The organism is Azospirillum sp. TSH58 (assembly GCF_003119115.1).
Classification (GTDB): Bacteria; Pseudomonadota; Alphaproteobacteria; order Azospirillales; family Azospirillaceae; genus Azospirillum.
Window position 1 is genome coordinate 1,112,824 of the sequence record NZ_CP022364.1, and the last position, 54,937, is coordinate 1,167,760.

The window sequence follows — 54,937 nt, forward strand, 5'->3', positions numbered from 1 at the left end:
TCTCCGTCAACCATGTGGTCTGCCACGGCATCCCCGGCGACAAGCGGCTGCAGAACGGCGACATCCTGAACATCGACGTCACCCCGATCCTGGACGGCTGGTACGGCGACAGCAGCCGCATGTATCTGTGCGGCGACGTCGGCGTGAAGGCGAAGAAGCTGGTCGACGTCACCTACGACGCGCTGATGATCGGCATTGCCCAGGTGAAGCCGGGCGCCACGCTGGGCGACATCGGCCACGCCATCCAGACCTTCGCGGAAAGCCACCGCTATTCGGTCGTCCGCGACTTCTGCGGCCACGGGCTGGGCCGCGTCTTCCACGAGCCGCCGTCGGTCCTGCATTTCGGCAACCCCGGCACCGGCGCCGTGCTGCGCGAGGGCATGATCTTCACCATCGAGCCGATGATCAACGCCGGCCGCTACGACGTGAAGATCCTCGGCGACGGCTGGACCGCCGTGACCAAGGACAAGTCGCTGTCCGCCCAGTTCGAGCATTCGATCGGCGTGACCAAGGACGGCTGCGAGATCTTCACCCTATCCCCCGCCGGCTTCCACAAGCCCCCCTACGCCGTCCCGGCCGAGGAAACGGCGGCGGCCGTGTGATGGCGCTGCGGGTGTGAAGTTTCCCGCGGATGTGATTTTCGCGCGGAAGAGGTATAGTCCCGACGCACACATTCGTATGGTGGCGTCGGGATGGCGGGACGGAAGAGCGCGAAGCGGCTTGGGGATGCGGAGGAGGCTCAGGGGCTTCCCGGGCTGGAGCCGCCCCCTGACGTCTCCGTGGAGGAGGCCCATCACAAGGGCCACCGCCAGCGTCTCTACACCCGCTTCCTCGACGCGGGGCCGGACGCGCTCCAGGATTACGAGCTGCTGGAGATGATCCTCTTCGCGGTCAACCCGCGCCGCGACGTGAAGCCGCTGGCCAAGGCGCTGATCCGCGATTTCGGCGACCTCTGGAGCGTCGTCAACGCCCCGCCGCCCCGCCTGCGCGGCTATTGCGTGGGGGAGGTCTCGCTGGCCTCCGACAAGGCCGTGGCGACGCTGCGGGTGGTCGGGGCGGCGGCGCTGCGCGGGATGCGGCAGCGGGTGATGGACCGGCCCGTGCTGGCCAATTGGCAGTCGCTGCTCGACTACTGCACCGCCGCCATGGCGCACCAGCCGATGGAGCAGTTCCGGCTGCTCTTCCTCGACCGCAAGAACAAGCTGATCGCCGACGAGGTGCAGCAGACCGGCACGGTGGACCACACCCCGGTCTACCCGCGGGAGGTGGTGCGGCGCGCGCTGGAGCTGTCGGCCAGCGCCATCATCCTGGTGCACAACCACCCGTCCGGCGATCCCACCCCCAGCCGCGCCGACGTGGAGATGACCAAGGAGATCCTGCGCGCCGCCCACAGCCTGGGCATCGCGGTCCACGACCACGTCATCGTCGGCAAGGGCAAGCATGTCAGCTTCAAAGCCCAAGGGTTGATGTAGCCGCAACCCTGTCCTGCAGTCCCATCTTGTTGCCCGGACCGGCGCCCCCATATGTGCGGCGTTCGTCACCACAGAGGTAGCACCATGGGCCTTTTCGACATGTTCAAGGGATCGGCGCCGCTGGATCTCACCCCCCGCCGGACGCTGGTCGTCTCGCTGATCTACTGCATGGGCTCGGACGGGGAGCTGGACCCGGAGGAGGTCGGCCACCTGCTGTCCGTGATGGGCCGCAGCGCCACGCGGGAGGAGCTGGACCGCTGCTTCAAATACGCGCGCAGCACCCCGCCCGACGCCTTCCTGGCCGCCGCCACGCCGAACCTGAACGAGCAGCAGCGGCTGTGCATCCTGCTGAACATGATCGACAGCGCCATGGCCGACGGCCAGGCCGAACAGGGCGAGCGTGACCTGATCGCGCGCTTCCAGCAGGCCTTCGGCCTCGACGACGCCAAGCTCGGCCCGTATTTCCAGGCGCTGGTCGCCAAGAACGACCGCAGCGTGCTGGGCGCCTAAGCTCCCGCACACGCCTGCCGGCGCATCGCCCGTCAGCCGACCGCCTCGCCGATCGTTTCAGGGGCGGCGTCGTGACGGGCGATGAAGGCCACGAAGTCGTCGTAGGGCATGGGGCGGCCCAGCAGATAGCCCTGGATCTGGTCGCAGCCCAGCCGGGCGAGCCCGCCGAACTGCTCCTCCGTCTCCACCCCTTCGGCCAGGGTCTGCATGCGCAGCGAGCGCGCCATGCCGATGATCGCCTCGGCGATGGCCCCGCCGTCGGACCCGTCGGTCAGGCTGGTCACGAAGGAGCGGTCGATCTTCAGCTTGTCGACGCGGAAGCGCTTCAGATAGCTGAGGCTGGAGTAGCCGGTGCCGAAATCGTCGATGGCCAGCGCCACCCCCATCTCGCGCAGCCGGGCGAAGGTCCCGGTGACCATGTCGGACTCGTCCATCAGGACGCTTTCCGTCACCTCCAGCTCCAGGCAGCGGGCCGGCACCTTGTAGGCGTCCAGCCAGAAGGCCACGCGGTCGGCCAGACCGGGACGGCGCAGCTGCACCGCCGACAGGTTGATGGCGATGAGCAGCGGATGGCCGCGGGCGAGCAGGTCGGCGGCGCGGCGGCAGGCCTCGCCCAGCACCCAGTCGCCGATCGGCTGGATCAGGCCGGTGTCCTCGGCCACCGGGATGAACTGGCCGGGCGGGATCATCGTGCCGTCGCGGCGGCGCCAGCGCAGAAGCCCCTCCGCCCCCACCAGACGGCGGCCGTCCACCGCGAACTGCGGCTGGAAATGCAGCTCCAGCTCGTTGTCGGCCAGGGCGTGGCGCAGGTTGCTTTCCAGCCACATCCGCTCCGACGCCCGCTTGTTCAGCTCCGGCGTGAAGAACTGGTGGTTGGCGCGCCCCGCCTCCTTGGCGGCGTACATCGCCATGTCCGCGCATTTCAGAAGCGCGTCGATGGACGGCGCGTCGTCGGGGTAGAGCGCGATGCCGATGGACGGTGATATCTGCAGCTCGTGCCCGTCCACCGGGAAGGACTCGGTCATCGCCCGCAGCACCTTGCGGGCCACCGAGCAGGCCGCGTCCGGACCGTCCAGGTCGTTGAGGAGGATGACGAACTCGTCGCCGCCCTGGCGGCTGACCGTGTCGCTGGCCCGCACCGTCTCCAGCAGACGCGCCCCCACCGCGCGCAGCAGCCGGTCGCCGACGCCGTGCCCCAGGCTGTCGTTGATGGTCTTGAAGCGGTCGAGATCGACGAACAGCAGGCCCACCTTGGTGCCGTGCCGGTCGGCGGCGAGCATCGCCCGCTCCAGCCGGTCGCGCAGCAGGAAGCGGTTGGGCAGGTCGGTCAGGAAGTCGTACTGCGCCAGATGCCGGATGCGCTCCTCCTGGGCGCGCTTCTCGGTGATGTCGGAGAAGGCGGCGATGTAGTTGACGGCCTCCCCCGCCTCGTTGCGCACGACCTGGATGCTGAGCCACTCCGGATAGACCTCGCCGGACTTGCGCTTGTTCCAGATCTCGCCGGACCAGTGGCCCTCCTCCTTCAGCTTCGCCCACATGTCGGCGTAGTAGATCCCGTCCTGCCGGCCCGAGGCGAGCATGGCCGGATCGCCGCCGATCACCTCCTCGCGGCTGTAGCCGGTGATGCGGCAGAAGGCGTCGTTCACCGCGACGATGCGGTTCTTCTCGTTGGTGACGACCATGCCTTCGGCGGCGTTGTCGAACACCTTGGCGGACAGCCGCAGCTCCCACTCCGCGCGCTTGCGCTCGGAGATGTCGCGGGCGATCGCGCAGTAGTAGGCGTCGCCCTCGTAGGTGACGCGGCTGGCCGTCACCTCCAGCTCCAGCGTCCGTCCGTCGCGCGTGTGGTAGAACGTCTCGTAATGGGCCGACGCCTCGGCCGACGCGTCGCGGAAGCGCTCCAGCAGGTCGGCGTGGCCGCCCGCCAGCCCGGCCAGCGGGGCGCCCAGCGCAGCGCAGCCGAAGGGGTTGACGTAGGCGATGCGCAGCTCCGCGTCCGCCAGCACGACGATCTCGGACACATGGTCGACGAAGAAGTTGGCGAGGTAGAGCTGCCGCGCCCGCTCGCGCAGCATGCTGTCGCTCTCCCGCATGTTGGACTGGTAGCCGCGGACGATGCGGCGGACCCAGCCGGTGACCAGCCAGGACACCCAGGCCGAGGCGCCCAGCGCCAGCGCCAGCACCGCCACGGTGGTCAGGATGCGCTTCTTCATGCCGGCGCTGATCTCGGCCCGCCGCTGGGCCAGCACGGCGTCGATGTCGTCGGTGTAGAAGCCGGCGACCAGCACCCACCCCCAGACGTCCGGCGCCGTGGCGTAGGACAGTTTCGGCGCCGGGCGCCCGGTGACCGGATGCACCCAGTCGAAACGCAGCTCCCCCCCGCCCGTCAGCCCGGCCTCCAGCAGGCGGGTGACCAGATCCCGTTCGGTCTCCCAGGGCAGGTCGCGGGCGTTCTTGCCCTCCGCCGCCGGGGAGGTCGGCGAGAGCAGCACCTCGCCGTCCTCCCGCAGCACGGCGATGAAGCCCGAATCCCCGAAGCGCCGCGCGCGCAGCCGCTCCAGCGTCTCGCGCTGGAGCTTCTCCTCCACCGCCCCGACATAGTCGCCGGCGCCGATCAGCCAGTTGAACGGCTCGAACCGGCGGACATAGGCGAACTTGTCGGACATGCTGTGCGGGTTGCCCGGCGCGTACCAGCGGTAGCGGGTGAAGCCCTGCATCTCCGGATCGTCCACGGCGCGGATCAGGTTGCGCATGATCGGGCGCCCCTGGTCGTCGCGGTTGTCGAGCAGCGAGCTGCCCTCCCGCTGCGGGTCGATGGGCAGCAGCACGCAGGTGCCCTGCATGTCGTCGATGAAGTAGTAGCCGCGCCCGCCGAAGAAGCGCAGGGGCCGCAGGGTTTCCTTGATCGACTGCCGGATCGACACCTCCGGCAGATACTCCTTCTCGCGCTCGTAGATGGTCCAGGCGATGCCGTAGGCCTCGTCCACCTTGGCGCGCAGCTCGGCGCGCAGAAGCGGCTCGGTGCGCGACCGCATGTAGGCGAGGTAGGAGCGCGCGTTCTCCAGCTCCTCCCGCAGGGTCTGGCGCTGCTCCTCCCGGTAGCGGGCCTCGGTCTGCTTCAGATCGGCTTCGAAATCCATCCGGTGCTGCCAGATGAAATAGGCGCCCAGGCCCAGCACCACCGCCGCGACCAGGAACAGGGAGGCCAAGAACTGGAGACGGTAAAGGCGCCTCTCGTCCGAAGTCCGGGACGGCTCGCGCATCAACTCGGCGATCGGATCGGACAACGAAAGCCCTCCTGGAACCACGCCCGGCTTAGCCCGTCCGCGGCGCACAGTGTAGATCATTAGTGCGCGTGACAGGGACTCGGCAAGATCAAGGTGAAGAAGCCGGCGCGACGAATTGCCAGTCTTTGCGATTTTTCCGAGAGGACAGGCCCGCCTTCGAAAACCTTATGACGCGCACCCCGCATCCGGCGGGGCTGCGAAGGGGCTTTGCAGCGCCGTCCGGCGCGGTTATGGTCCCGCGCGCGAGCAACAGGGGGCGGTTTCCGCCACTGCAAAGTCCCGATGCGCCCCCGCCCGTCCCAAAGCGTTCAGGTCCGCCACCCCCGGAGAGTCCGATGATCCCCCGCTACACCCGCCCCGAAATGGCCCGCATCTGGGAGCCGGAGAACCGGTTCCGCATCTGGTTCGAGATCGAGGCGCACGCCTGCGACGCGCAGGCGGAGCTGGGGGTCATCCCGAAGGAGGCCGCCGCCGCCGTGTGGGAGCGCGGCAAGTGGGAGATCGACCGCATCGACGAGATCGAGCGGGAGACCCGCCACGACGTCATCGCCTTCCTGACCAACCTCGCCGAATATGTCGGGCCGGAGGCGCGCTTCGTCCACCAGGGCATGACCTCGTCGGACGTGCTGGACACCTGCCTCGCCGTGCAGATGACCCAGGCCGCCGACCTGCTGCTCGACGACATGGACAAGCTGCTGGCCGTGCTGAAGCGCCGCGCCTATGAGCACAAGGACACCGTCACCATCGGGCGCAGCCACGGCATCCACGCCGAGCCGACGACCTTCGGCCTGAAGCTGGCCGGCCATTACGCCGCCTTCGCCCGCGGGCGGGAGCGTCTGGTCCAGGCGCGCGCCGACATCGCCACCTGCGCCATCTCGGGCGCGGTCGGCACCTTCGCCAACATCGACCCGCGGGTCGAGGAGCATGTCGCCGCCAAGATGGGGCTGACGCCGGAGCCGGTGTCCACCCAGGTCATCCCGCGCGACCGCCACGCCTTCTACTTCTCGGTTCTGGGCGTCATCGCCTCGTCGATCGAGAATCTGGCCGTGGAGATCCGCCACCTCCAGCGCACCGAGGTGCGCGAGGCGGAGGAGTATTTCCATCCGGGCCAGAAGGGCTCCTCGGCGATGCCGCACAAGCGCAACCCGGTGCTGTCGGAGAACCTGACGGGTCTGGCGCGCATCGTCCGCGCCGCCGTCGTCCCGGCGCTGGAGAACGTCGCCCTGTGGCACGAGCGCGACATCTCCCACAGCTCGGTCGAGCGCATGTTCGGCCCCGACGCCACGGTGACGCTGGACTTCGCGCTGGGCCGCCTGACCGGCATGATGGACAAGCTGGTGGTCTATCCGGAGCGCATGCAGAAGAACCTGGACGACCTGGGCGGCCTGGTCTTCTCGCAGCGCGTCCTGCTGGCCCTGACCCAGGCCGGGATGAGCCGCGAGGACAGCTACAAGGCGGTGCAGCGCAACGCCATGCAGGTGTGGGAGAAGGGCGGCAACTTCCTCGATCTGCTGTCGTCGGACGCCGACGTGGCGAAGCACATCTCCCGCGAGACGCTCGCCCCGATGTTCGACATGACCTACCACACGAAGAACGTCGACATGGTGTTCAAGCGCGTGTTCGGCGAGTGATCGGCCGGGGGCTTCGCTGATCCGCGGGAGCCCCCGCCCTTCCCGCTTCGCGGGCCCCTTCCCTCCCCTGCGAAGCGGGGGAGGGTCAGGGAGGGGGCAAGCCCCTTACTCCGCGTGCACCTGCTGGCGGGCGACGTCCAGCAACAGGGCCAGCTCCTTCTCCACCCGGTGGTCGGAGATGTCGACTCCCTTGGCGTGCAGGTCGGCGGCCAGCCGGTCGCGGATGTCGTGCGGACCGGTGGCCGAAATGTCGGCGTCGATGATCTGGCGGACATAGGCGTCGGCCTCGCCCCCCGTCAGGCCCAGCAGGCTCGCCGCCCAGAGACCCGCCAGCCGGTCGCGGCGCGCGCGAATCCTGAAGAGCAGGTCCTGGTCGTGCTGGAACTTGTTCTCGAAGGCCCTCTCGCGCTCGTCGAAGGTCGTCATGGGACCCGGCTCCTTGGATTGGTTTTGCGCTCCCAGATACAAGACTATATAGCCGGTGGATCGGGCGTCGTCATCGCCCCCACCCACCGGCCAATCGGCGAATCCGGCGTGCGGCGACATACCCAAGAGGGAAGCGGAAGGCAAGATTCCCCATGTGCAGCGTGATCCTCCTGCGACGACCGGACGCAACATGGCCCCTGATCCTGGGCGCCAACCGCGACGAGATGGCCGGGCGGCCCTGGAAGGCCCCGGCGCGCCACTGGCCCGACCGGCCCAACGTGGTCGCCGGGCTGGACGAGCTGGCCGGCGGCTCCTGGCTGGGCCTGAACGACGAGGGAGTCGTCGCCGCGGTGCTGAACCGCATGGGCACGCTGGGACCGGAGGCCGGCAAGCGGTCGCGCGGGGAGCTGGTGCTGGACGCTCTGGATTTCGCCGACGCGGCGGAGGCGGCGGAGGCCATGGCGCAGCTCGACACGCGGGCCTACCGCCCCTTCAACCTGCTGATCGCCGACAACCGCGACGCCCGGCTGCTGGTCCATCGCGGCCCCTCCCCGCGCAACCGCCCGGAGGTGGTCGAGATCCCCGAAGGCGTGCACATGATCACCGCCAGCGACCTGGATGACGTGGCGGAGGACCCGCGGCAGGCCCAGTATCTCCCTCTCTTCCAGCACGCGGCACCGCCCGATCCGGAGCGGGGCGAGGCCGGGGGCCTGTGGGGCGGCTGGCCGGAGCTGCTGGCGAGCCGCATCTGGGACGACGGCGAGCGGGGCGAGCGGGGCGAGCGCGGGGCGATGAACTTCCTGCTGCCCTCCGGCTTCGGCACGGTGTCGAGCGCGCTGATCGCCCTGCCCGCCGTGGAGCGCCCGGATCTGGACCCCGTCTGGCACTTCGCCGCCGGCCGCCCTCACGAGGCGCCGTGGCAGCCCGTCCCCCTGGGGTGAGGCGGCGGCGGACCCCGCGCATTGTGTTCCCTGGGCCAGCTTGCTATATCACTCGTGCATATCCCCTGGACCGGTCACCCGCCGGTCCAGGCTACACGTTTTTGGACGATCTCTCATGACACGACGTCGGCGCATCTACGAAGGCAAGGCGAAGGTCCTGTTCGAAGGTCCCGAGCCGGGCACGCTGGTGCAGTACTTCAAGGACGACGCGACCGCCTTCAACAACCAGAAGAAGGGCATCATCACCGGCAAGGGGGTGCTGAACAACCGCATCTCCGAATACCTGATGAGCCGCTTGTCGGAAATCGGCGTGCCGACGCACTTCGTGCGCCGTCTGAACATGCGCGAGCAGCTGGTTCGCGAGGTCGAGATCATCCCCATCGAGCTGGTCGTGCGCAACACCGCCGCCGGCTCGCTGTCCAAGCGCTTCGGCATCCCGGAAGGGACCCCGCTGCCGCGCTCGATCATCGAGTATTATTACAAGTCCGACGAGCTGAACAATCCCATGGTCACCGAGGAGCACATCACGGCCTTCGGCTGGGCGGCTCCGCAGGACCTCGACGACATGGTGGCCCTGTCGCTCCGCGTGAACGACTATCTGTCGGGCCTCTTCCTCGGCATCGGCCTGCGGCTGGTGGACTTCAAGCTGGAGTTCGGCCGGCTGTGGGAGAACGAGGAGATGCGCATCGTGCTGGCCGACGAGATCAGCCCCGACAACTGCCGCCTGTGGGACATCAAGACCAACGAGAAGCTGGACAAGGACCGTTTCCGCCAGGATCTCGGTCAGGTCGAGGAGGCCTACCAGGAGGTCGCCCGGCGCCTCGGCATCCTGCCCGAAGGCGGCCCGGTGGACGTCAAGGGCCCCAAGACGGTCCAGTAATTCCTTTTCCCCACCCCATCAGCACCATCAAGCGAGCGGACATCCGATGAAGGCGAAGGTTCACGTCACCCTCAAGCGCGGCGTTCTCGACCCCCAGGGCAAGGCCATCGCGCACGCGCTGCACACGCTGGGCTTCGACGGCGTCGAGGACGTCCGCGCCGGCAAGGTCATCGAGCTTCAGCTCAAGAGCACCGACGAGGCCGCCGCCCGCAAGGAGGTCGAGGCCATGTGCAGCAAGCTGCTGGCCAACACCGTGATCGAAGACTACGCGATCGAGCTGGTGGCCTGAGAGCTGGTGGCCCGAGGCCGCTTCCGCTCAATCCTGCCTGTCAAAAAATGGGGGATGCGCAACCGCTGCGCATCCCCCATTTTCGTTCGGCCATGTCCATCGACCATCTCTCCGCGCTCGATCCCATCTTCGCCGAGTCCCTGCGCGTCGGCGGCCCGACGGTGCGCGACTTCCGCCGCCCGGACGGCTTCTCCGGCCTGCTCTGCCTGATCATCGAGCAGCAGCTCTCCACCACGGTCGCCGCGGCGCTGTGGGCGAAGCTCCAGGCCATGGTCGGGGTGGTGACGCCCGATGCCATCCTGGCCCTACCCGACGAGGATCTGCGGGCCTGCGGCCTGTCGCGCCAGAAGATCGGCTACGCCCGCGGGCTGGCGCAGACGGTCGCGGACGGCCGGCTGGACTTCGACGCCATCCACGGGATGGACGACGAGGAGGCCATCGCCGCCCTGATCGCGCTGAAGGGCATCGGGCGCTGGACCGCCGAAATCTATCTGATGATGGCGCTCGGCCGGCCGGACATCTGGCCGGTCGGCGACCTCGCCATCCAGCTGGGCGTGCAGCGGCTGAAGGGCTGGGCGGAGAAGCCCACCCAGGCGCAGCTCCTGGCCGTCGCCGAGCCCTGGCGCCCGCACCGCAGCCTCGCCGCCAAGCTGGTGTGGCACCATTACGTGGCCTTGCAGGAGCAGGCCAGAGCCCTCAAACCGACCAAAGGGAAAAAGACTCCGTGACCGAGACCACCATCCGCGCCGTCCTCGTCGGCAAGGTCGCCGCCTTCGGCCCGCCGGGGCGGACCAGCGCCATCGCCAAGCTCCCGGTGGACGGCCCGCGCGCGGTCGGTCCCGAGGGCTTCCTGGACGACGAGCAGGCCGACCGCCGCGTCCATGGCGGGCCGGACAAGGCCATCCACCATTACCCGCTGGACCACCACCCGGCGTGGCGGGACGAGCTGGGCGGGGAGGTCCCGCTGCTCGGCCAGCCCGGCGCCTTCGGCGAGAACATCGCCACGCTGGGGCTGACCGAGGCCGACGTCTGCGTCGGCGACCGCTTCCGCGCCGGCACCGCCCTGCTGGAGGTCGCCCAGGCCCGCCAGCCCTGCTGGAAGCTGAACCACCGCTTCGCCGTGCCCGACATGGCCAAGCGCGTCCAGACCACCGGGCGCACCGGCTGGTACTATCGCGTGCCGGAACCCGGCGTGATCGGTCCCGGCGACCGGCTGGCTCTGGTCGAGCGGCCCTACCCGCACTGGACGCTCGCCCGGTTGCTGCACGTCCTCTATGTGGACACCCAGAACCGCGAGGCGCTGGCCGAGATGGCCGCCCTGCCCGTGCTGGCCCAGACGTGGCGCACGCTGGCCGAGCGCCGGCTGACCCAGGGCGTCGAGGACTGGAACAAGCGCCTGAACGGCGGCGACTGAACGGTCAGCGGCGGGCGGTTGCCCACAGCACCCCCGCCGCCGCCACCGCCACCAGCGCCAGGACGGCGGAGAGCAGAAGCGCCGCCGTCTCCCCCGCCCGCTCGATGATGACCGCGTAGCCCATCGGCGCCAGGGCGGCGGCGTAGAAGCTCGGCACCAGCAGCCGCCCGACCGTCCGGCCGTAGCTCTGCGGGTCGAACAACACCAGCGGCAGCGTGCCGCGCACGATGGTCGCCAGCCCGGCCCCCGCCCCGAACAGCAGGGAGAAGGCGACGCCGGCGGCCAGCGCCGCGCCGCTCCACAGCCCGATGATGAAGCCGGGCAGCAGCAGGCCGCAGGCGAGCAGCGCCAGGGCGGTGGGGTGCAGGCGCGACCCGGACATCACCTCGCACAGCCGGGCCGAGGACTGGCCGACGCCGCGCACCGTGGAGATCCATACCGCCGCCGCGGGCGCCGCCCCCAGCCCGACCAGGATGCCGATCATGTGCGCCGACATCGCCGAGGTCAGCACGCCGACCGCCGTGGTCATCACCATGTAGAACACAGGCGCCACCCAGGCCCGCCGTCGCGGGTCCACGGGTCCGGCGGGTTCCGTTCCGGCCGGCACCGGCGGGCGCACGTAACGGTCGGACGGGATGGCGGCGTGCAGCGGGATCGTCAGAAGCGCGATGACGGCGTAGGCGACCAGGGCGCCGCGCCAGCCCCAGGCGTCGGCCATCGCCTGCCCCACCGGCCACAGCACGGTCGACGCCAGCCCGCCCAGCAGCGTGATCTGCGAGATCGGCACCCGCGCCAGCGGGCCGCCCAGCCGGGCCAGCGCGGCGAAGGCCGCCTCGTACAGGCTCGCCCGCATCGCCAGACCCAGCACCAGCCAGGAGGCGTAGTAGCTCACCAGCCCGGTGGAGGACGCCAGCCCCAGGCACCCCGCCGCCGTCAGCAGCGAGCCGATGACCATCACCGGGCGCCCGCCCCAGCGGTCGATGGCCCGCCCGACGCTGCCCGACACCACCCCCATGACCAGAAGCGCCGCCGTGAAGCCGCCGAAGGCCACCGGAAGGCTCAAGTCCAGGTCGGCGGCCATGGGATTCCCGAAGATGGCGATCAGGTAATAGGAAATTCCCCAGCACAGCAGCTGCGAGACGCCAAGGAACCAGACCAGCCGGCGGGTGATGTGCGACATGATGGACCAGAGGATGACGGGGCCAGGAGGCGACGGAAAGCGGCAGGCACCCTAGCCAGCCGGTAGGAAACCGACAAACGACTTGTCTTCCGCCGACCGGTGAGAAAAACTCAACGGATGTCCTCCCGCTTCCCGCCGCTGAACGCCCTGCGGGCCTTCGTCGCCGCCGCACGCCATTCCAGCTTCCGCCTCGCCGCGGAGGAGCTGAACGTCACCCCCGGTGCGGTCAGCCGCCAGATCCGCAGCCTGGAGCTGTTCCTCGGCGTCGCGCTGTTCGACCGCAGCCAGCGGCAGGTCCGGCTGACCGAGGCCGGGGCGCGCTACTTCACCCGCATCGCCGACCTGTTCACCGAGATCCAGCAGGCGACCGACACGCTGCTCGACGGCGACGGGCGGCGGACGCTGCGGGTGGACTGCATCCCGACCTTCGCCATGCACTGGCTGCTGCCGCGCCTGCCCCTCTTCCAGCAGCGCTTCCCCGAGCTGGCGGTGTCGCTGTCCACCGCCCCCGGGCCGATCGACATCGGCCGCCCCTTCGACTACGCCATCCGCCGCGACCCCGCCCATTTCGCCGGGCTGAAGCCGCTGCCCCTGATGCGCGAGCATTGCGTGCCGGTGTGCAGCCCGTCCCTGCCGGGCCTGGAGACGCTGCGCAGCCCCGCCGACCTGACCCGCCGGACGGTCATCACCATCCGCGCCCGCGCCGACCTGCTGCCGGCCTGGAGCACGGCGCACGGGCTGGAGCTGGACGCCTTCCGCAGCCGGATGGAGGTCGACCACACCTATTTCGCCATCCAGGCGGCGGAGGACGGGCTGGGCGTCGCCATCGTGCCGCGCCTGTTCGTGGAGCGCCCGCTGGAGACCGGGCGGCTGACCGCGCCGCTGGGGGCGGAGGGGGTGGTGTCCGGCCATTATTACCTGCTGGAAAGCCGTCAGCGCGGCCACACCGAGGCGCCCGCCTTCCCCGACTGGCTGCGCGAACAGGCCGCCGCGGCGTCAACGCAGGGCCGATAAGGGAGAATGGCGGGGTCCTTGCCCTTGCTTTGCCGGGGCGGGGCCTTTAGTGTCCGGCCTCGAACCGTTCCCCCCACGACGCCGGATTTTCCAAGCCCCATGAAGGCCGCCGTCATCGTTTTCCCCGGCTCCAACCGCGAACGCGACGCCGTCGCCGCGCTGGAGGCCGCCAGCGGAACCAAGCCGCATCTGGTCTGGCACCGCGACACCGAACTGCCCAAGGTCGATCTGATCCTCGTTCCGGGCGGCTTCTCCTATGGCGACTATCTGCGCTCCGGCGCCATGGCGGCGCACTCGCCGATCATGCGCGAGGTCAAGGCGCGGGCCGATCAGGGCGTGCGGGTGCTCGGCATCTGCAACGGCTTCCAGATCATCACCGAGGCGGGGCTGCTGCCCGGCGCGCTGATGCGCAACGCCAAGCTGAAGTTCATCTGCCGCACCGTGCATCTGCGGGTGGAGAACACGGACAGCCCCTTCACGGCCAAGTACCGCAAGGGCCAGATCGTCCGCTACCCGGTGGCGCACGGCGACGGCAACTACTGGACCGACGCCGAGACGGTGAAGCGGCTGGACGGCGAGGGCCAGGTGGCCTTCCGCTACGTCAGCGACGAAGGCGACGCCGACCCGCGCTGGAACCGGAACGACTGGAACCCGAACGGTTCGCTGGACAACATCGCCGGCATCTTCAACGCCAAGCGCACCGTGCTCGGCCTGATGCCGCACCCCGAGGACGCGGTGTCCGCCTTCCATGGCAACACCGACGGCAAGCCCATGTTCGACGGTCTGGTGGAGGCCCTGTCGTGACCACCGCGCAGCAGCCCGATGTCTCCCTGGAGATGGCCCGCGAGTTCGGCCTGTCCGAAGGGGAATACAACAACGCCCTGGAAATCCTGGGGCGCAAGCCGACCTACACGGAACTGGGCATCATCTCGGTGATGTGGTCGGAGCATTGCTCCTACAAGTCGTCGAAGAAGTGGCTGATGACGCTGCCGACCACCGGCCCGCAGGTCATCTGCGGCCCCGGCGAGAACGCCGGCGTGGTCGATGCCGGCGACGGCGACGCCATCATCTTCAAGATGGAGAGCCACAACCACCCGTCCTACATCGAGCCCTTCCAGGGTGCTGCGACCGGCGTGGGCGGCATCCTGCGCGACGTGTTCACCATGGGCGCCCGGCCCATCGCGAACATGAACGCGCTGCGCTTCGGCGCGCCCGAGCATCCCAAGACCCGCCATCTGGTGTCGGGCGTGGTGGCCGGCATCGCCCATTACGGCAACTGCGTCGGCGTGCCGACGGTTGGCGGCGAGACCAACTTCCACCCGGCCTACAACGGCAACATCCTGGTCAACGCGATGACCGTGGGCGTCGCCAAGGCCGACCGGATCTTCTATTCCGCCGCCGCGGGCGTCGGCAATCCGGTGGTCTATGTCGGCTCCAAGACGGGCCGCGACGGCATCCACGGCGCCACCATGGCGTCGGCCGAGTTCAGCGAGGATTCGGAGGAGAAGCGCCCGACCGTGCAGGTCGGCGACCCCTTCACCGAGAAGCTGCTGATCGAGGCCTGCCTGGAGCTGATGGAGACGGACGCCATCGTCGCCATCCAGGACATGGGTGCGGCGGGCCTCACCTCCTCCTCGGTCGAGATGGCCGGCAAGGGCGGGCTCGGCATCGAGCTGGTGCTCGACGACGTGCCGATGCGCGAGGAGGGGATGACCCCCTACGAGATCATGCTCTCCGAAAGCCAGGAGCGCATGCTGATCATCCTGAAGCCCGGCCGCGAGGAGGTCGCCAAGGCGATCTTCGACAAGTGGGAGCTGGACTTCGCCGTGATCGGCACGCTGACCGACAACGGCAAGCTGGTCATCAAGATGCACGGCCAGACCTGGTGCGACATGCCGATCGCGCCGGTGTCCAACGCCTCGCCGCTCTACGACCGCCCGTGGGAGCCGACCCCGGCCGCCGCAGAGCTGGAGGACGCCGTGCGCGCCCTGCCGGCGGACAGGACGCTGGGCGACATCCTGGAAACGATCATGTCCTGCCCCGACCAGGCGTCCAAGCGCTGGATCTGGGAGCAGTATGACAGCCTCGTGAACGGCGACACCCGCTTCATGTCCGGTCAGGCCGACGCCGGCGTGGTGCGGCTGCCGGGCCAGAGCAAGGGCATCGCCGTCACCACCGACTGCACCCCGCGCTACTGCCTCGCCGACCCGGTGCGCGGCGGCGCCCAGGCGGTGGCCGAGGCGTACCGCAACCTGTCCGCCGTCGGCGCCCTGCCGCTGGCCGTCACCGACAACATGAACTTCGGCAACCCCGAGAAGCCGCGGATCATGGGCCAGTTCGTCGGCGCCATCCAGGGCATGGCCGACGCCTGCCGCGCGCTGGACTTCCCGGTCGTGTCGGGCAACGTGTCGCTCTACAACGAGACCAACGGCGAGGCGATCCTGCCGACCCCGGCCATCGGCGCCGTGGGCCTGCTGCCGGACGCCATGATCGCCGTCGGCATCGCCTTCAAGAACGAGGGCGACACCATCCTTCTGGTGGGCGAGACCAACGGCCATCTCGGCCAGTCGCTCTACCTGCGGGAGATCCTGGGCCGCGAAGAGGGGCCGCCGCCGCCGGTCGATCTGGCGGTGGAGCGCCGCAACGGCGAGTTCGTCCGCGGCCTGATCGCCGAGGGTCTGGTGGTGTCGAGCCATGACATCCAGGACGGCGGCCTGCTGGTCACCGTGGCCGAGATGGCCATGGCCGGCGGCATCGGCGCCAACCTGTCGGGCCTCGACGGGGCCGACGCCGGCACCCTGTTCGGCGAGGACCAGGGCCGCTACGTCCTGGCCGTCCGCCCGGACAAGGCCGCCGCGGTGCAGGAGAAGGCCAAGGCCGCCGGCGTGCCGGTGAGCGTGCTCGGCAAGACCAACGGCACGGCCCTGACCGGCCGCGGCGGCGAGGCGATCACCATCGCCCGCCTGAAGAAGGCCAACGAGGCCTGGCTGCCGGGCTACATGGCCGCCGCCGAGTGATTGGACGCGGTTGAGGGTTCGAAGAACGGAAGGCCGGGCAATCGCCCGGCCTTTTCGTTTCGGGGCGGAGTCTTGCCCCCACCCTTCCCACGGCTGCGCCGCGGGCCCCTTCCCTCCCCCGCTTCGCAGGGGAGGGAGTTCTGTCCCCTCCCCCGCCCAGCGGGGGAGGGTCAGGGTGGGGGCCAGTACTTCGCACCGCGGAATGTCGTCGCTTCTCCGGTGACAAACCCGGCCGCTCCGCCTAATTATACGGGCAGTGCCCGCATGGGCAGGGATTGACGGAACAGGATGACGGCCATGGCGATGGAAGCCGCGGTGATCGAGAAGCTCATCAGGGAAGGCATCCCGGACGCGACGGTGGAGATCGCCGACCTGCGCGGCGACGGCGACCACTACGCCGCGCTGGTCACCTCCGCCGCCTTCAAGGGCAAGTCGCGCGTGCAGCAGCACCAGATGGTCTATGCCGCCCTCCAGGGCAGGATGGGCGGGGAACTGCACGCCCTGGCCCTGACCACCGCCGTGCCGGAAGGCGCGTAGGACGGCATCCCGCACAACACGATGACATCGTAAGAAGGCCGAGAGACATGGTTGACCAGAACGTCAAGGATCGCATCGAGCAGGACATCAAGGGCAACGATGTTGTGCTCTACATGAAGGGTACGCCCGTCTTCCCGCAGTGCGGCTTCTCCGCCGCCGTCGTCCAGGTGCTCAGCACCGTCGGCGTGAAGTTCAAGGGCATCAACATCCTGGAGGACCCGGGCCTGCGCCAGGGGCTGAAGGACTACTCGAACTGGCCGACCTTCCCGCAGCTCTACGTCAAGGGCGAACTGGTCGGCGGCTGCGACATCGTGCGCGAGATGTACGAGTCGGGCGAGCTGCAGTCGCTGCTGGCCGACAAGGGCGTCGCGACGGGCGCCAACGCCTGATCGGCCATCCGCGCCGCAGACGTGTGACAAAGGGCTCCGCATCGCGGGGCCCTTTTCCATTGGCGGAACAGGCCCCGGTTCACCCTTGTTTTTCCATCGACGAATCCGCGGAGGTGTCGGCACGGACTCGGCATGGACAAGGAGGCCCGGTCATGGACAGGCGCGTGTTTCCAGCGGCGGCGCTGCTGGCTCTGATGACTCTTCCCGTTCCGGCACAAGGCCAGGACGGAACGGTCCCGAAGCAGGAGCGGCTGACCGCCTGCCGGGACGAGGTGTCCCGCTTCTCCGACCTGTTTCTGGGCGACAAGGTGGTGGCCGGCGGGCGCAACCACACCACCCTGACCGGCGAGCAGAAGGATCGGCTGCGCGGCCTGCTGGGCGAGGCGCGGTCCGCCGCCGGCAAGGGCGATCCGGACGGCTGCGTGACCCGGCTGCGCGAGGCCCGCGCGCTGGTCCGCGGCGAGGGCGTCGGAACCAACGTCCCGATCGGCCGAAGCTCGTCGGGGTCGTCCGGTTCGATGTCCCGCGGCAGCGCTCCAACCGGCAGCGCCCCAACCGGCAGCGGAAGCGGGACCGCAGGCGGCGGAGGGGGCTGATCGGAGAAACCCCTGCGGGAATTGCGGCATTCCCGGCGCGCAGTGCGGGCATGAGGGGGCGTTCCTATCGCCCATTTCTTGGGCATGGTAAAGGGGAGTCATGGCCCAGACTCCCTCCCCCTCCTCGCCGCAGGCCGACGGGCGCAACCCCGCCACCCTGGGCTTCGCCGCCGCCCTGACAGCCTTCCTGATCTGGGGGGGACTGGCACCGATCTTCTTCAAGCAGCTCGGCAACGTCGGGGCGGTGGAGGTCGTCGCACACCGGGTGCTGTGGACGGTGATCCTGGTCGGGCTGTGGCTGGTGCCGACGCGCGGCCTGTCCGGCATCGTGCGCGGGGTGGGAAGCTGGCGGCGCCTGAGCATCTTCCTGGTGACGACGGCGCTGATCGGCAGCAACTGGACCATCTTCATCTGGGCCGTGAACAACGGCCATTTGGTGCAGTCCAGCCTCGGCTATTACATCAACCCCATCATCAACGTGCTGCTGGGCATGGCCTTCCTTCAGGAGCGGCTGTCGAAGCGGCAGGGCGTGGCGGTCGTGATCGCGGCGGTGGGCGTGCTGAGCCTCGTCCTGTCCTACGGGGAGGTTCCCTGGGTGGCGCTGTCGTTGGCCTTGAGCTTCGGCGTCTACGCGCTGGTGCGCAAGAAGGCGGCCATCGACCCGCTGATCGGGCTGCTGGTGGAAACGGTGCTGCTGGTGCCGCCGGCCATCGTCTATCTGCTGTGGCTGAACGCCCAGGGCCTGGGAAGTTTCGGCGCGCACGGGCTGGGCACCGACCTGCTGATCATCCTGACCGGTCCGGTGACCGCCATCCCGCTGGTGCTGTTCATGGTCGGCGCCGCCCGGCTGAAGCTGTCGACCATCGGCATCCTGCAATACATCAGCCCGACCGGGCAGCTCCTGCTCGGCGTCGCGGTCTATGGCGAGGCCTTCACCTCCTCCCACCTGCTGGCCTTCGTCTGCATCTGGGTGGCGCTGGCGCTCTATTCGGCGGACGCGCTGTTCACCCACCGCGCCGCCCGCGCCGAGGCCCGCGCCGAGCAGGCCCGCGCCGCCGCGTGCCGGGCGGACTGAGGAGTCAGGCCCGCGGCGCGAGGCCGTGGGCCATGGTGTGGGCGAGCGTCCTCACCACCTCGTTGACCCGGTCCGGGCAGCGCCCGAACACCACCTGATCGAGGAAGCCCAGCCCGAAGCTGAGCGTGGCGATGCCCGCCGCGACGTGGGCGAGGTCGGCGTCCGCCGCGATCGCCCCGCGCTCGCGGAAGATCTCCAGCCGGCTGAGCAGGCAGGGAATGCGGCTTTCCGACAGGGTGCGGGCCATCTCGTTCGCGATGTCCGGATCGACCAGCGCGCGCGCCAGCATCACCCGCGTGAAGTCGCGGCACTTCCAGGCGTGGCGGAGTTGGTGCAGCAGGAAGGCCGCCAGATCCTCCTCCAGATCGTCGCCGGGCGGCGGCATGGCGCAGCCGCTCCCCTCCTCGCGCCCGTAGCGCTCCACGACGGCCAGCAGCAACCCGGCCTTTCCCGAAAAATAACGCTGGATCAGCTGCTCGTTCACACCCGCGCGGCTTGCGATGTCGCGCGTGGTCGCGGCGTCGAAGCCGCGCTCGGCGAACACCATCTTGGCCGCGTCCAGCAGAACGCCCTTGGTCGCCTCGCGGTCGCGCTTGCGCGCGGGCGCGTCCGTCCCGGCGGCGCAACAGCCGTCGTCGATGGCCGGGGCGGCGGCCGGGGTGTCGGTCTTGTCCACGATGCAGGCCCTCTCACTGGCCGCCGATCCGTGCGGCGGCTGAAATGATAATAGGTATGCACGTGCATACTTGACAAGCCCGGATGGCCCTGACAAGTATGTACGCACATACATACCGGGCGCCGCCCAACCCGCGGAACCCCGGACCCCACCTTGGAACGCCCCAACGTGGGACCCGATTTTTGAATCGAGAGGGCAACCGCATCATGACCACCGCCAATCTGTTCACGCCGCTGCGTCTTGGCTCCATGGAACTGCCGAACCGCGTCATCATGGCGCCGATGACCCGCAGCCGCGCGGGCGAGGGCAACGTTCCCACCCCGCTGATGGCCGAGTATTACGGCCAGCGCGCCTCCGCCGGCCTCATCATCACCGAGGCGACGCAGGTCTCCGCCACCGCCCAGGGCTATCCCAGCACCCCGGGCATCCACACCGACGCGCAGACGCTCGCCTGGCGCCGCATCGCGGAGGAGGTCCATGCCAAGGGCGGCCTGATCGCCGCGCAGCTCTGGCACGTCGGCCGCATCTCCCACACGGAGTTCCAGCCGAACGGCGCGCTGCCGGTCGCCCCCTCGGCCATCGCCGCCGCCGGCGAGTCCTACACCAGCAAGGGCCTGGTGCCCTTCCCCACCCCGCGCGCCCTGGAGACCGACGAGATCCCCGGTCTGGTCAAGGCCTTCGCCGACGCCGCCAAGCGCGCGGTGTTCGACGCCGGGCTGGACGGCGTGGAGATCCACGGCGCCAACGGCTATCTGATCGACCAGTTCCTGCGTGACCGCAGCAACAAGCGCACCGACCGCTACGGCGGCAGCGTGGAGAACCGGGCGCGCTTCCTGCTGGAGATCGTGGACGCGGTGACCACCGCCGTCGGCCCCGGCCGGGTCGGCGTCCGGCTGTCGCCGACCGGCACCTTCAACGACATGGGGGACAGCGACCCGCGGGCGCTCTACACCCACGTCACCGAGGCGCTGAACCCCTTCGGCCTCGCCTTCCTGCACCTCATCGAAGGCCAGCCCGGCCACCACATGGCCCCGCCGGAGGGCGCCCCGCACCTCGCGGCGGAGCTGCGCCGGATCTTCAAGGGCCCCTTCATCATCAACGGCGGCTACAGCAAGGAGCAGGCCGAGGCGGCCATCGCCGCCGGCGCGGCGGACGCGGTGAGCTTCGGCGAGCCCTTCATCGCCAACCCGGACCTGCCGGAGCGCTTCCGCCGCAACGCGGCGCTGAACACGCCGGACAAGGCCAGCTACTACGGCGGCGACGCCCACGGCTACACCGACTATCCGGCGCTGGAAACGGCCGACGCCTGACCCCCTCCCCCCGCGGGGGTTGCCCCCGATCCCCGCACCTCAAGGCCGGGACCCGCAAGGGTTCCGGCTTTTTTCTTTCGACCGCGCCACCAGCGCGGACGTTGCCCGTTCCGGGAATCGGCTGTTATCCTGAACCGAGCGAAGGAGACGGGCATGAGCGTGATTCTGCCGCGCAACATCGAACAGATGGCTGAACGCCGCGCCAGCGAAGCCGGTTTTCAGGATGTCGCCTCCTATCTTGCCCATCTCATTGCCGCCGATGCCCGCGATGCATCCGACGACGCTCTGGAAGGCGCCTTGTTGGAGGGGCTTGAAGGAGACGGCGAAGAGTGGGATGCCGAGGCGATGCGGGCCGAATGCCGGGCCGCTCTGGCCGCAGCCCGCAAAGACATCTGAGCGCCATGCGCATCCTTCCAAGCCCACGCGCGCGGAAGGATATTCTTGACCATTACACGCACATCGGCCTTCGGGACGAGGCGGCCGCCGAACGCTTCCTGACCGCCATCGACCGCGGTTTCGCTCGTATGGCCGCGCATCCCGACATAGGATCGACCCGACTTTGGCAGAATCCGGCGCTTCGCGGCATACGGGCGTGGCCCGTCGCCGGGTTTGACCGCCATCTGATCTATTAGCGCCGCCAGGGGCCGGATGCGCTGAGGATACTGCGCGTTCTCCATGGAGCAGCCCTACCCGAAGGGGTTTTGCGGACGCCGTACTGAAACACGACCGCCCATCCCCAAACGAAAAAGGCCGCGCCCGGAGGCGCGGCCTTTCGCGTGTCGGCTGGGCCGAACGGTCAGCGCGAGTAGAACTCGACGACCAGGTTCGGTTCCATCTGGACCGGGTACGGAATGTCGGCCAGCAGCGGGACGCGCACGAAGCGGCCCTTCAGGGCGCCGGAGTCGACTTCCAGGTAGTCCGGGGTGTCGCGCTCACCCGAGGCGGCGGCCTCGAGGATGAGGGCCATCTGCTTGGACTTGGCGCGCACCTCGATGGTGTCGCCTTCCTTGATCTGGGCCGACGGAATGTTCAGGCGGCGGCCGTTGACCAGGATGTGGCCGTGATTGATGATCTGGCGCGCGGCGAACGGGGTCGGCGCGAACTTCATGCGGTAGACCACCGCGTCCAGGCGGCGCTCCAGCAGGCCCACCAGGTTCTCGCCGGTGTCGCCCTTGCGGCGCACGGCCTCGGCGTAGATGCGGCGGAACTGCTTCTCGCCGATGTTGCCGTAGTAGCCCTTGAGCTTCTGCTTCGCCATGAGCTGCAGGCCGTAGTCGGACGGCTTCTTGCGGCGCTGGCCGTGCTGGCCGGGGCCATACTCACGCTTGTTGATCGGCGACTTGCCACGGCCCCAGAGGTTTACGCCGAGACGGCGGTCGATCTTGTACTTGGACTGTTGACGCTTGGCCATTTTGATCCTCGATGGAACACGAGTTGGTTTTGTCCCGGTAGTTCCGCGGAACAGGCCGCGGACGGGGCGCAAACAGAAGGCACGCCCGCTTTCCCAGGAGTGAAGGCGCGCACTATACGGATTCGGCGCGCCTTGTCAAACCATGAGTCGTCAAACCATGAGTCGTCAAACCATGAGTCGTCAGACCAGGAGGCCGGAACGACGCGTCAGCAGCACTCGTCCTCAAGCTGGCGCAGCATGGCCAGCCCTTCCTCGTCCTCATACTCTTCGAACAGGTCGGAGATGTAGTAGACGTTGGCGCAGAGCAGGCACAGCCCGTCCGCCTGGCGCTTCAGCGGATCGTCGGCCACGGCCAGCTTCGCCCGGAAGCGTTCCCAGAAGGCGTTGGTCTTGGCCGGATCGTCGATGTGCATGTAGAGGCGTTCGATGATGCGGCGGGAGTTGCCCTCGCAGTCGATGCCCTTGAAGGAGACGTAGCGGTCGGGAGTGTCGGTTGCGTCCACGGTCGTGATTCCCACGAATGAGGCTGGTGTTGGCCTTTCTCATCGCGGAAGGCGGGTCCAGGAACAAGACCCGCTGCACGAACGGCGGGCGGGCGGCGTGAACGGCGGGTGTCCTGCGCGAACGGTTCGCGCTCTCACCGCTCAGGCGGCGTGCGACAGCTCTTCCTCGCTGAATTCCAGCAGCGTGTTCAGCCGCTGCGGGGTCAGCGCCTCGATCCCCTCGTGCCACATCACCTCGCCGAACAGCGCGTGCAGGGCGGCAAGGCGCTCCGGCGCCAGCCCGGTCAGGCGGTCGCCGTAATACTCCACCACGAGCTGGTCCACATAGGCGCGGTCGTCGTCCAGGAAAGCCATGGCCGTATCTCCTCGTCATCGTGGCGCCCACCCGATGCGGGCGCCGGCCATGGCTTTGTTCTACGCCTGCGGCGGGGCCGAACGATTGAGGCGGATCAACCGCCGCCGGAAGTCACAGCCCTGCGGGAACAACCCTGATGCGCGCAAGGGGAAGGGCTAGAGAGCCAGCAGCTTCTTCAGCTGCTCGATCCGGCCGCGGCTGACCGGCACGCGGGGGGAGCCGGGGGCGGCCATGACGAAGGCGGCCCGCCCGTCGCTGCGGTCGATGGCCTGGGCGTGGCGCAGGTTCACCAGATAGCGGCGGTGCGCCCGCACGAACTGCCGCCCGTCGAGCCGCGCCTCCAGCTCCGAAAGCGAGAGCGAGCAGAAGAAGGCGCCGTCCGCCGTGTGGACCCGCGTGTAATGGCCGTCGGCCTGCACATAGACCGCGTCGGCAGGATCGATCAGAACCACGCCCTGGCGCGTCGTGATCGGCAGCTTCACCAGCGGCGTGACCGGTTCGGGCGCCGCGTCCGCGGGCGGCGGCAGTGCCGGCTCGGGAAGCGCCTTCCCGTTCACCTCGAACAGCATCAGGGCCAGCGCGGCTCCGCCGCCCGGCGGCAGGGCGGTGGCCTTCACCACGATGGTCCGCCCCGGCAGGGCCACCATCATGGAACTGGCCGCCGCCGGGGACTCCGGGTCGTGCGCCGCGGCCAGCAGCAGTTCCACCTTGGCGCGGCTGCCCGGCGGGTGCAGGTCGTGCAGGCTGGCCCCCAGCAGCGGACGGTCGCGCCCCAGCATCCGCGCCACGGACGCGTTGACCGACACCACGCGCCGGTCGCCGTCGAGCAGGACGAGGCCAACGTCCATATGCTGCAAGGTGTATTCCATGGGGCAGTATAGGCAGCGATTGGCCCCGGAAGGGAAGAGGTTAGGAAAGAGGGTTACGGTTCGCCCTTGCGCCGTCCGGTCAGCGCCGCGACGACGCCGTGGAAGGTGCGGACCTCCTGCTCGGTCATCTGCATCCGCTCCAGGGCGTTGCGCAGGGTGCGGACCATGGAGGGGCGCTTTTCCGGCGAGGTGAAGAAGCCGGTGCGGTCGAGATCGCCTTCCAGATGCTCGAAGAAGTTCACCAGCTCCGCCTTGGTCGCCGGGCGGGTCTGGCCAGTGTGCAGAACGCGGTCGGGCGGGATCTCGCCGGTCTGGAACCACTCGTAGCCGATCAGCAGGACCGCCTGCGCCAGATTGAGCGAGGAGAAGGCCGGGTTCAGCGGAACGGTGATCAGCGTTGAAGCCAGCGTCAGATCGTCGTTGACCAGCCCGGTGCGCTCCGGCCCGAACAGCACGCCGGTCTTGTGCCCGGCGTCCACATGAGCGCGCAGCTCCGTCGCGGCGACGCGCGGGGTGACGAACTCCTGGATCATCCCGCGGGTGCGGACGGTGGTCGCGAAGACCACGTTGAGGTCGGCCACGGCCTCCGCCGTCGTCTCATAGAGCTTCGCCCCGTCCAGCACCGGATCGGCGCCCGACGCCGCGGCCACCGCCTTCTCGTTCGGCCAGCCGTCGCGCGGCTTCACCAGACGCAGCTCGGTCAGGCCGCAGTTGAGCATGGCCCGCGCGCAGGCGCCGATGTTCTCGCCGAGCTGGGGCTGCACGAGGATGATGGTCGGGCCGCCCAGGACGGAGGGCCGGTTGGGGTCTTTGCCGGAGGTCATGATCTGAACTTTGGTCTCAGCTTCGCGGTGTTGCGCCGCCTTTAAACAGCTTGAATGTGTAACTGTCCACCAGCGCCTCCATCGACGCCTCGATGATGTTGGTGGAGACGCCCAGCGTCGACCATTCTTGCCCGTCGCCGTTGCGCGAGCGGATCAGCACGCGCGGCATGGCGCCGGTGCCGTCCTTGGCCGCCAGGATGCGCACGCGGTAGTCGGACAGCTTCACCCCGTCGAGCAGCGGGTACAGCGGCTCCAGCGCCTTGCGCATCGCGGTGTCCAGCGCGTTCACCGGGCCGTTGCCCGACGCCACCTCGTGATACTCCTTGCCGCCGATCTTCACGCGGACGACGGCCTCGGACTCGACCACCAGCTCGCCCTTGGCGTTGTAGCGGCGCTCGTCGGTGACGTGGAAGCGCTTCAGGGTGAAATAGTCGGGCACCTCGCCCAGCTCACGGCGGACCAGCAGCTCGAAGCTGGCCTCGGCGGTGTCGTAGGCGTAGCCCTCGGTGTCGCGCTGCTTCACGAGGTCGAGCAGGCGGTTCAGCCGCTCGTCCTTCGGGTCCACGGCCATGCCCATCTCACGCAGCCGCGCGATGACGTTGGCGCGGCCCGCCTGGTCCGACATGACGATCTGGCGGCGGTTGCCGACCGCCTCCGGCTCGACATGCTCGTAGGAGGATGGGTCCTTCTCCACGGCGGAGACGTGCAGCCCGCCCTTGTGGGCGAAGGCGCTGGCGCCGACGTAGGGGGCGTGGCGGTTCGGCGCGCGGTTCAGCCGCTCGTCGAACTTGCGGCTGATCTCGGTCAGCAGCGGCAGGTCGGCGGGCCTGATGCCGACGTCGTAGCACATCTTCAGCATCAGCGACGGGATCAGCGACACGAGGTTGGCGTTGCCGCAGCGCTCGCCCAGCCCGTTGATCGTCCCCTGCACCATCCGCACCCCGGCGCGCACCGCGGCCAGCGAGTTGGCGACGGCGTTCTCGGTGTCGTTGTGGCAGTGGATGCCCAGACGGTCGCCGGGGATGCCGTGCTCCTCGATCACCTGCCGGACGATTTCGTCGATCTCGTGGGGCAGCGTGCCGCCGTTAGTGTCGCACAGCACGACCCAGCGCGCCCCCGCCCCGTAGGCGGCCTTGATGCAGGAGGCGGTGTAGGCCGGGTTGCGCTTGTAGCCGTCGAAGAAATGCTCGGCGTCGAACAGCGCCTCGCCCTTGGCGGCCTTCAGCGCGGCGATGCTGTCGGCGATCAGCTCGATGTTTTCCTCGCGCGGGATGGCCAGCGCCACGTCGACATGGAAGTCCCAGGTCTTGCCGACGATGCAGACGGCGCGCGCCTTGGACTGGATCAGGGCGGCGAGCTGCGGGTCGTTCGCGGTGCTGCGGCCGGGACGGCGGGTCATGCCGAAGGCGGTGAAGGTCGAGCGGGCGAGATCCGGCGCCTCCGCGAAGAACTGGTCGTCGGTCGGGTTGGCGCCGGGCCAGCCGCCTTCCACATAGTCGATTCCCAGCCGGTCGAGGTCGCGGGCGATGGCGATCTTGTCGGCGACGGAGAAATCCACGTCCTGGGTCTGCGCCCCGTCGCGCAGCGTGGTGTCGTACAGATAGATGCGTTCGCCCGTCATTGCCGCCGCCCGAAGATATTGGTCGCCCGAAGGAAGGTCATAGGACTCTCCGGGGGGCCGGAAGAATGGACGATGCGCTTCGCCAGCTCAATGCTTTTGATCGAACCCACCAGGAATGCGGGGCTTTGCCGCGCCGGCCATAGGCACGCAATGGAGGTAATAGGACAAATGTACTGACCGAATAAACCATCGTCTGTGCTACACAGCCGCCCCTCTGCATGGCGCCCATCTCACGGGTGCGGTAATCTTTTCTGGCCGGACGCCTGTTGGTCTGTATGATCACCGGCCCTTGTGAACGGATGGATTGGACACAGTGACTCCCGCGGGTGACGACGACCAGGACAAGCTCGTCATGGTGATCGACGACGAGCGGACGGTTCTGCAGGCCCTCAACCTCCTCCTGGAGATGTGGGGGTACCGGGTCGTCACCGCCGAAAGCGAGGGCGAGGCCGTCGACCGCCTGTCCATCGCCGGGGAAACGCCGCACGCCATCCTGGCCGACTACCGCCTGCGCGAAGGGCGCACCGGCGTCCAGGCCATCGACCGCATCCGGGCGGAGGCCGGGGCCGAGGTGCCGGGCGTCATCATCACCGGCGACACCTCCACCGAAGGGCTGCGCGACGCCCGCGCCCGTGGGCTGACCGTTCTGCAGAAGCCGGTGCTGCCGCCCCATCTCCAGGCGGTGCTGACCAAGGTGCTGCGGGAGCAGCCCGCCGGCACGGCGTGACGGGCCGGACCGGCATGGACGTTCCCTTACCACCGGCGCCCGCCGCGCCACCCACGCCGACGCACAACGGGCCGAAGCGCAGGCGCGCCGCCGTTCCCGACGGGCGGCTGTTCCGTTCCTGGGAAAGCTGGGTGGTCTTCGGGCTGGGGCTGCTGCTGACCGGCCTCGCCTGGTGGCTGCTGACCGAGCAGAATCACCGGCTGGCCGAGACGCGCTTCCGTGCGCTGGCCCGCGATCTGGCGGGCGACGTCACCGAGCGGCTCGACACCTACGAGCAGATGCTCCAGGGCGCCGTGGCGATGGTGGACGCCGGCGGCGGGCAGGTCAGCCGGACGGAATGGCGGGCCTACGTCACCGGCCTGCATGTGGAGGACCGCTATCCCGGCATCCAGGGCATCGGCTACGCCAAGCGCGTGAAGGCGCCCGACCGGGAGCAGCACGAGGCGGCGCTGCACGCCGCCGGCTTCTACAGCTACCGCGTGACGCCGGAGGGGGAGCGGCCCGAATATTTCCCCATCGTCTACATCGAGCCTTTCGCCAGCCGCAACCTGCGGGCCTTCGGCTTCGACATGCACGCCGAGCCGACCCGCCAAGCCGCCATGGAGCGCGCCCGCGGCACCGGCACCGCCGCGGCGACCGCCCGGTTGCGGCTGGTCCAGGAAACCGAGGAGGACGTGCAGCCCGGCTTCCTCATCTATGTGCCCGTCTACGACCAGACCCTGCCCCTGACCACCGCCGCCGACCGGCGGGAGGCGCTGCTGGGCTTCGTCTACAGCCCCTTCCGCGCACACGACCTGATGCGCAGCATCATGAGCCAGGGCGCGTCCCAACTGCTGGACATCCGCGTCCATGACGGGACGGAGGCCACGCCGGACTCGCTGATGTTCGACTCCGCGGTCGCCCGGGACGCCGCTTTTCAGGAGGTTCTCCACGTCGAGGTGTTCGGGCGCCCCTGGACGCTGGTCCTGTCCGGCACCCACGCCTTCGAGGAGAGCGTGGCCAGCGCCACGCCGCGGGCGGTGCTGTTCGCCGGTCTGATCATCACCCTGCTTCTGGTCGCCACCGTCAATTCCGTGCTGCAGGACCGCGACCGCATGGAGGAACTGCGCCGCAGCTACGACGCGCTGGCGCGGGCGCGCGCGGAGGCGGAGCAGGCCAACGCCGCCAAGTCGCGCTTCCTCGCCGCCGCCAGTCACGACCTGCGCCAGCCGCTCCAGACGCTGGGCATCTATCTGCACATGATCGGCGAACAGGCGGACAGCCCCCGGCTGCGCAAGCTGGTGGATGCTGCCCGCGACGGCTTCGAGGCGACCCAGCGCCTGCTGAACTCGCTGATGGACATCGCCACGCTGGAAACCGGCGTGATCAGCCCGCAGCTGTCCGAACTGGACCTGCCCGTCTTTCTGGAGCGCATCTGCGAGGAAGGCCGGCTGGAGGCCGCCGGCAAGGGTTTGGGCTTCCGCGTCACCTGCGGCGGCGCCCGGGTGACGACCGACCCGGCGATGCTGGAGCGGATCGTCCGCAACCTGCTGAGCAACGCGCTGAAATACACCCACAGCGGCACCATCCGGGTGACCTGCCGGCAGGCGCGCGGCTTCACCGCCATCAAGGTGCAGGACACCGGCCCCGGCATCCCGCAGGATCGGCTGCATCTGATCTTCGAGGACTTCTATCAGATCGGCAATCCCGAGCGCGACCGGCGCAAGGGCCTCGGCCTCGGCCTCGCCACCGTGGCACGGCTCAGCCGGCTGCTCGGCTACCGGGTGCGGGTGCTGTCGCGCCCGGGACGCGGCGCCATCTTCCTGGTCGAGATCCCCGACGAGACGACCAGCCCCCGTCAGGCCACCGAGACGGCGACCTCGGAGGCGTGACGCCCTCCGGCCCTTTTTGGCAATCGCCGACGCCGCGGACCTCCGGCTCCGCCGGGATGGCCCGCGGCGGAACCGGCGCCTCGCCGAGTCGGCGATTGCCAAATCCGTATGGATCACGCCGTCGCCGGCCGGGTCGCCCGCGCGCGCATCAGCATCCACACCGCCGACACGCCGACCAGCTTCGACGCGAGGCTGGCCGCCCAGACGGCCGGGTCCCAGATGCCGAGCATGCCGAAGAACAGCGCCGTGTCCACCGGCACCGACAGGGCGGCGCTGATCCACAGCCGGTCGCGCAGCGGGCGGCGGGTGACGGTGAAGACGCCCCAGTCGATCAGCTCCGACACCGCGAAGGCGGTGACGCTGGCCGTCGCGACGAAGGGGTCGGCCAGCAGGAAGGACAGCACCGTGGCGGCCAGCATGGCGGCGAGCGACCAGTGGCCGTAGCGGACCTGGACCATGTCGCGCAGGATGAAGATCAACCCGGCCCAGCAGGACCACACGAGGTCCAGATGCGGCGCGAGGCTGAAGGCGTAGTTGATGGCGAGTACGCTGCCAATGTAGGCGGCGAGCCAGAGCATGACGGAATCCTCCAAAGGCCACCCGCGGAAATACGGGCGCGAACGACGGCGCCACCCGCGTGAATGCGAGCGCTCCGCAGCGGTCTTGTAGCAGGTTCGGCCCATCGGCGTGAACCCTCGGCGCACGCCGCTCCAGAGGGAGCGCAACGGGCGGGAACGGCTTACCCCCACCTCGGTTCCCCGAATGCGCCGCCGCCTCTAGCGCATCCGGACGATGCCCTGGCGCGTTCGTTCGGGGAGGCGAAACGAAAGAGACCCCGAAAGGCGTGGGCGATGGCGGCGGCGGGCGTATCAATTGGAATGGGCGGCACACGGGATCATTCGCTGGACGCGGCGCGCAGCCTGCTGATGATCCTCGGCGTGCCCTACCACGCGGCGCTGATCTACACGCCCGGCTACGACTGGGTGATGAACTCCCCCGACGGGATCGCCTGGATCGGGCTGTTCGCGGACTTCATCCACAGCTTCCGCATGCCCGCCTTCTTCCTGATCTCCGGCCTGCTGATCACCCACAGCCTGCGCCGCCACGGGCCGCGGGCGACCCTGACCTCGCGCGCCTCGCGGCTGCTGGTGCCGCTCGTCGCCATGGCGGCGACGCTGAACGTCGCCCAGCTGTGGATGGAAAGCCGCGCGATCGACCCCGGCCTGACCGCGGGCGAGTTCTTCACCCAGACCATTCCCGCGGCCTTCTGGAGCGGCGGGCTCGTCTATCACCTGTGGTTCCTGGTCGAGCTGTTCATCAGCGTGCTGGCGCTCTGCCTCACCTACCCGCTGCTGGTCGCGCTGCACCGGCGGATGGCCGAGCGCGCGCCGGGGCTGGCCCGCTGGCTGGCCGATCCGCCGGACTGGCTGCCGCCGCTCCTGCTCAGCCTCGTCATGATGGGGGTGCTGGGCTTCGACAACATCTCCGACCTGCTGGTGACGCCGCTGGCGCCGACCAACTCCACCGCGGTGAGCATCGTCGTCTCGGCGGGCTTCTTCGCGGTCGGGGTGCTGATCGCCCATTGGCCGGGCGGGGCCGCGCGCTACGCCAAGGCGAGCTGGGGGGTGGCGCTGACCTATCTGGCCTGCTTCGCCATCCACATCGGCATGGTGGGTGTCGAGAAGCCCATGCCGGTCCGCTTCCTCGACGAGGCGCTGCGCGCCGTCGCCGCCTGGTCGGCCTTCCGCTTCGTCCTCGGCCTGACGCAGTCCTTCTTCTCGGCGGAGAGCCGCCGGGTGCGGGCGCTGTCGCAGGCCTCCTACACGATCTACCTGCTGCACCATCTGGTGGTCATGGCCCTGGGCTTCGCCCTGCTGGCGGTCACCGCCCCGCCCCTGCTGGAGTTCGCCGCGATCACCGCGGTGGGTCTGTTCGTGCCGCTGGCGGTCCATCATGGGCTGGTCCGCCGCTCGCCGACGCTGCGCTTCCTGATGAACGGCGTTCCGCCGGGCGAGGCGAAGAAGCGGAGCAACCCGGCGCGCGGCCGCGAGGCCATGGCGCGCCGGACCGGCTGAGCACAGGCGACGTCAAGCCTTCTTAGACGATGGTCGCATGCCCGCACCCCCGCGCCGGCTTTGCCCGGCGGGCGGCGCTGAAGTAACCTATAGGTCATCCGCCCACGTTCCCCGGCCGGCCTTCCGGCACCGGGTGGCGGCTTGGGGTGTTGGATGCCATGCCGATGCTTTTCGGGACCCGCATTGTGACCAGCCATCCGGCCTCGGACGCTCTCCTCTCCGATGCTCCGCCCAGCGCCTCCATGCCCAGTCCTCTGGCGCCCAGTCCTCTGGCGCCCGGCTCTTCGGCGCCCAGCCCGTCCCTGCCGCGGGCCGTCTCGATGGCGGAGGACGCTGGCACCGCCGCGCGGGACCTCTTCGAGGGGCTGTGCGGGCGGAATCCCGCCGCCGCCGCGGAGCTGGAGATGGTGCTGGTCTTCTGCTCCGCACATTACGACCGGGTGGAACTGGCGGCGGCCCTGGCCGAGCTGTTCGGGCCGGTGCCGGTGGTCGGCTGCACCACGGCGGGAGAGATCACGCCCTTCGGCTACGCCGCCGGATCGCTGGTCGGGATCGGCTTTCCGCGCGACGACTTCACCATCGCCACCCAACGCATCGACGACCTCGACCGCTTCTCCATCGCCGAGGCGCCTCGCGTCCTGCGCAGCCTGATGGAGCAGCGCGACGTCGCCCTGGCCGCCCGCGCCGACGCCTTCCCCGACCATGGCAGCTTCGCTTTCCTGATGATCGACGGCATGTCGCGGGCGGAGGAGATGGTGGTCAGCGCGCTGCACAGCGTGCTGATGGACATCCCGCTGTTCGGCGGCTCCGCCGGGGACGAGCTGCGCTTCGAGCGCACCTTCGTCCTGCACGAGGGGCGGTTCCACACCAACGCCGCCGTGCTGATGCTGGTCACCACGGCGCGCCGCTTCGTGGTCTTCCGGACCGAGCATTTCGTGGCGTCCGACGCCAAGATGGTGGTGACCGGCGCCGACCCGCAGCGCCGCATCGTCACCGAGATCAACGCGGAACCGGCGGGCCGCGAGTACGCCCGCATGGTCGGGCTGGAGGGGGAGCCGCTGACGCCCCTGATCTTCGCGGCCTATCCCGTCGTCGTGCGGGTGGGGGGCGAGTACCATGTCCGCTCCATCCAGAAGGTCAACGACGACGAGAGCCTGACCTTCTACTGCGCCATCGACGAGGGGATCGTGCTGACCGTCGCCCGCGGCGTCGACCCGGTGGAGAACCTCGAGGAGATGATGCGCAAGCTGGCGGCGGAGGTCGGCGGGCCGCCGGACCTCGTGCTCGGCTGCGACTGCATCCTGCGCCGGCTGGAGCTGGAGCAGCGGCAGCTCAAGCACGTCATGTCGGCGGCGCTGGCCCGGCACAACGTCATCGGCTTCTGCGCCTACGGCGAGCAGTACAACGCCATGCACGTCAACCAGACCTTCACCGGTGTCGCGATAGGTGCGCGATGACGCTCATCTTCGACTGGCGGGAACCGTCCCGCCCACCCGCGGACCCGCCACCGGCCAGCCTCCCGGCCCCCCTTCCGGCCGCCGACGAGGGCAAGCGGATGGAGGCGCTGGAGCGCGAGAACGCCAAGCTCCGCCGCATCAACCAGGTGCTGATGGACCGGGTGGAGCGGTCGATGGACGTGCAGGGGGGCGCCTTCTCCCTGTTCCAGACCGCCATCGTCCTGGAGCAGAAGGTGCGCGAGCGCACGCTGGAGCTGGAGCGCGCCCTGCGCGAGCTGGAGGACAGCCACCGCGCCCTGGCCCGCGCCAAGGAATTGGCCGACACCATGCGCAGCCGCCTGTCGGAGGCCATCGAGTCGGTCAACGAGGGCTTCGCCATCTTCGACGCCGACGACCGGCTGGTCCTGTGCAACAGCAAGTATCTGGCCCTATGGCCGGAGATCCGCGACCGCATCCTGCCGGGCATCCGCTTCCAGGAGATCGCCGAGCTGGCGGCCTCCTCGCGCACCATCGCCGACGCCTACCCGCGGCCCGACCGCTGGCTGTCGGAACGGCTGGCCCAGCACCGGGCGCTGAAGGGTCCCTACGTCTACCGGCTGGCCGACGGGCGCTGGGTCCAGGTCAACGAGCGGCGGACCCGCGACGGCGGGGTGGTCGGCGTCTACACCGACATCACCGACATCAAGGAGCATGAGACCCGCCGCCGCGAGCGCGAGCTGGCCGAGAAGTCGGCGCTCCTCCAGGCGACGCTGGACAACATCGCCCAGGGGGTCGGGGTGTACGACCGCGACCAGCGGCTGGTCGCCTGGAACGAGCGCTTCACCGGCCTGCTGCGCCTGCCCGCCAAGGTGGCGGAGCGCGGGGCGGGCTTCGCCGACTTCGTGCTGCACCACGCCGCGCTCGGCGACCGCGGCCTGTCGCTGAGCGCCCTGATGATGCCGAGCTGCCTCGTCGAGCAGCCCTGGCTGGACGGCACGGTGCTGGAGATCAGCCGCAACCCCATGCCGGGCGGCGGCTTCGTCCTGACCTTCACCGACATCACCGAGCGCAAGCGGGCCGAGCAGGCGCTGCGCGACAGCGAGGAGCGCATCCGGCTGGTCACCGACGCGGTGCCGGCGCTGATCGCCTATGTCGACGCCGAGCAGCGCTTCCGCTTCGTCAACAAGGCCTACGAGGGCTGGTTCAACCGCAAGCGCGAGGAGATCGAGGGCCAGCCCATGTGGGCGGCGCTGGGCGACCTCTATTACGAGGTGCGGCGCTCCTACGTGCTGCGGGCGCTGGCCGGCGAGGAGGTGACCTTCGACCTGGAGCTGCCCGGCGAGAACGGGTCGCCGCGCTACGCCGTCGCCACCTACATTCCGCATTTCGGCGAGCGGCGCGGCGGCGGCAAGCCGGAGGTGCTGGGCTATTTCGGTCTGATCCACGACATCACCGAGCGGCGCATGGCGGCGGAGGCCCTGGCCGACGCCAAGGACAGCCTGGAGCGCCGCGTCGTCGAGCGCACCGCCGAGCTGACCCGCCTCAACGGCCAGCTCCAGCAGGAGATCGCCGAGCGCATCGCGGCGGAGGAGGCCCTGCGGCTGGCCAAGGCGGAGGCGGAGCAGGCCAACCTGTCCAAGACGCGCTTCCTGGCGGCGGCCAGCCACGACCTGCTGCAACCGCTGAACGCGGCGCGGCTGTTCGTCTCGGCGCTGGGCGACCTGGAGCAGCCGGAGCCCAACCGCGGGCTGGTCGACAACATCGACGTCGCCCTGGCCTCGGTCGAGGACCTGCTGTCGGCGCTGCTGGACATCTCCAAGCTGGACGCCGGGGCGGTGCGGCCGGAAATCGCCGATTTCCCGATCAAGAGCCTGTTCGGCGCGCTGGCCACCGAATACGCGGCGGTGGCGAAGGAGCGCGGGCTGGACCTCTGCGTCGTTCCCAGCCACGCCGTGGTGCGCAGCGACATCCGGCTGCTGCGCCGCATCCTGCAGAACTTCCTGTCCAACGCCCTGCGCTACACCCAAGCGAAAAGGGGTGCGAAAGGCGGCGCGCAGGACGGGGCCGGGCGCGTGCTGGTCGGCTGCCGGCGGACCTCCGAGGGCTTGCGGATCGAGGTGTGGGACACCGGCCCCGGCGTGCCCGCCGACAAGCTGGGCGAAATCTTCCAGGAGTTCCGCCGCCTCGACACCCCCTGCGCCAACGAGCGGGTGCGCGGCATGGGCCTCGGCCTCGCCATCGTGGAGCGGGTGGCGCGGATGCTCGACCATCCGATCACCGTGCGCTCGCAGCCGGGGCGGGGATCGGTCTTCGCGGTGACGGTGCCCTTCGGGCGCTACGCCCGCCCGGTGCGCGCGCTGGAGGCGCCGGTGCAGACCGCCTCGAACCGGCTGGCCGGCACACGGGTTTTGGTGATCGACAACGAACCGGCGGTGCTGGCCGGGATGCGCGCCCTGCTGGAGGGCTGGGGGTGCAGCGTCGCCACGGCGGCGTCGGGCGACGAGGCGCTGGCCGGGCTGGGGGCGGTGGCGCCGGACGTGCTGTTCGCCGATTACCACCTGGACGATGGCGTGATCGGCTTCACCGAGATCGCGCGGGTGCGCGAGCGCTGCGGGGCGGACCTGCCGTCGGTCCTGATCACCGCCAACCGCACCGCCGAAGTGGTGGAGGAGGCGCAGGCCAGGGGCTGCCACGTGCTGAACAAGCCGGTGCGGCCGGCGCAGCTTCGCGCGGTGATGACGGGGCTTCTTGGATAAGGGGGAAACGGGTGGCCGCGGCGGGCCTCCACCCCGGCCCCTCCCGGGAAGCGGGAGCGAAGGGCCGGGGTGGGGAAAGACCGGCGCGTCAGCGCGTCAGGCGGATGATCGTCACCATCATGCCGACCGCGTACAGTTCGGCCAGGGGAACGATCCAGGACGGGTGGAAAATGATCGACAGCGGCATGATCAGCAGAAGGATCAGCGCCGGGAACACGAAGTAAGGCGAATTGCAGTAAGCCGGCAGGCCATGCACCCGGCCCGAGACATCGCGGGACTCTTCGCCAATCAAACGATCCGCATCACCAACAGTTTGGTCCACCATTCTCTAGCACCCACTGTATTTATGGTCTTTTTCTTCTCCATCACTGGGGGACGGAGCGCCGTCCCTATAGCACAGTTTGCCGCGATGCAGGCACGACTTCGCGCCGTCTTGCCGGATGGCGAAAACGGCGCGGGAAGTCCTGATTTTTATTATGGCCTTACGCCGCTTCGGTCAGCGCCAGATGCGGACGGCGGACCATCGACTGGATGGTGAAGGGGGCGCGCACGCCGCCGCTGAACAGCTCGGCGCATTCCAGCGCCTTCAGCACCCGCTCCTCCGCCGGCAGCCCGGCCGTGGAGGCGAGCGAACCCAGCGCGTAGTCGGACCCGCAGCCGATGGCGTGATAGCCGCGCACCGCCTCGCCCACCTGATAGTCGGACTGGATGGAGAAGAGACGCCCCTCATAGCCCACCATGAAGGTGCCGCCGGTCTCCACGTCGTTGGAGCGGTGGGCGTAGCCGCCGTCCTTCAGGCACCCGCGCACGGCGTCCACGAAATCGACGACCATGTAGCGGAAGACGTCGGCCTCGGGGTCGCGGTGCGGCGGCTCCAGCCGGTAATGCAGAAGCTGGCCCATGCGGAAGCTGCTGGTGAAGCCGATCAGCATGTCGGCGTTGCGGAACACCTTGGTGTCCGCGCGCACGGTGATGTCCAGGCCGTTCACGCCCGCGCTGTCACCGCCCATCCACACACGATCGCCGTCCACCAAGCCAACAATGCAGGTCATCGCCGTCCTCGTCCCTGAATAAATTTCGCCCGAAAGCAGGGACAGGGTGGGCTTTTATGGTTAACGAATTGTTGCGCGGCGGCGGTGCCGAAGGGGGTATTCCGCTTCGGCACCCGCCCCTTGGCGCAAGCGCAACAAGAGCTTAGCGGGCCAGCCCGATCAGCGCGCGGACGGTTTTCTCGGCACCCTCGGCGATCTGCGCGAGGCTGGCGTCCAGCATGTAGCAGGGGGAGGTCACGACCTTCAGCCGCCGGTCGGTCACGATCCCGCCATGGCCGGTGACGCTGTGCTTCGCCCCCAGGCTCTCCAGCGCGGCGGCGGTCCCGGCGTCGGAGCCGATGGTGAGTTCGACCCCCTCCGCGCCGAACAGCCTGGCCAGGATGGCCGGGGCGATGCACAGGGCGCCGATGGGCTTGCCGGCGTCGCGCATCGCGCGCACGGCCGTCTCGACGTCCGGGTTGACCGTGCAGTCCGCGCCCTTGAAGGCGAAGTCGCACAGGTTCTTGGCCGCGCCGAAGCCGCCGGGGAAGATCAGCGCGTCCACCGCGGCGGCGTCGAAGGTCGCGAGGTCGGCGACCTTGCCGCGGGCGATGCGGGCGGACTCGGCCAGCACGTTGCGGGTCTCCGCCGCCTCCTCGCCGGTCAGGTGGTTGACGACATGGGCCTGCGGGACGTCGGGGGCGAAGCACACGGCCTCCGCCCCGGCGCGGCTGATCGCCAGCAGGGTGCACACCGCCTCGTGAATCTCCGCCCCGTCATAGACGCCGCAGCCCGAGAGCACGACCGCGATCCGCAACGGCCTGTCCGTCACCGGTGTTTCCGCCATGGCTGAGTCCTCCTTGTCCGCTTTTTGGGGTCCCGCCCCGGTGGGGAAGGGTTGCCGGGAACCCTACCCCACGGCCGAGCCCACGCCTACCCCCCCGCCCCTACTCGCGGGGCGCGGCGTGCAGACGCTTCTGCCCTTGGACGAAGCGGGCCAGCGTGTCAGACAGCACGCCGCGCGGGATCATCGCCTCGATCAGCTGGAAGCGCCCACGCGTGGCGAAGGCCTTGTCCAGCGCCGCCTTCAGCTCCGCCCGCGTGCGCACGCGGACGCCGTCGCCGCCCATGCCTGCCGCCATGTCGGCGAAGCGCCAGTCGTCCAGGTCGTTGAAGGCGGATTCGGGCTGGAAGGTGCGCAGCATCTCCCAGCTGGCGTTGTTGAACAGGATCACGATGGGGTCGATGCCAAGGCGTCGGCAGTTGCCAAGCTCCCAGCCGGTCATCTGGAAGGCGCCGTCGCCGACCACCGTCAGGATGCGCTTGCCGCCCGACACGCACTGCGCCCCGATGCCCGCCGGCACGCCGAAGCCCATGCCCGCGTAATAGCCCGGCGCCATCAGACCGGCGTCGATCATGTCCATGGCGGTGAACAGGCAGTCGCCCATGTCCGCGGCGATCAGCAGCGGCTCCTGCCCGGCGCGGACGCGGTCGTTGACGGCGCGGGCGATGTCCATCGGGGCGATCGGCTCGCCGTCCGCCTGAAGCCCCGTGGGGCAGGCGTGGGGTTCCTTGCCGCGGGTCGTCCGGTCGGACGGCGGCAGCCGCTCCAGCAGCGCGTCGACCAGCCCGTCCAGCGGGATGTCGGCGTAGGTGTGATAGCCCAGCGTCACCGCCCGGTCGAAGGCGTGGATGGTCTTGCGCAGGTCGATCTTGCGCTGGGACACCGCGAAGTTGGTGTCGCTGAGGATGGCGCCGAGCAGGAACAGCCCGTCCGACTCCTCGACCAGCCGGGTGATCTCCGCGTCGCCCGCGACGCCGATGTAGGTGCCGAGCGGCGGGGTCGGCGCGTCGGCCAGCAGACCGCGCCCCATGAAGGTGGTGACCACCGGCACGCCCAGCCGCTGCGCCAGCTCCGCCACCTTGGCCTCCAGCCCGTAGCGGCGGACCTCGACGCAGACCATCAGCACCGGCGACGTGGCCGCGCGCATCGCCGCCAGCACCTCGTCGGCGCAGGCGGCCAGCGCGTCGCGGTCCACCGGCCATGCGGGGTCGTCGCCCACCGGCTCGACCTCGGCGTTGACCATGTTGCGGGGGATTTCCAGATAGACCGGGCGCGACAGGGCGCGGGCGGCGCCCAGCACGCGGGCGATCTCCGCCGGGGCCTTGGCCGGGTCGTCCAGCCGGGCCTGGGCCACGGTGATCTCCTTGAACACCTGGAACTGCGTGTCCAGCGTGCGGCCCTGGTGGTGCAGCAGCAGGCCGGCGTTGCCCTCCGTCGTGCCCGGCGCGCCGGAGATGACCACGACCGGCGACTTCTCGGCGTAGGCGCCGGCCACCGCGTTCACCATGTTGAAGGCGCCCGCCCCGTAGGTGACCGCCGCCACCCCCAGCGTCGAACTGTAGCGCGCCGCCGCGTCCGCCGCGAAGCCCACCGCCGGCTCGTGGCTCAGCGTGTGGAGCGGCAGGATTTGCGTTTCCTCCGCCACCTTGAAGAAGGGCAAGGCGAAATCGCCCGGAATCCCGAACATGGCCTGTGCGCCGCGATCCTTCAGCGCGCGCAGCAGGGCTTCGGCCAGCTTCATGGCCGCTCTCCCGTTCCAATTGGTTTCGCGGGCCGAAAACCCGCACAGGAGGACAGCATCGCCTCCGCCACCGCTCCGCGCAAGAATTGTTTCATTCGAAACAATCCATTTGCGCCGGAAATTGTGGAGGGGTGGCACAGGGACTGGCCGCCAAAGGCGACAGGCCCCGCGGCGCCCCCTTGGCATCTGATGGGCGTCTTTCGGAGCGGCGCGCGGCGTGCTACGACTGCCGCCCTGTCCCGACTTTCGAATGATGCCCGCATGTCCGTCGCCGTCCGCTTCGCCCCCAGCCCGACCGGTCTCCTGCATGTCGGCAACGTGCGCCTCGCGCTCGTCAACTGGCTGTTCGCGCGCAAGGCGGGCGGCAATTTCCTGCTGCGCCTCGACGACACGGACGAGGAGCGCTCCAAGCCGGAATACGCGGAGGGGATCGAGCGGGACCTGACCTGGCTCGGCCTGACCTGGGACCGCTTCGCGCGGGAAAGCGACCGCTATGGCCGCTACGACGCGGTGGCGGCGGCGCTGAAGGCGTCCGGCCGGCTCTACCCCTGCTACGAGACGCCGGAGGAGCTGAACCTCAAGCGCGCCAGCCTGGTTTCGCAGGGCCGCCCGCCGATCTACGACCGGGCGGCCCTCCGCCTGGGCGACGCCGACCGCACCCGCCTGGAAGCGGAGGGGCGCAAGCCGCACTGGCGCTTCAAGCTGGAGCACACGCCGGTCGAATGGACCGACCTCGTGCGCGGGCCGGTGCATTTCGAAGGGTCCGCGCTCAGCGATCCCGTGCTGATCCGCGAGGACGGCCGCCCGCTCTACACCCTGACCAGCGTGGTGGACGACGCCGACCTCGCCATCACCCACGTCATCCGGGGCGAGGACCACGTCGCCAACACCGCGGTGCAGATCCAGATCTTCGAGGCGGTTGGCGGGGCCGTTCCGGTCTTCGCCCATCTGCCGCTGCTGACCGACGCGACGGGACAGGGCCTGTCCAAGCGGCTGGGCAGCCTGTCCGTGGCCAGCTTGCGCGAAGAGGAGGGGATCGAGCCGATGGCGCTGGCCAGCCTGCTCGCCAAGCTCGGCACCTCCGACGCCATCGAGCCGCGGCTGACGCTGGACGAGCTGGTGGCCGAGTTCGACATCGCCAAGGTGTCCCGCGCCACCCCGAAATTCGATCCGGAGGAACTGCTGCGGCTGAACGCCCGCATCCTCCATCTGCTGCCCTTCGAGCGGGTGTCTGAGGAGCTGGCCGCGCTCGGCCTGGCGGAGGCCGACGCCGCCTTCTGGGAGGCGGTGCGCCCCAACCTGTCGCGGGTCGCGGAGGCCCGCGACTGGTGGGCGGTGACCCACGCCCCGGTCGCCCCGGCGGCGGACGATCCCGCCTTCCTGGCCGAGGCGGCGGCCCTGCTGCCGGAGGAGCCGTGGGACCTCTCCACCTGGGGCACCTGGACGGGTGCGGTGAAGGCGAAGACGGGTCGGAAGGGCAAGGATTTGTTCCTCCCCCTGCGCCGCGCCCTCACCGGGCGGGACCATGGACCGGAGTTGAAGAACCTGCTACCCCTGATCGGCCGAACCCGCGCGGAAAAGCGCCTCGCGGGAGAGACGGCCTAGAATCCCTTCTCCCCCCTGGGGAGAAGGTTAGGATGAGGGGGCGGCCGAAAGGCCGGAAAAGCCCTGCAAGGGGCCGGCGTTTCCCCCTCACCCCGACCCTCTCCCCGGAGGGGAGAGGGGGATTTGGAAGACCCCATACAGGAGACATGGCGCCGTGCCGCTGGACCTCTACAACACGCTGACCCGCCGCAAGGAACGCTTCGAGCCGATGAGTCCGGACCGGGTGGGCATGTATGTGTGTGGACCCACGGTCTACGACACCGCGCACATCGGCAACGCCCGCCCGGTGGTGGTGTTCGACCTGCTGTTCCGGCTGCTGCGGCGGCTGTACCCGGCGGTGACCTACGTCCGCAACATCACCGACGTGGACGACAAGATCATCGACCGCTCGCGCGACAGCGGGGAGCCGATCGAGGCGCTGACCAAGCGCACCGCCGACCTCTACCATGCCGACATGGACGCGCTGAACGCGCTGCGCCCGACCATCGAGCCGCGCGCCACGCACCACATCTCGCACATGGTCGCGCTGATCGGCCTGCTGATCGAGCGCGGCCACGCCTATGCCGCGGAAGGGCACGTGCTGTTCTCCGTGCCGTCGATGGCGGAGTACGGGCAGCTCTCCCGCCGCTCGCTGGACGAGTTGATCGCCGGCGCCCGCGTCGAGGTCGCCCCCTACAAGCGCGACTCCTCCGACTTCGTGCTGTGGAAGCCGAGCGCCGCCGACCAGCCCGGCTGGGACAGCCCGTGGGGCCGCGGCCGGCCGGGCTGGCACATCGAATGCTCGGCCATGGCCAAGGAGCATCTCGGCGTCACCTTCGACATCCACGGCGGCGGGCTGGACCTGATCTTCCCGCATCATGAGAACGAGATCGCCCAGAGCCGTTGCGCCCATGACGGCGAGCCGCTGGCCCGCTACTGGGTCCACAACGGCTTCGTCACCGTCGAGGGCGAGAAGATGTCCAAGTCGCTGGGCAACTTCTTCACCGTGCACGAGCTGCTGGACGAGTTCCCCGGCGAGGCCATCCGCCTGACGCTGATGAGCGCCCATTACCGCCAGCCGCTCGACTTCACCCGCGAGGGTCTGAAGCAGTCCAAGGCGACGCTCGACCGCTGGTACCAGGCGCTGCGCGGCGACCCGGCCCCGGCGGACGCCGAACTGCCCTTCGACGTCTTGGCCGCGCTGGAGGACGACCTCAACAGCCCGCTCGCCATCTCCCACCTGCACGAGCTGGCCTCGGCAGTCAACAAGGCGACAAGTGACGCCGGGAAGGCCGCCGCCAAGGGCGCCCTGCGCGCCGCGGGCGAGGCGCTGGGCCTGCTCCAGCAGGACCCGGAGGCGTGGTTCCGCTGGGCGCCGAAGGGGGCCGCCGCCCTGTCCGACACCGACATCCAGCAGCGCATCGACGACCGCTTGGCCGCCCGCAAGGCCAAGAACTACGCGGAGGCCGACCGCATCCGCAAGGAGCTGGCCGACCTCGGCATCGTCCTGGAAGACGGCCCGCAGGGCACGACCTGGAAGCGCGCCTGAACGCCCTGCCGGCGTTCATTGCCCGCCTTCATCGGATGAATGGTTCGTCGGATGAGTGGAGGCCGCGGATGGAACCGCGGTCTTCGCTCATCCGAAGGTCCAAGGAACCGCTCTCTCCCACGCAACGAAAAAGGCGCCTTCCGCCGTCGCGGAAGGCGCCTGAGTTCGGTTCCATATGCACCACCACGCGGGGGAGCCGGTCTGAACACGGATCAGACCGCCCGCAGGCCGTGCCGACTGGGAAAGTCCCAAAGTCGAATCCTGAATACCGCATTCCACGAAACAGCGCTATGCTTTTTTCGTCATATCGCCAGGATCGGACCGCAGCGCCTCCACCTCGCCATCGGAGAACAGGCGGGAGCGGGTGAGGAAGCGCACGCCCTCCGGCGCCTCCAGCGAGAAGCTGGCGCCGCGGCCCGGCACCACGTCGATGATGAGCTGGGTGTGCGACCAGTACTCGAACTGCGCCGCCCCCATGTAGAAGGGACAGCCGCCGATCTCGCCCAGCCGGACGTCCTGCCCGCCGGGGCGGAACTCCCCGTCCATGAAACACATCGGCGCGCTGCCGTCGCAGCAGCCGCCGGACTGGTGAAAGAACAGCGGCCCGTAAAGCCCGCGCAGCTTTTCGATCAGCGCCAGGGCCGCCGGTGTGGCGACGACTCGTTCGACCATGGGCGGACGCTCCCGAATGAATGGCCTGTCGGATGAGAAAAAGGGCCGGAGGCCGAATGGCCGCCGGCCCAAGGTCGTCAGGGAGGAGACAGGATGCTTAGAAGAAGCCCAGAGCCTTCGGGCTGTAGCTGACCAGCAGGTTCTTGGTCTGCTGGTAGTGGTCGAGCATCATCTTGTGCGTCTCACGGCCGATGCCCGACTGCTTGTAGCCGCCGAACGCCGCGTGGGCCGGGTAGAGATGGTAGCAGTTGGTCCACACGCGGCCCGCCTGGATGGCGCGGCCCATGCGGAAGGCGCGGTTGCCGTCGCGGCTCCACACGCCGGCGCCCAGGCCGTAGAGCGTGTCGTTGGCGATGGCGAGCGCCTCCTCCTCGGTCTTGAAGGTCGTCACGGACACGACCGGCCCGAAGATCTCCTCCTGGAAGACGCGCATCTTGTTGTGGCCTTCGAAGACCGTCGGCTGGACGTAGTAGCCGCTCTCCAGCTCGCCGCCCAGATGGGCGCGCTCGCCGCCGATCAGCACCTTGGCGCCCTCGGCCTTGCCGATGTCGATGTAGGACAGGATCTTCTCAAGCTGGTCGATCGACGCCTGGGCGCCGATCATCGTCGCCGGGTCGAGCGGGCTGCCCTGCTTGACGGCGGCGACGCGGGCGACGGCCTTCTCCATGAACTTGTCGTAGATCTTCTCCTGCACCAGGACGCGCGACGGGCAGGTGCAGACCTCGCCCTGGTTCAGCGCGAACATGGCGAAGCCTTCCAGCGCCTTGTCCAGGAACTCGTCGTCGTCGGCCATCACGTCGTTGAAGAAGATGTTCGGCGACTTGCCGCCCAGCTCCAGCGTGACCGGGATGATGTTCTCCGCCGCGTACTGCATGATCAGGCGGCCGGTCGTCGTCTCGCCGGTGAAGGCGATCTTGGCGATGCGCGGGCTCTGGGCCAGCGGCTTGCCGGCCTCGATGCCGAAGCCGTTGACGACGTTGAGGACGCCGTCCGGCAGCAGGTCGCCGATGATCTCCATCAGCACCATGATGGCCATCGGGGTCTGCTCGGCGGGCTTCAGCACGACGCAGTTGCCGGCGGCCAGCGCCGGAGCCAGCTTCCACACGGCCATCAGCAGCGGGAAGTTCCACGGGATGATCTGGCCGACGACGCCCAGCGGCTCATGGAAGTGATAGGCGTAGGTGGTGTGGTCGATTTCCGCGATGGTGCCTTCCTGGGCGCGGACGCAGCCGGCGAAGTAGCGGAAATGGTCGATGGCGAGCGGCAGGTCGGCGTGGGTCGTCTCGCGGATCGGCTTGCCGTTGTCCAGCGTCTCGGCCAGCGCCAGGACGTCCAGACGCTCCTCCATGCGGTCGGCGATCTTGTTGAGGATGCGCGCGCGCTCCGCTGGGGAGGTGCGGCCCCAGGCGTCCTTGGCCTTGTGGGCGGCGTCCAGCGCCTTCTCGATGTCTTCCGCGGTGGAGCGGGCGACCTCGCACAGCGTCTTGCCGGTGATCGGGGTCAGGTTGGTGAAATACTGGCCCTTCGTCGGCGGAACCCACTGGCCGCCGATGAAGTTGTCGTAGCGCGGCCGGATGGCGACCTGCTTGCTGAGCGTTTCCAGGGCCTGATGGATCACGGCGGTTTCCTCCCGAAGCGGATTGCCCGAAACTGAATGTCGCGGAATGGCGTTTGGCGGGTTGTGCGCCCTGTGTCCGTTCGTCCGATGATCGGTAGCCGTCACAGCGCCCCGCCGTTATCGCGGTTTCGGGGAAGGCCGGTAAATTCGACTTTGGTTGCAGACGCCGGGAGGTTCAGATTCGGGACTGACCGCCGGGCGGCAGATGATACCTTGGGCGGAGACCAATCCGTTTCCCGGCGAGATCCCAGGACATGACGACCGACATCCGGCTGCGTTTCCTCCACCCCTCCGGCGCCATCGGCCCCGGCAAGGTGTCCCTGCTGGAGGAGATCGACCGCACCGGCTCGATCTCCGCGGCGGCGCGGGCGCTCGGCATGTCCTTCCGCCGCGCGTGGTTCCTGGTGGAAACCATGAACTCCGCCTTCCGCGAGCCGGTGGTGCGCACCAACGTCGGCGGACGCGAGGGCGGCGGGACCGGCCTCACCGCCTTCGGGCAGGAGGTGATCGCCCGCTACCGCCGCATGGAGGAGGAGGCCCGCCGCGCCGCGGCACCCCACCTCGCCTGGCTGGACGAGGCGCTGAAGCCGGAGGCGGCGCTTGAAAAAGGCGCGGACTCCGCTGGTCCAAAGTCCAATGGCCCGGACTCCGGCGATCCGTAAAGTCTCCCTTCGACGCCGCGACCTTCCGCCGCGGCGAAACGAAGGAGGCCCCCGACCCATGCGCACCGCCGCCCGCTCCGCTGCCCCCATAGCCTTGGCCGCCCTGGTCCTTCTCGCCGCGGCGCCGCTCCCGGCCCTGGCCGACGGCGACCCGGCGAACGGCGAGAAGCTGTTCCGCCAGTGCAAGGCCTGCCACACGGTGGAGGCGGGAAAGAACCGCGTCGGCCCCACGCTGCACGGGCTGTTCGGGCGCAAGGCCGGCACGGTGGACACCTACGCCAACTACTCCGAGGGGCTGAAGGCGTCGGGCATCGCGTGGGACGCCAAGACGCTCGACCCCTATCTCGCCAACCCGAAGGCGGTCATCGCCGACAGCCGCATGGCCTTCGCCGGGGTGGCGAAGCCGGAGGACCGGGCCGACCTGATCGCCTATCTGGAATCCGCGACGAAGTGAGCGTCAGCGGGACGGGAACCGGGCGGGACGGGAACCGGGCGGGACGGGAACCGGGACCGCGCCAGCCTGTTGCCCGGTTTCCTTCCCGCAGCCGGAGACCGGCCATGACCGACGATACCGCAAGGCAAAAGGACGCCGAGCCCAAGGACATTCACAAGACCGACATCGAGCCTCTCTGCGACGAGCAGAGCGGCGGCGGCGGCTCCAACCCGGACACGCGCTACCGCGGCATGCCCGGCGGCCATCCCGGCGGGTCCCGCGACGGCGACTGCGATCCGGTGGCCCGCGCCGACCCCGAGAAGGCGGAGCCGGACACCGCCGAATCCGGGAGCAAGCCCGCGTCCCGCTAGGCCGATGGCTTAGCCTTTCCGGAGCCGCCCCGAATTGGTCGTAGCCGCTGGCCCGGCCGCCCGCTAAAAGAAGGGCTTCCTCACCGGCACAACACGGGCTGCGACCGGCATGCTGAAGCGCCTTTACGACTGGACGATGGCCAAGGCGGCCTCGAAGAACGCCACCACCTGGCTGGCGGGGGTTTCCTTCGCGGAAAGCTCCTTCTTCCCGATCCCGCCGGACATCCTGATGGTGCCGATGGTGCTCGCCAACCGGCAGGCCGCGTGGCGGATCGCGACGATCTGCACGCTGGCCTCGGTGGTGGGCGGCGTCGCCGGCTACATGATCGGCTACTTCCTGTACGAGGCCATCGGCAAGGCGGTCATCGACTTCTACCACCTGGAAGCCCAGTTCGAGACGCTGCGCCATACCTTCGTCGAATACGGCGCGGAAATTCTCATCATCAAGGGCATGACGCCCATCCCCTACAAGCTGCTGACCATCACCGCGGGCGTGGCGAAGCTGAACATCTGGGTGTTCATCGGCGCCTCGATCCTGTCGCGGGCCATCCGCTTCTATCTGGTCGCCGCCCTGCTCTACTGGTTCGGGGAGCCGGTGCGCGCCTTCATCGAGAAGCGGCTGACGCTGGTCACCACCGCCTTCGCCGTCGCGCTGATCGGCGGCTTCCTGGCGATCAAGCTGATCTGATCCACCCCGAATTCACCATGGGACCGCGACGCCGGACCGTCCTGTCCTGTTGATGCCGCATCGAGGCGTCGATGGGAGAAGACGAATGGACAGCGTGCGCGGGGCCGTGGTGGTCATAACCGGCGCGTCGAGCGGGATCGGGCGGGCCACCGCCCTGACCTTCGCGCGGGAGGGCGCCCGGCTGGTGCTGGCCGCCCGGCGGGAGGCCCTGCTCGGCGAGGTCGCCGAGGAATGCCGGGAGCTGGGCGGCGAAGCCGAGGTGGTGCCCACCGACGTCACCGACGCCCAGGCGGTCCTCCGGCTGGCCAACCGGGCGATGCAGCTGTTCGGCGGCATCGACGTCTGGGTGAGCAACGCCGGGGTCGGGGCCGTCGGGCGGTTCGAGGACACGCCGCTGGAGGCGCACCGCCGCGTCGTCGAGACCAACCTGTTCGGCCCGCTATACAGCGCCCACGCCGTCCTGCCGCTGTTCCGCCGGCAGGGCCACGGGGTCCTCATCAACACGGTGTCGGTCGGGGCCTGGGCGCCCGCCCCCTACGCCGCCGCCTACGCCGCCAGCAAGTTCGGGCTGGAGGGGCTTCTCGAAAGCCTGCGGGCGGAGCTGGTCGACGCGCCGGGCGTCCATGTCTGCGGCGTCTATCCCTTCTTCACCGACACGCCGGGCATGTCCCACGGCGCCAACTACACCGGCCATCAGCTGGACGCGGAAAGCCCCTTCTACGGCGACCCGCAGGACGTGGCGGACACCGTGCTGGCCGTGGCCCTGCGCCCGCGCGCCCAGGCGATGGTCGGGGCGATGACCCCGCTGACCCGGCTGGGACACGCGGTGGCGCCGCGCCTGATGGAGAAGATCGCCGGCCACGGCGCCCACCGCCATTTCAGCCGGACCCCGCCCGCCGCGGCGAGCGACGGCAACCTGTTCACCCCGGTGGAGCGCGGCCGCGGCGTCACCGGCGGCTTCCGAACCCCGCCGCCCGGCTGGGTGTCGCCGCTGCTCGTCGCCGGGGTCGCGGCCGCTGCGGCGGCGGCCTACGCCGGCTACGCGCGGAGCAAAAACGGAAACCACTGAGGGCTTTGAGTTCGGGAACGGGTTGGTCCAGAATGCCGGCCCGTTCCCCCCAAGCCCCCGAGTCCATCATGCCGAAGCCGACGACCCCGCGCGGCCGTCCGCCCGCCCCGTCCCCTGCCCACCCCTCCCCTGCCCGCCCCTCCCGTCCGGGTCCGGCCCGCGCCGGCAAGGACGCGCGCCGGGAGGAGCCGCGGGAGGAGCCGGGAAAGCTGTTCCGCGTCGCCGGCCTGTCCGCCGTCTCCGCCCTGTTCGCCCATGACGCGGCGCGGGTGGAGCGGCTGTTCTTCGAGGAGCGGCTGAAGGCGAAGACCGGCGACTTCTGCAAGGCGATGGCCGCGGCGCGCAAGCCCTACCGCATGGTCGAGGCCGACGAGCTGGCGAAGGTCGCCGGAACGGTGCTGCACGGCGGCGTGGTCGCGCTGATCGCGCCGCGCCCGGTGCCCGCCTTCGACACCGAGGCGGCGAAGCGCTGGGCGACGGACGGGCAGCCGCTGCTGATCCTGGATGGGGTCGGCAACCCGCACAATCTGGGCGCCATCCTGCGCACCGCCGCCTTCTTCGGCCTGCGGCGCGTCGTGGTGTCGGACCATCCCGGACAGGCCCTGCCGTCGGAATCCGCCTACCGGGTGGCCGAGGGCGGCTTCGAATGGGTGGAGCTGTACCAGGCGGCCAACCTGCCGGCGGTTCTGAAGCGGCTGCGCGAGTCCTACCGGGTGGCCGGAACGGCGCTGGGCCGGGGCCGGGCGGTGGTCACCGACCCGGCGGCCCTCGCCAAGGGCGAACGGCCCGCCGCCGTCGTGCTGGGCAACGAGGAGGACGGGCTTCCACCCGCCACCCTCGCCGCCTGCGAGGACATCCTGACCCTGCCGGGCACGGGCCGCATCCAGTCGCTGAACGTCGCGGCGACCGCGGCCATCCTCATCCACGCGCTGGCGAAGCCGGGCTGACGGCCGGACCGGAGGCTGCGCCTCAGCCGCCCAGGGCGATGATCAGGATCAGCGCCACCACGATGACCGAGACGACGGGCAGCATGTCCACCCCGCCGCGGTCCCAGGTCGGCGCCCGGCGCGAGCCGTGGTGCCCGCCGTGGGCGTGGCCCAGCCCCTCGTCGGCCCAGCCATGAACGGACGGGCGGGCGCCGGGGGCGGACACGGCGGGCGCCGCCGGGCTGGCGATGGTGACCACCCCGGCCCCGCGCTCGTAGTCGCCGCCGCCGCGCGGACGCTTCAGCCGTTCGTCGGTCAGCTCCACGTCGATGCCCGCGGCCTCCAGCCGCTCCACCACCACGGCGACCTCCTCCGGGGTCATCGTCTCCACCGGCACGTCCTGGCCGAGCTGCTCGATGCCGAGCCGGTTGCCGTGCTGGCGCCCCTTGTCAATCAGGCGCTGGAGGGTGGCGTCGTCGATCGTCATGGTTCGTCTCCCCGCGGTTCCACCTTGGACTGAACATTCCGAAGGGTAAACACGCCGGGCCGCGGAAGGCTCCCGCGCAAAGGCGCCGACTTGCCTCCAGGGCGGTGCGACCCGACATAATCCCCAAATCCTACGCCATCGGAGAGGCCGAGATGCTCGGAATGTTCATGCGCAAGCCCCTGGCGCTGCCCAGCGCGGAAGAGGCGTTGCCCGGACGCGACACGCCGGTTCCCGTGCCGCCGCGCCACCACGTCAACGGCAACCCGCTGACCCCGCCCTATCCGGAGGGGCTGGAGGTCGCCGACTTCGGGCTCGGCTGCTTCTGGGGGGCGGAACGCAAGTTCTGGAAGGTGCCGGGGGTCTGGTCGACCATGGTCGGCTATCAGGGCGGCCACACGCCCAACCCGACCTACGAGGAGGTCTGCTCGGGCCGCACCGGCCACACCGAGGTGGTGCGCGTCGTCTACGACCCGGCCAAGGTCGGGTTCGAGGAGCTGCTGCGCGTCTTCTGGGAAGCGCACGACCCGACCCAGGGGATGCGCCAGGGCAACGACGTGGGCACCCAGTACCGCTCCGCCATCTACACCCACACGGACGCCCAGCGCGCCGCCGCCGAGGCCAGCCGCGAGTCCTATCAGGCCCGCCTGCGACAGGCCGGGTTCGGCCCGGTGACGACGGAGCTTCGCGAGGCCCCGCCCTTCTACTACGCCGAGGACTATCACCAGCAGTATCTGTCCAAGAATCCCGCGGGCTATTGCGGGCTGGGCGGGACCGGGGTGACCTGCGCGGGGTGAGAGGGCGGGGCGCCCGCCTGTCGGGCGCCTACCCCGCCCCGACTCCCAGAAAGGCGCCGATGGATTGGACGTTGCCGCCCAGGACGACCGGGACGCCCGGCGCCGAGACGGTCCGGATGGTCATGCCCGAGGATGCCCCGAAGCTGACGGTGGTCTGCGCCATGCCGCTCGGCAGGTAGAAAGGCCAGAGGCCGAGCGGGGCGAAGGTTCCGATGATGGCTTGGTCGAGGGGCGAAAAGACCGCGTCCGAGGTGATCGTGATGTCGACGCCCTTCGCCGCCGCCAGCGATGCCATGATCCGCGGAAGGCTGCCGTCGGCGCCGAAGACCTCGTCCCAGGCAGGGTGCGCCGGATCGGGCCAGGGCGGCGTGGACGGGTTGGCGTAGGCCGTCGCGAAGGTCGAGGAGTCGTACCAGGGACCGGGCGTGAGCGGCCAGGTGACCAGTCCCGACACATTGACCGATGCCTGCACATGACTTTGCGAGAAAATCAGGCTTTGGCGGTTGCCTGGTGGGGCCCCGCTCCAAAGCCCGTTGCCGACGGTGTCGACACCGCCGGTCCAGGACCCGGACACATCGCCGTTGGCCGTCCTGCTGTCGAAGCGGAAGGATTTGGCGACGCCATGGGCCAGGCTTTGGACCAGTTGGGCGTAGCTTTCCCCGAAATTCGCAGGCTGTCCGTTCGGGCCGACATACGGCTCCAGCGCCGCCTGGGCCGAGCCGATCAGGGCCATCACCGCGAGATCCTGCTGCCCCACATTGGCGACCGTCGGCGCGTTGGTCATCGCCCAGATCAGGAACAGCGACGGCAATTGCTGGGCGGACGGCTGAGGGCTGAGCGTCGCAAGATAAGCGGTCCACTCCTCATAGGTGTCGTCGCCGATGTCCTTCTTGAAGCAGGATTCGGGAAAGCTCAGCTGGCCGACGATGGACGCATAAATGTCGAAGAAGCGTTCCAGGCTGATGCCGTAGGTGTTTGCCGTGAGGGAACGCGGCGGAATTTCCTGGCCGTAACGCCACAGCCCCGGGTTCGTCTGAGGAACGACGAAGGTCGGCTGAAGGAGCTGGAACGCCGCGGACGTGAGATTGAGCGAGTGGACGACGGAATTGTACCAGCGGTTCTGAAGCCCTTCCATGCCGGCTGGCGCGTCCGCAGAGGCTTCGTGCAGGCGTAACATCGCGTTCTCCCAAGTTCCGTCCGGAGCGTCATGAAGCGAAGGGAACCGGCCGCAGGCACGGCCGGTCCCCATTCGCCGCGGTCTCAGCGGGCTGCGCCCTCAGGCCAGGGCCAGCGCCTTGTCCGACACCGCCTTCAGGGCGGCGGTCGAATGGCCCAGATAGGTCTGGACCGGCAGGACGTTGCCGCCCAGGACGATCGGAACCCCGGGATCGCTGGTGATGGTGACGGTCATGTTGCCGTTCTGGTTGAAGGACACCGACGTCGAGGAGCCGCTGCCCGACCCGCTGGTGTAGAACGGCCACAGGCCGGACGACTTGTTGTTGTTGATGACGCTCTGGTCATTGGCATCGAACCTGGCGTCCGACGTGACCTCGATGTACATCGTGTCGGCGACGATCAGGTTGACCATGAAGCGGGTGGTCGTGCCGGTGGCCGGATCGAACACCGTCTTCCAGCTGGGAAGGCCCCCCTGCTTCCACGGCGGCGAAGCGGAGCTGGAGTAGGCGAGCCCCATCGCCGAGGAGCTGTACCAGTTGCCCGGCGACGCGGCGAAGGTCAGGACGTGCCGGAAGGACGCCTTGGTGATCTGCACGTTGCTGGCGGCGAATTTCGTGCTCTGGGACGACGACGAGCTGCTGCCGCCCCACAGTCCGAAGAACCCCGAATTGCCGCCCTTCGACCAGCTGCTCGACACGTTGCTGTTCATGGTCGAGCTGGAGAAGGTGAACGAGCGGGACGGCGCCTGCGACAGCTGCTGGACGAGCACCGAATAGCCGGCGTTCCAATCCGGCGGCGGCGCCGGCGGCGTCTGGAAGGGCACGCTGGTGTAGGGCATCAGCGCCAGGCTGGCGGCGCTGACGGTCTCGAGCAGCATCGCCGACAGGTCCTGCGCCCCGACATTCGCCACCGTCGGCGCGTTGATCATCGCCCATTGGAAGAAGGTGCTGGGAAGCTGGTTGGCCGCCGGCGGGGGCACGATGCCGGCGATGTAGCTCTTCCAGGCCCTGAAGTTGTCCGGCCCGATGTCCGCCTCGAAGGTGTTCGGCGGCGCGACCAGCGAGCTGATGATGCCCTTGTAGTTGGAGAAGAACTGGTTGCCGCCGCTCGCGATGTAATTCTGCGTCAGCGACAGCGGCGGGATGTTGTTGAAGTAATCCCACAACAGCGTGTTGTTGTTGGCCACCAGAGGCGGCGACGGCTGCAGAATTTGGAACGTGTTCTGCGACAGGCCAAGCCCTTGGCACAGCCCGTTATAGAAACCATTTTGCAGATCAAGAAAAGATGACACCGCTTCCTCCATTATTTTGTGGTCAAGCCTAAACATGATAAGCACGACAAAAATCTTATATCATCTCCCTCACAAACAATCAACAAATAAGAATCATTTTGGTAAAGAGTACAACTGCATGAATCATCATTATCATCAACGATTATATTTTGATTTTGATTTGCACATCGGCGTATGAAGTCTTGCCGATTCCTTAGTTTGTGAATTATCGACTGGCGGTAAAAACACGCTCCACTGCAACAGCTTACGGTCCGACGCACATGCGGATGACGGATCGGAGCCCACGGACACACCGCTCGGGAATCCTTGTCCGGCCCCTGGGCGACGTCGCCCTTGCGGTTGCGCCTGCCCGCCCCTTCCGGGTATGGTTCCGGCGGTCCATGAAAGCTCCAGGGGGTAGCCCCGCGGGGCGCCGCCCGAGACATTCCGCGCCCAATCCATGATCAAGGAAAGAACCGAGCTGGCGACGCCGCACCTGAGCGGCCTGCTTGACTTCTGGCTCACCAAATGCATCGGCGGGAAGCCGCCGGTGTCGAGCACCGTCGCCCCGGCCGACTTGCGGCCGTGGAAGGATAATATTGTGATTTTCGAGGTCATCGGCGACGACGACTTCGTTTATTCCTATTACGGCCAGTCGCTCGCCGCGGCCTTCGGGCACTCGCGCCTGGGCGCCACGCTGGACGATCTGCCGGAGGAGCAGCGGGCCATCCTGCGCCCCGAATACGCCGCGCTCCTGCGCGAGCGGCTGCCGGTCGCCCGTGTCTACACCGCCGATTTCAGCGGCGTCATGCGGACCTGGGAGCGGCTGGCCCTGCCGATGTCCAGCGATGGCGAGACCATCGACAAGATCCTGGTCGCCGCCTACGAACTGCCGCCGGACGAACCGCCCTGCGCCGCGCTCACCCCCGACACCGTGGAGATTGAGGCGGAGGATGAGGCGGAGGTGGCGATCGACGAGCCGGATGCTCCGGACGACGGCAGGTCGGACGATGACGGGCCGGACGACGACGCACCGGCCGCGGACGACACGGGGGACCGCAGGTCCGAGGTCCTTGCGGACGACGGCGCCGACTTCGGCGCCGAAATCGGCAACGACACGGACGAGGCCGCGGACGGCGAAGCCGAGACCGAAGCCGACCACGACGACACCGCCGCCACCGACGACGACGAATCCCTCTCCACCGAACAGAAACCGGGAGCCCCGGCATGACGCCGCGCACGCCCCACCTGACCGCGCCCGCGACCCAGTCGGGAGTCGTCACCGCCGACGAGTTCAATCTGTGGTGCGCCCTGAACGGCCGTCCCTTCAACCTGATCCCCAACGCGCGTCCGGACGGGCGGCTGCTGTGGGACGTGGAGGTGCTCCCCGGAACCCCGCGCGCCGGCACGGTCTATTCGACCAACCTCGGCGACGAGGCGCTGGCGGTGGTCGCCGGCTTCGCCTTCCTGTCCGGCGTCGAATGGGCCTACGAGGCGCGCCCCGCGGAGGCCGCCCCGCCCCCGGTGTCGGACGCCGCCGTGGACGCGCCGGCGGACGTGGAGGACGTCCTCATCCCCGACGCCGAGGACCTGCCCGAGGACACGGAGTCCGAAGACCCGGCGGACGCTGCCCTCGCCTATGAGGACGAGGAGGCGGAGTACGCCGACGACCCCGTCGCGTCGGACGACGTTGACCAGGACGGCTTGGGCGAGGACGACCTGGACGAGGATGGTGCGGACGAGGACGGCGCGGAGGACGCGGCGTACGGCGAGCCGGTCGGCGAGGACGATCCCTACGCCCTGCCAGGCACCACGCTCCTCCAGAACCCGCCGCCGCGCCCGCCGCAGCAGCATGACGAGACCGTCCTGGCCCGCAACGCGCGGATGCTGGAGACCGTGCTGCGGAACTTCCGCGTCCGCGGCGAGATCATGGACGTGCGCCCCGGCCCCGTGGTGACGCTCTACGAGTTCGAGCCGGCGCCGGGCACCAAGTCGGCCACGGTCATCAACCTGACCGACGACATCGCCCGCTCCATGAGCGTGGTCACCGCCCGCATCGCCATCGTGCCGGGCCGCAGCGTGATCGGCGTGGAACTGCCGAACCCGGTGCGCGAGATGGTCTATCTGCGCGAGATGTTCGACCACGCGGCCTTCGCCGAGTCGCAGGCCCACCTCGCCATCGCGCTCGGCAAGGACATCAGCGGGGAGCCGGTGGTCGCCGACCTCGCCCGCATGCCGCACCTGCTGGTCGCCGGCACCACCGGGTCGGGCAAGTCGGTGGCCATCAACACGATGATCCTGTCGCTGCTCTACCGGCTTCCGCCGGAGCGCTGCCGCTTCATCATGGTGGACCCGAAGATGCTGGAGCTGTCCGTCTATGACGGCATCCCGCATCTGCTGACCCCGGTGGTGACCGACCCGAAGAAGGCGGTGATTGCGCTGCGCTGGGCCGTGCGCGAGATGGAGAGCCGCTACGAGGCGATGTCCAAGCTCGGCGTGCGCAACATCGAAGGCTACAACGCCCGCATCGCCGAGATGATCGCCAACGGCGAGCCGATGCCCCGCCGCCATGTCCCCGGCGAGGCCGAGACCGTCTTCGACCTGACCCCGCAGGAGCCGACGCCGCTCCCCTACATCGTGGTCATCGTCGACGAGATGGCCGACCTGATGCTGGTGGCCGGCAAGGAGATCGAGGCGGCGATCCAGCGCCTCGCCCAGATGGCCCGCGCCGCCGGCATCCACCTGATCATGGCGACCCAACGGCCCTCGGTGGACGTCATCACCGGCACCATCAAGGCCAACTTCCCGACCCGCATCAGCTTCCAGGTCACCAGCAAGATCGACAGCCGCACCATCCTGGGCGAGGCCGGGGCGGAGCAGCTTCTCGGCCAGGGCGACATGCTCTATATGGCCGGCGGCGGCCGCATCAC

Annotated in this window: 55 protein-coding genes (2 of these 55 running past the window's edge); 35 read left to right on the top strand and 20 right to left on the bottom strand. The window is 69.2% G+C overall.

The features are described 5' to 3' along the window. The 3 genes from map to TSH58p_RS08785 all read left to right on the top strand — a co-directional run. Positions 1-602, top strand: partial view of a type I methionyl aminopeptidase gene (map, locus tag TSH58p_RS08775; RefSeq protein ID WP_109070049.1) — the 3' portion only. It extends 232 nt beyond the left edge of the window; the window shows 602 of its 834 coding nt (coding positions 233-834); the start codon falls outside the window, past its left edge; its stop codon occupies positions 600-602. A gap of 90 nt (positions 603-692) precedes the next feature. After that, complete coding sequence (gene radC / locus TSH58p_RS08780; protein ID WP_109070048.1) at positions 693-1,472, top strand: DNA repair protein RadC; 780 nt, start codon at positions 693-695, stop codon at positions 1,470-1,472. A gap of 84 nt (positions 1,473-1,556) precedes the next feature. Further along, on the top strand, positions 1,557-1,982 hold the full coding sequence (locus TSH58p_RS08785; protein ID WP_094303175.1) for a TerB family tellurite resistance protein: 426 nt from the start codon (positions 1,557-1,559) through the stop codon (positions 1,980-1,982). Positions 1,983-2,014: 32 nt separating this feature from the next. Here TSH58p_RS08785 and TSH58p_RS08790 read toward each other — a convergent pair whose 3' ends face one another. Beyond that, a complete protein-coding gene (locus TSH58p_RS08790) occupies positions 2,015-5,269 on the bottom strand; it encodes a cache domain-containing protein (protein ID WP_109070047.1) in 3,255 nt (1,084 codons plus the stop codon). Between the two features lie 335 nt (positions 5,270-5,604). Between TSH58p_RS08790 and purB the strand changes: the two genes are divergently transcribed. After that, positions 5,605-6,900: an adenylosuccinate lyase gene (purB, locus tag TSH58p_RS08795; RefSeq protein WP_109070046.1), complete on the top strand. Its 1,296-nt coding sequence runs from the start codon at positions 5,605-5,607 to the stop codon at positions 6,898-6,900. A 105-nt stretch (positions 6,901-7,005) separates the two neighbouring features. Here the strand turns inward: purB and TSH58p_RS08800 are convergent, their stop codons facing one another. After that, positions 7,006-7,326, bottom strand: a complete 321-nt coding sequence (locus TSH58p_RS08800; protein WP_109070045.1) for a DUF1476 domain-containing protein — start codon at positions 7,324-7,326, stop codon at positions 7,006-7,008. 152 nt (positions 7,327-7,478) lie between these two features. On the opposite strand from TSH58p_RS08800, the gene TSH58p_RS08805 reads away from it, so the two are divergent. From TSH58p_RS08805 to TSH58p_RS08825, 5 genes are all read left to right on the top strand, one after another. Then, a complete protein-coding gene (locus TSH58p_RS08805; protein ID WP_109070044.1) occupies positions 7,479-8,267 on the top strand; it encodes an NRDE family protein in 789 nt (262 codons plus the stop codon). Between the two features lie 115 nt (positions 8,268-8,382). Next, positions 8,383-9,147 (top strand): phosphoribosylaminoimidazolesuccinocarboxamide synthase, encoded by a 765-nt coding sequence (gene purC / locus TSH58p_RS08810; protein ID WP_014239519.1) that lies wholly within the window; start codon positions 8,383-8,385, stop codon positions 9,145-9,147. Positions 9,148-9,193: 46 nt separating this feature from the next. Next, positions 9,194-9,436 carry a phosphoribosylformylglycinamidine synthase subunit PurS gene (gene purS, locus TSH58p_RS08815; RefSeq protein ID WP_014239518.1) on the top strand — a complete coding sequence of 81 codons (243 nt, stop codon included), beginning with the start codon at positions 9,194-9,196 and terminating at the stop codon, positions 9,434-9,436. Positions 9,437-9,528: 92 nt separating this feature from the next. Then, positions 9,529-10,164 (top strand): DNA-3-methyladenine glycosylase, encoded by a 636-nt coding sequence (locus TSH58p_RS08820; RefSeq protein ID WP_109070087.1) that lies wholly within the window; start codon positions 9,529-9,531, stop codon positions 10,162-10,164. Next, positions 10,161-10,850 (top strand): MOSC domain-containing protein, encoded by a 690-nt coding sequence (locus tag TSH58p_RS08825; protein WP_109070043.1) that lies wholly within the window; start codon positions 10,161-10,163, stop codon positions 10,848-10,850. The genes TSH58p_RS08820 and TSH58p_RS08825 overlap by 4 nt, the downstream gene beginning before the upstream one ends. A 4-nt stretch (positions 10,851-10,854) precedes the next feature. Here the strand turns inward: TSH58p_RS08825 and TSH58p_RS08830 are convergent, their stop codons facing one another. Beyond that, positions 10,855-12,030, bottom strand: coding sequence for an MFS transporter (locus TSH58p_RS08830; protein ID WP_109070042.1), 1,176 nt, complete (start codon positions 12,028-12,030; stop codon positions 10,855-10,857). 117 nt (positions 12,031-12,147) lie between these two features. Here TSH58p_RS08830 and TSH58p_RS08835 point away from each other — a divergent pair, with 117 nt between their 5' ends. The 7 genes from TSH58p_RS08835 to rarD all read left to right on the top strand — a co-directional run bounded on the left by TSH58p_RS08835 (position 12,148) and on the right by rarD (position 18,658). Further along, a complete protein-coding gene (locus TSH58p_RS08835; RefSeq protein ID WP_109070041.1) occupies positions 12,148-13,044 on the top strand; it encodes a LysR substrate-binding domain-containing protein in 897 nt (298 codons plus the stop codon). 99 nt (positions 13,045-13,143) lie between these two features. Then, positions 13,144-13,848 carry a phosphoribosylformylglycinamidine synthase subunit PurQ gene (gene purQ / locus TSH58p_RS08840; RefSeq protein ID WP_109070040.1) on the top strand — a complete coding sequence of 235 codons (705 nt, stop codon included), beginning with the start codon at positions 13,144-13,146 and terminating at the stop codon, positions 13,846-13,848. A gap of 32 nt (positions 13,849-13,880) precedes the next feature. Next, positions 13,881-16,061: a phosphoribosylformylglycinamidine synthase subunit PurL gene (gene purL, locus TSH58p_RS08845; protein WP_109070086.1), complete on the top strand. Its 2,181-nt coding sequence runs from the start codon at positions 13,881-13,883 to the stop codon at positions 16,059-16,061. A gap of 297 nt (positions 16,062-16,358) precedes the next feature. Beyond that, entirely contained in the window at positions 16,359-16,598 is a 240-nt protein-coding gene (locus tag TSH58p_RS08850) for a BolA family protein (protein WP_038531271.1), read from the top strand. A 47-nt stretch (positions 16,599-16,645) separates the two neighbouring features. Then, complete coding sequence (gene grxD, locus TSH58p_RS08855) at positions 16,646-16,987, top strand: Grx4 family monothiol glutaredoxin (RefSeq protein ID WP_014239508.1); 342 nt, start codon at positions 16,646-16,648, stop codon at positions 16,985-16,987. 152 nt (positions 16,988-17,139) lie between these two features. Further along, positions 17,140-17,583: a hypothetical protein gene (locus tag TSH58p_RS08860; protein WP_109070039.1), complete on the top strand. Its 444-nt coding sequence runs from the start codon at positions 17,140-17,142 to the stop codon at positions 17,581-17,583. A gap of 100 nt (positions 17,584-17,683) precedes the next feature. Beyond that, the gene (rarD, locus tag TSH58p_RS08865) at positions 17,684-18,658 is read left to right on the top strand and encodes an EamA family transporter RarD (RefSeq protein WP_109070038.1); all 975 of its coding nucleotides are present in this window, start codon (positions 17,684-17,686) and stop codon (positions 18,656-18,658) included. A gap of 4 nt (positions 18,659-18,662) precedes the next feature. Here rarD and TSH58p_RS08870 read toward each other — a convergent pair whose 3' ends face one another. Further along, the gene (locus tag TSH58p_RS08870; RefSeq protein ID WP_109070037.1) at positions 18,663-19,334 is read right to left on the bottom strand and encodes a TetR/AcrR family transcriptional regulator; all 672 of its coding nucleotides are present in this window, start codon (positions 19,332-19,334) and stop codon (positions 18,663-18,665) included. Positions 19,335-19,540: 206 nt separating this feature from the next. On the opposite strand from TSH58p_RS08870, the gene TSH58p_RS08875 reads away from it, so the two are divergent. From TSH58p_RS08875 to TSH58p_RS08885, 3 genes are all read left to right on the top strand, one after another. Next, on the top strand, positions 19,541-20,644 hold the full coding sequence (locus tag TSH58p_RS08875) for an alkene reductase (protein ID WP_109070036.1): 1,104 nt from the start codon (positions 19,541-19,543) through the stop codon (positions 20,642-20,644). A gap of 153 nt (positions 20,645-20,797) precedes the next feature. Beyond that, positions 20,798-21,040, top strand: coding sequence for a hypothetical protein (locus tag TSH58p_RS08880; RefSeq protein WP_109070035.1), 243 nt, complete (start codon positions 20,798-20,800; stop codon positions 21,038-21,040). Between the two features lie 5 nt (positions 21,041-21,045). After that, a complete protein-coding gene (locus TSH58p_RS08885; RefSeq protein WP_158282603.1) occupies positions 21,046-21,276 on the top strand; it encodes a type II toxin-antitoxin system RelE/ParE family toxin in 231 nt (76 codons plus the stop codon). A gap of 164 nt (positions 21,277-21,440) precedes the next feature. Here the strand turns inward: TSH58p_RS08885 and rpsD are convergent, their stop codons facing one another. The 6 genes from rpsD to cimA form a co-directional block, all read right to left on the bottom strand. After that, positions 21,441-22,055 carry a 30S ribosomal protein S4 gene (rpsD, locus tag TSH58p_RS08890; protein ID WP_094303161.1) on the bottom strand — a complete coding sequence of 205 codons (615 nt, stop codon included), beginning with the start codon at positions 22,053-22,055 and terminating at the stop codon, positions 21,441-21,443. Positions 22,056-22,261: 206 nt separating this feature from the next. Further along, positions 22,262-22,558, bottom strand: coding sequence for a N(2)-fixation sustaining protein CowN (cowN, locus tag TSH58p_RS08900; RefSeq protein ID WP_014239500.1), 297 nt, complete (start codon positions 22,556-22,558; stop codon positions 22,262-22,264). 141 nt (positions 22,559-22,699) lie between these two features. After that, positions 22,700-22,912: a hypothetical protein gene (locus tag TSH58p_RS08905; RefSeq protein WP_109070032.1), complete on the bottom strand. Its 213-nt coding sequence runs from the start codon at positions 22,910-22,912 to the stop codon at positions 22,700-22,702. 156 nt (positions 22,913-23,068) lie between these two features. Further along, on the bottom strand, positions 23,069-23,761 hold the full coding sequence (locus TSH58p_RS08910; RefSeq protein ID WP_247874037.1) for a PAS domain-containing transcriptional regulator: 693 nt from the start codon (positions 23,759-23,761) through the stop codon (positions 23,069-23,071). 74 nt (positions 23,762-23,835) lie between these two features. Beyond that, entirely contained in the window at positions 23,836-24,606 is a 771-nt protein-coding gene (locus tag TSH58p_RS08915; protein WP_109070030.1) for an RNA methyltransferase, read from the bottom strand. Between the two features lie 16 nt (positions 24,607-24,622). Next, the gene (gene cimA, locus TSH58p_RS08920; protein WP_109070029.1) at positions 24,623-26,227 is read right to left on the bottom strand and encodes a citramalate synthase; all 1,605 of its coding nucleotides are present in this window, start codon (positions 26,225-26,227) and stop codon (positions 24,623-24,625) included. Positions 26,228-26,540: 313 nt separating this feature from the next. Here cimA and TSH58p_RS08925 point away from each other — a divergent pair, with 313 nt between their 5' ends. Both TSH58p_RS08925 and TSH58p_RS08930 read left to right on the top strand, forming a co-directional pair. Next, positions 26,541-26,954 carry a response regulator gene (locus TSH58p_RS08925; protein ID WP_051657953.1) on the top strand — a complete coding sequence of 138 codons (414 nt, stop codon included), beginning with the start codon at positions 26,541-26,543 and terminating at the stop codon, positions 26,952-26,954. A gap of 14 nt (positions 26,955-26,968) precedes the next feature. After that, positions 26,969-28,825 carry a CHASE domain-containing protein gene (locus TSH58p_RS08930; RefSeq protein ID WP_109070028.1) on the top strand — a complete coding sequence of 619 codons (1,857 nt, stop codon included), beginning with the start codon at positions 26,969-26,971 and terminating at the stop codon, positions 28,823-28,825. 113 nt (positions 28,826-28,938) lie between these two features. On the opposite strand, the gene TSH58p_RS08935 is transcribed toward TSH58p_RS08930, so the two are convergent. Next, complete coding sequence (locus tag TSH58p_RS08935; RefSeq protein WP_109070027.1) at positions 28,939-29,403, bottom strand: preQ0 transporter; 465 nt, start codon at positions 29,401-29,403, stop codon at positions 28,939-28,941. 300 nt (positions 29,404-29,703) lie between these two features. Between TSH58p_RS08935 and TSH58p_RS08940 the strand changes: the two genes are divergently transcribed. The 3 genes from TSH58p_RS08940 (at position 29,704) to TSH58p_RS33880 (ending at position 35,092) form a co-directional block, all read left to right on the top strand. Further along, on the top strand, positions 29,704-30,900 hold the full coding sequence (locus TSH58p_RS08940; RefSeq protein WP_158282601.1) for an acyltransferase family protein: 1,197 nt from the start codon (positions 29,704-29,706) through the stop codon (positions 30,898-30,900). 158 nt (positions 30,901-31,058) lie between these two features. Further along, entirely contained in the window at positions 31,059-32,357 is a 1,299-nt protein-coding gene (gene nosP, locus TSH58p_RS08945; protein ID WP_109070025.1) for a nitric oxide-sensing protein NosP, read from the top strand. Continuing rightward, the gene (locus tag TSH58p_RS33880; RefSeq protein WP_109070024.1) at positions 32,354-35,092 is read left to right on the top strand and encodes a NahK/ErcS family hybrid sensor histidine kinase/response regulator; all 2,739 of its coding nucleotides are present in this window, start codon (positions 32,354-32,356) and stop codon (positions 35,090-35,092) included. Before nosP ends, TSH58p_RS33880 begins: the two co-directional genes overlap by 4 nt. A gap of 88 nt (positions 35,093-35,180) precedes the next feature. On the opposite strand, the gene TSH58p_RS08955 is transcribed toward TSH58p_RS33880, so the two are convergent. The 4 genes from TSH58p_RS08955 to ipdC form a co-directional block, all read right to left on the bottom strand. Then, positions 35,181-35,417: a hypothetical protein gene (locus TSH58p_RS08955; protein ID WP_146205863.1), complete on the bottom strand. Its 237-nt coding sequence runs from the start codon at positions 35,415-35,417 to the stop codon at positions 35,181-35,183. 157 nt (positions 35,418-35,574) lie between these two features. Next, positions 35,575-36,144 carry a hypothetical protein gene (locus TSH58p_RS08960; protein WP_109070023.1) on the bottom strand — a complete coding sequence of 190 codons (570 nt, stop codon included), beginning with the start codon at positions 36,142-36,144 and terminating at the stop codon, positions 35,575-35,577. 142 nt (positions 36,145-36,286) lie between these two features. After that, positions 36,287-36,955, bottom strand: coding sequence for an isoprenoid biosynthesis glyoxalase ElbB (gene elbB, locus TSH58p_RS08965; protein ID WP_109070085.1), 669 nt, complete (start codon positions 36,953-36,955; stop codon positions 36,287-36,289). A 115-nt stretch (positions 36,956-37,070) separates the two neighbouring features. Beyond that, a complete protein-coding gene (ipdC, locus tag TSH58p_RS08970) occupies positions 37,071-38,708 on the bottom strand; it encodes an indolepyruvate/phenylpyruvate decarboxylase (RefSeq protein ID WP_109070022.1) in 1,638 nt (545 codons plus the stop codon). Positions 38,709-38,969: 261 nt separating this feature from the next. Between ipdC and gltX the strand changes: the two genes are divergently transcribed. After that, entirely contained in the window at positions 38,970-40,313 is a 1,344-nt protein-coding gene (gene gltX / locus TSH58p_RS08975) for a glutamate--tRNA ligase (protein WP_109070021.1), read from the top strand. Positions 40,314-40,467: 154 nt separating this feature from the next. Next, entirely contained in the window at positions 40,468-41,841 is a 1,374-nt protein-coding gene (gene cysS, locus TSH58p_RS08980; RefSeq protein WP_109070020.1) for a cysteine--tRNA ligase, read from the top strand. 288 nt (positions 41,842-42,129) lie between these two features. Here the strand turns inward: cysS and TSH58p_RS08985 are convergent, their stop codons facing one another. After that, entirely contained in the window at positions 42,130-42,513 is a 384-nt protein-coding gene (locus TSH58p_RS08985) for a DUF779 domain-containing protein (protein WP_038529350.1), read from the bottom strand. 97 nt (positions 42,514-42,610) lie between these two features. Continuing rightward, positions 42,611-44,131 (bottom strand): aldehyde dehydrogenase, encoded by a 1,521-nt coding sequence (gene adh, locus TSH58p_RS08990; RefSeq protein ID WP_109070019.1) that lies wholly within the window; start codon positions 44,129-44,131, stop codon positions 42,611-42,613. A gap of 254 nt (positions 44,132-44,385) precedes the next feature. Here adh and TSH58p_RS08995 point away from each other — a divergent pair, with 254 nt between their 5' ends. The 6 genes from TSH58p_RS08995 to TSH58p_RS09020 all read left to right on the top strand — a co-directional run bounded on the left by TSH58p_RS08995 (position 44,386) and on the right by TSH58p_RS09020 (position 48,301). Continuing rightward, positions 44,386-44,793 (top strand): winged helix-turn-helix domain-containing protein, encoded by a 408-nt coding sequence (locus tag TSH58p_RS08995; RefSeq protein WP_109070018.1) that lies wholly within the window; start codon positions 44,386-44,388, stop codon positions 44,791-44,793. A gap of 58 nt (positions 44,794-44,851) precedes the next feature. Then, positions 44,852-45,247, top strand: coding sequence for a cytochrome c family protein (locus tag TSH58p_RS09000; protein ID WP_109070017.1), 396 nt, complete (start codon positions 44,852-44,854; stop codon positions 45,245-45,247). 104 nt (positions 45,248-45,351) lie between these two features. After that, complete coding sequence (locus tag TSH58p_RS09005) at positions 45,352-45,597, top strand: hypothetical protein (protein ID WP_109070016.1); 246 nt, start codon at positions 45,352-45,354, stop codon at positions 45,595-45,597. Between the two features lie 109 nt (positions 45,598-45,706). Then, on the top strand, positions 45,707-46,285 hold the full coding sequence (locus tag TSH58p_RS09010; protein ID WP_014241343.1) for a YqaA family protein: 579 nt from the start codon (positions 45,707-45,709) through the stop codon (positions 46,283-46,285). Between the two features lie 85 nt (positions 46,286-46,370). Further along, complete coding sequence (locus tag TSH58p_RS09015) at positions 46,371-47,354, top strand: SDR family oxidoreductase (RefSeq protein WP_109070015.1); 984 nt, start codon at positions 46,371-46,373, stop codon at positions 47,352-47,354. Positions 47,355-47,422: 68 nt separating this feature from the next. Further along, positions 47,423-48,301 (top strand): RNA methyltransferase, encoded by an 879-nt coding sequence (locus tag TSH58p_RS09020; RefSeq protein ID WP_109469201.1) that lies wholly within the window; start codon positions 47,423-47,425, stop codon positions 48,299-48,301. Between the two features lie 22 nt (positions 48,302-48,323). On the opposite strand, the gene TSH58p_RS09025 is transcribed toward TSH58p_RS09020, so the two are convergent. Further along, positions 48,324-48,767: an RNA polymerase sigma factor region1.1 domain-containing protein gene (locus TSH58p_RS09025; protein WP_109071420.1), complete on the bottom strand. Its 444-nt coding sequence runs from the start codon at positions 48,765-48,767 to the stop codon at positions 48,324-48,326. A gap of 152 nt (positions 48,768-48,919) precedes the next feature. Here TSH58p_RS09025 and msrA point away from each other — a divergent pair, with 152 nt between their 5' ends. Then, positions 48,920-49,561 carry a peptide-methionine (S)-S-oxide reductase MsrA gene (msrA, locus tag TSH58p_RS09030; protein WP_199230189.1) on the top strand — a complete coding sequence of 214 codons (642 nt, stop codon included), beginning with the start codon at positions 48,920-48,922 and terminating at the stop codon, positions 49,559-49,561. Positions 49,562-49,589: 28 nt separating this feature from the next. Here the strand turns inward: msrA and TSH58p_RS09035 are convergent, their stop codons facing one another. Then, positions 49,590-50,738: a hypothetical protein gene (locus TSH58p_RS09035; protein ID WP_146205916.1), complete on the bottom strand. Its 1,149-nt coding sequence runs from the start codon at positions 50,736-50,738 to the stop codon at positions 49,590-49,592. A 99-nt stretch (positions 50,739-50,837) separates the two neighbouring features. Continuing rightward, the gene (locus tag TSH58p_RS09040) at positions 50,838-52,028 is read right to left on the bottom strand and encodes a hypothetical protein (RefSeq protein WP_146205915.1); all 1,191 of its coding nucleotides are present in this window, start codon (positions 52,026-52,028) and stop codon (positions 50,838-50,840) included. A gap of 439 nt (positions 52,029-52,467) precedes the next feature. Between TSH58p_RS09040 and TSH58p_RS09045 the strand changes: the two genes are divergently transcribed. Both TSH58p_RS09045 and TSH58p_RS09050 read left to right on the top strand, forming a co-directional pair. Further along, complete coding sequence (locus TSH58p_RS09045) at positions 52,468-53,238, top strand: PAS domain-containing protein (protein WP_109071417.1); 771 nt, start codon at positions 52,468-52,470, stop codon at positions 53,236-53,238. Next, positions 53,235-54,937 carry the 5' portion of a DNA translocase FtsK gene (locus TSH58p_RS09050; protein WP_109469202.1) on the top strand. Its footprint extends 373 nt past the window's final position, so only the first 1,703 of its 2,076 coding nucleotides appear in the window; its start codon is at positions 53,235-53,237; its stop codon lies off the right edge, out of view. The genes TSH58p_RS09045 and TSH58p_RS09050 overlap by 4 nt, the downstream gene beginning before the upstream one ends.

Excerpts from the sequence above, each read along its gene's own strand:
- TSH58p_RS08935 (WP_109070027.1), bottom strand. The coding sequence starts at position 29,403 with ATGCTCTGGCTCGCCGCCTACATTGGCAGCGTACTCGCCATCAACTAC.
- purB (WP_109070046.1), top strand. The coding sequence starts at position 5,605 with ATGATCCCCCGCTACACCCGCCCCGAAATGGCCCGCATCTGGGAGCCG.
- TSH58p_RS08910 (WP_247874037.1), bottom strand. The coding sequence starts at position 23,761 with ATGGACGTTGGCCTCGTCCTGCTCGACGGCGACCGGCGCGTGGTGTCG.
- TSH58p_RS09015 (WP_109070015.1), top strand. The coding sequence starts at position 46,371 with ATGGACAGCGTGCGCGGGGCCGTGGTGGTCATAACCGGCGCGTCGAGC.
- TSH58p_RS08985 (WP_038529350.1), bottom strand. The coding sequence starts at position 42,513 with ATGGTCGAACGAGTCGTCGCCACACCGGCGGCCCTGGCGCTGATCGAA.
- TSH58p_RS08800 (WP_109070045.1), bottom strand. The coding sequence starts at position 7,326 with ATGACGACCTTCGACGAGCGCGAGAGGGCCTTCGAGAACAAGTTCCAG.
- TSH58p_RS08930 (WP_109070028.1), top strand. The coding sequence starts at position 26,969 with ATGGACGTTCCCTTACCACCGGCGCCCGCCGCGCCACCCACGCCGACG.
- TSH58p_RS08905 (WP_109070032.1), bottom strand. The coding sequence starts at position 22,912 with ATGGCTTTCCTGGACGACGACCGCGCCTATGTGGACCAGCTCGTGGTG.
- TSH58p_RS33880 (WP_109070024.1), top strand. The coding sequence starts at position 32,354 with ATGACGCTCATCTTCGACTGGCGGGAACCGTCCCGCCCACCCGCGGAC.
- TSH58p_RS09020 (WP_109469201.1), top strand. The coding sequence starts at position 47,423 with ATGCCGAAGCCGACGACCCCGCGCGGCCGTCCGCCCGCCCCGTCCCCT.
- grxD (WP_014239508.1), top strand. The coding sequence starts at position 16,646 with ATGGTTGACCAGAACGTCAAGGATCGCATCGAGCAGGACATCAAGGGC.
- TSH58p_RS08860 (WP_109070039.1), top strand. The coding sequence starts at position 17,140 with ATGGACAGGCGCGTGTTTCCAGCGGCGGCGCTGCTGGCTCTGATGACT.
- TSH58p_RS08830 (WP_109070042.1), bottom strand. The coding sequence starts at position 12,030 with ATGTCGCACATCACCCGCCGGCTGGTCTGGTTCCTTGGCGTCTCGCAG.
- TSH58p_RS09035 (WP_146205916.1), bottom strand. The coding sequence starts at position 50,738 with ATGTTACGCCTGCACGAAGCCTCTGCGGACGCGCCAGCCGGCATGGAA.
- TSH58p_RS08960 (WP_109070023.1), bottom strand. The coding sequence starts at position 36,144 with ATGACCTGCATTGTTGGCTTGGTGGACGGCGATCGTGTGTGGATGGGC.
- TSH58p_RS08820 (WP_109070087.1), top strand. The coding sequence starts at position 9,529 with ATGTCCATCGACCATCTCTCCGCGCTCGATCCCATCTTCGCCGAGTCC.
- TSH58p_RS08955 (WP_146205863.1), bottom strand. The coding sequence starts at position 35,417 with ATGGTGGACCAAACTGTTGGTGATGCGGATCGTTTGATTGGCGAAGAG.
- gltX (WP_109070021.1), top strand. The coding sequence starts at position 38,970 with ATGTCCGTCGCCGTCCGCTTCGCCCCCAGCCCGACCGGTCTCCTGCAT.
- TSH58p_RS08940 (WP_158282601.1), top strand. The coding sequence starts at position 29,704 with ATGGGCGGCACACGGGATCATTCGCTGGACGCGGCGCGCAGCCTGCTG.
- TSH58p_RS09005 (WP_109070016.1), top strand. The coding sequence starts at position 45,352 with ATGACCGACGATACCGCAAGGCAAAAGGACGCCGAGCCCAAGGACATT.
- TSH58p_RS08875 (WP_109070036.1), top strand. The coding sequence starts at position 19,541 with ATGACCACCGCCAATCTGTTCACGCCGCTGCGTCTTGGCTCCATGGAA.
- nosP (WP_109070025.1), top strand. The coding sequence starts at position 31,059 with ATGCCGATGCTTTTCGGGACCCGCATTGTGACCAGCCATCCGGCCTCG.
- ipdC (WP_109070022.1), bottom strand. The coding sequence starts at position 38,708 with ATGAAGCTGGCCGAAGCCCTGCTGCGCGCGCTGAAGGATCGCGGCGCA.
- purQ (WP_109070040.1), top strand. The coding sequence starts at position 13,144 with ATGAAGGCCGCCGTCATCGTTTTCCCCGGCTCCAACCGCGAACGCGAC.
- TSH58p_RS08885 (WP_158282603.1), top strand. The coding sequence starts at position 21,046 with ATGCGCATCCTTCCAAGCCCACGCGCGCGGAAGGATATTCTTGACCAT.
- purL (WP_109070086.1), top strand. The coding sequence starts at position 13,881 with ATGGCCCGCGAGTTCGGCCTGTCCGAAGGGGAATACAACAACGCCCTG.
- TSH58p_RS09045 (WP_109071417.1), top strand. The coding sequence starts at position 52,468 with ATGATCAAGGAAAGAACCGAGCTGGCGACGCCGCACCTGAGCGGCCTG.
- TSH58p_RS09000 (WP_109070017.1), top strand. The coding sequence starts at position 44,852 with ATGCGCACCGCCGCCCGCTCCGCTGCCCCCATAGCCTTGGCCGCCCTG.
- purS (WP_014239518.1), top strand. The coding sequence starts at position 9,194 with ATGAAGGCGAAGGTTCACGTCACCCTCAAGCGCGGCGTTCTCGACCCC.
- TSH58p_RS08915 (WP_109070030.1), bottom strand. The coding sequence starts at position 24,606 with ATGACCTCCGGCAAAGACCCCAACCGGCCCTCCGTCCTGGGCGGCCCG.
- TSH58p_RS08835 (WP_109070041.1), top strand. The coding sequence starts at position 12,148 with ATGTCCTCCCGCTTCCCGCCGCTGAACGCCCTGCGGGCCTTCGTCGCC.
- TSH58p_RS08995 (WP_109070018.1), top strand. The coding sequence starts at position 44,386 with ATGACGACCGACATCCGGCTGCGTTTCCTCCACCCCTCCGGCGCCATC.
- cimA (WP_109070029.1), bottom strand. The coding sequence starts at position 26,227 with ATGACGGGCGAACGCATCTATCTGTACGACACCACGCTGCGCGACGGG.
- TSH58p_RS09025 (WP_109071420.1), bottom strand. The coding sequence starts at position 48,767 with ATGACGATCGACGACGCCACCCTCCAGCGCCTGATTGACAAGGGGCGC.
- msrA (WP_199230189.1), top strand. The coding sequence starts at position 48,920 with ATGCTCGGAATGTTCATGCGCAAGCCCCTGGCGCTGCCCAGCGCGGAA.
- TSH58p_RS08880 (WP_109070035.1), top strand. The coding sequence starts at position 20,798 with ATGAGCGTGATTCTGCCGCGCAACATCGAACAGATGGCTGAACGCCGC.
- TSH58p_RS08805 (WP_109070044.1), top strand. The coding sequence starts at position 7,479 with ATGTGCAGCGTGATCCTCCTGCGACGACCGGACGCAACATGGCCCCTG.
- rarD (WP_109070038.1), top strand. The coding sequence starts at position 17,684 with ATGGCCCAGACTCCCTCCCCCTCCTCGCCGCAGGCCGACGGGCGCAAC.
- purC (WP_014239519.1), top strand. The coding sequence starts at position 8,383 with ATGACACGACGTCGGCGCATCTACGAAGGCAAGGCGAAGGTCCTGTTC.
- rpsD (WP_094303161.1), bottom strand. The coding sequence starts at position 22,055 with ATGGCCAAGCGTCAACAGTCCAAGTACAAGATCGACCGCCGTCTCGGC.
- radC (WP_109070048.1), top strand. The coding sequence starts at position 693 with ATGGCGGGACGGAAGAGCGCGAAGCGGCTTGGGGATGCGGAGGAGGCT.
- TSH58p_RS09010 (WP_014241343.1), top strand. The coding sequence starts at position 45,707 with ATGCTGAAGCGCCTTTACGACTGGACGATGGCCAAGGCGGCCTCGAAG.
- TSH58p_RS08785 (WP_094303175.1), top strand. The coding sequence starts at position 1,557 with ATGGGCCTTTTCGACATGTTCAAGGGATCGGCGCCGCTGGATCTCACC.
- TSH58p_RS08850 (WP_038531271.1), top strand. The coding sequence starts at position 16,359 with ATGGCGATGGAAGCCGCGGTGATCGAGAAGCTCATCAGGGAAGGCATC.